At 66.1% G+C, this 48,135-nt stretch carries 35 protein-coding genes (1 of these 35 cut by a window edge); 27 read left to right on the top strand and 8 right to left on the bottom strand.

Annotated features, from left to right (window positions below):
• Window positions 1-659, bottom strand: partial view of an ABC transporter permease gene (locus AB0M74_RS12050; protein WP_364905250.1) — the 5' portion only. Its footprint begins 262 nt before the window's first position; the window shows 659 of its 921 coding nt (coding positions 1-659); its start codon is at window positions 657-659; the stop codon falls past the left edge of the window.
• A 73-nt stretch (window positions 660-732) separates the two neighbouring features.
• Entirely contained in the window at window positions 733-1,710 is a 978-nt protein-coding gene (locus AB0M74_RS12055; protein WP_364905253.1) for an ABC transporter permease, read from the bottom strand.
• 238 nt (window positions 1,711-1,948) lie between these two features.
• On the opposite strand from AB0M74_RS12055, the gene AB0M74_RS12060 reads away from it, so the two are divergent.
• Window positions 1,949-2,770 (top strand): HAD family hydrolase, encoded by an 822-nt coding sequence (locus tag AB0M74_RS12060; protein WP_364905362.1) that lies wholly within the window; start codon window positions 1,949-1,951, stop codon window positions 2,768-2,770.
• Between the two features lie 87 nt (window positions 2,771-2,857).
• Here AB0M74_RS12060 and AB0M74_RS12065 read toward each other — a convergent pair whose 3' ends face one another.
• Window positions 2,858-5,194, bottom strand: coding sequence for an N-acetylmuramoyl-L-alanine amidase (locus AB0M74_RS12065; protein ID WP_364905365.1), 2,337 nt, complete (start codon window positions 5,192-5,194; stop codon window positions 2,858-2,860).
• A gap of 321 nt (window positions 5,195-5,515) precedes the next feature.
• Between AB0M74_RS12065 and AB0M74_RS12070 the strand changes: the two genes are divergently transcribed.
• Window positions 5,516-6,904, top strand: a complete 1,389-nt coding sequence (locus AB0M74_RS12070; RefSeq protein ID WP_364905255.1) for a SpoIID/LytB domain-containing protein — start codon at window positions 5,516-5,518, stop codon at window positions 6,902-6,904.
• A 102-nt stretch (window positions 6,905-7,006) separates the two neighbouring features.
• Here AB0M74_RS12070 and AB0M74_RS12075 read toward each other — a convergent pair whose 3' ends face one another.
• Window positions 7,007-7,507 carry a MarR family transcriptional regulator gene (locus AB0M74_RS12075; RefSeq protein ID WP_364905258.1) on the bottom strand — a complete coding sequence of 167 codons (501 nt, stop codon included), beginning with the start codon at window positions 7,505-7,507 and terminating at the stop codon, window positions 7,007-7,009.
• 107 nt (window positions 7,508-7,614) lie between these two features.
• On the opposite strand from AB0M74_RS12075, the gene AB0M74_RS12080 reads away from it, so the two are divergent.
• The 6 genes from AB0M74_RS12080 to AB0M74_RS12105 all read left to right on the top strand — a co-directional run bounded on the left by AB0M74_RS12080 (window position 7,615) and on the right by AB0M74_RS12105 (window position 12,343).
• Complete coding sequence (locus AB0M74_RS12080) at window positions 7,615-8,553, top strand: EamA family transporter (RefSeq protein ID WP_364905261.1); 939 nt, start codon at window positions 7,615-7,617, stop codon at window positions 8,551-8,553.
• A gap of 83 nt (window positions 8,554-8,636) precedes the next feature.
• Window positions 8,637-9,410, top strand: coding sequence for a MerR family transcriptional regulator (locus tag AB0M74_RS12085; RefSeq protein WP_364905263.1), 774 nt, complete (start codon window positions 8,637-8,639; stop codon window positions 9,408-9,410).
• 233 nt (window positions 9,411-9,643) lie between these two features.
• Window positions 9,644-10,396 carry a hypothetical protein gene (locus AB0M74_RS12090; RefSeq protein ID WP_364905266.1) on the top strand — a complete coding sequence of 251 codons (753 nt, stop codon included), beginning with the start codon at window positions 9,644-9,646 and terminating at the stop codon, window positions 10,394-10,396.
• Between the two features lie 311 nt (window positions 10,397-10,707).
• Complete coding sequence (locus AB0M74_RS12095) at window positions 10,708-11,448, top strand: hypothetical protein (protein WP_364905269.1); 741 nt, start codon at window positions 10,708-10,710, stop codon at window positions 11,446-11,448.
• Between the two features lie 346 nt (window positions 11,449-11,794).
• On the top strand, window positions 11,795-11,992 hold the full coding sequence (locus tag AB0M74_RS12100) for a hypothetical protein (protein WP_364905272.1): 198 nt from the start codon (window positions 11,795-11,797) through the stop codon (window positions 11,990-11,992).
• 18 nt (window positions 11,993-12,010) lie between these two features.
• Window positions 12,011-12,343, top strand: a complete 333-nt coding sequence (locus AB0M74_RS12105; RefSeq protein WP_364905275.1) for a hypothetical protein — start codon at window positions 12,011-12,013, stop codon at window positions 12,341-12,343.
• 249 nt (window positions 12,344-12,592) lie between these two features.
• Here AB0M74_RS12105 and AB0M74_RS12110 read toward each other — a convergent pair whose 3' ends face one another.
• Window positions 12,593-13,219, bottom strand: a complete 627-nt coding sequence (locus AB0M74_RS12110; protein WP_364905278.1) for a helix-turn-helix domain-containing protein — start codon at window positions 13,217-13,219, stop codon at window positions 12,593-12,595.
• Window positions 13,220-13,324: 105 nt separating this feature from the next.
• Here AB0M74_RS12110 and AB0M74_RS12115 point away from each other — a divergent pair, with 105 nt between their 5' ends.
• The 17 genes from AB0M74_RS12115 to AB0M74_RS12195 all read left to right on the top strand — a co-directional run bounded on the left by AB0M74_RS12115 (window position 13,325) and on the right by AB0M74_RS12195 (window position 41,413).
• A complete protein-coding gene (locus AB0M74_RS12115; RefSeq protein ID WP_364905281.1) occupies window positions 13,325-14,047 on the top strand; it encodes an SDR family oxidoreductase in 723 nt (240 codons plus the stop codon).
• Window positions 14,048-14,496: 449 nt separating this feature from the next.
• Window positions 14,497-15,723, top strand: coding sequence for a UDP-galactopyranose mutase (glf, locus tag AB0M74_RS12120; RefSeq protein ID WP_364905284.1), 1,227 nt, complete (start codon window positions 14,497-14,499; stop codon window positions 15,721-15,723).
• Window positions 15,724-15,800: 77 nt separating this feature from the next.
• The gene (locus tag AB0M74_RS12125) at window positions 15,801-17,750 is read left to right on the top strand and encodes a glycosyltransferase (RefSeq protein ID WP_364905287.1); all 1,950 of its coding nucleotides are present in this window, start codon (window positions 15,801-15,803) and stop codon (window positions 17,748-17,750) included.
• A gap of 38 nt (window positions 17,751-17,788) precedes the next feature.
• The gene (locus tag AB0M74_RS12130) at window positions 17,789-18,370 is read left to right on the top strand and encodes a phosphatase PAP2 family protein (protein WP_364905368.1); all 582 of its coding nucleotides are present in this window, start codon (window positions 17,789-17,791) and stop codon (window positions 18,368-18,370) included.
• A 1-nt stretch (window position 18,371) separates the two neighbouring features.
• Window positions 18,372-19,298 carry a decaprenyl-phosphate phosphoribosyltransferase gene (locus AB0M74_RS12135; RefSeq protein WP_364905289.1) on the top strand — a complete coding sequence of 309 codons (927 nt, stop codon included), beginning with the start codon at window positions 18,372-18,374 and terminating at the stop codon, window positions 19,296-19,298.
• Window positions 19,299-19,302: 4 nt separating this feature from the next.
• Complete coding sequence (gene zomB / locus AB0M74_RS12140) at window positions 19,303-21,252, top strand: flagellar motor control protein ZomB (protein ID WP_364905371.1); 1,950 nt, start codon at window positions 19,303-19,305, stop codon at window positions 21,250-21,252.
• A gap of 319 nt (window positions 21,253-21,571) precedes the next feature.
• A complete protein-coding gene (locus AB0M74_RS12145) occupies window positions 21,572-22,579 on the top strand; it encodes an alpha/beta hydrolase family protein (protein ID WP_364905292.1) in 1,008 nt (335 codons plus the stop codon).
• Between the two features lie 328 nt (window positions 22,580-22,907).
• Window positions 22,908-23,969, top strand: a complete 1,062-nt coding sequence (locus tag AB0M74_RS12150; RefSeq protein WP_364905295.1) for an alpha/beta hydrolase family protein — start codon at window positions 22,908-22,910, stop codon at window positions 23,967-23,969.
• Between the two features lie 399 nt (window positions 23,970-24,368).
• Window positions 24,369-25,364 carry an alpha/beta hydrolase family protein gene (locus AB0M74_RS12155; RefSeq protein WP_364905374.1) on the top strand — a complete coding sequence of 332 codons (996 nt, stop codon included), beginning with the start codon at window positions 24,369-24,371 and terminating at the stop codon, window positions 25,362-25,364.
• A 291-nt stretch (window positions 25,365-25,655) separates the two neighbouring features.
• Window positions 25,656-26,690: an alpha/beta hydrolase family protein gene (locus AB0M74_RS12160; RefSeq protein ID WP_364905298.1), complete on the top strand. Its 1,035-nt coding sequence runs from the start codon at window positions 25,656-25,658 to the stop codon at window positions 26,688-26,690.
• 376 nt (window positions 26,691-27,066) lie between these two features.
• Window positions 27,067-28,839, top strand: a complete 1,773-nt coding sequence (locus AB0M74_RS12165; RefSeq protein ID WP_364905377.1) for an alpha/beta hydrolase-fold protein — start codon at window positions 27,067-27,069, stop codon at window positions 28,837-28,839.
• A gap of 662 nt (window positions 28,840-29,501) precedes the next feature.
• Window positions 29,502-30,029: a DUF732 domain-containing protein gene (locus AB0M74_RS12170; RefSeq protein WP_364905301.1), complete on the top strand. Its 528-nt coding sequence runs from the start codon at window positions 29,502-29,504 to the stop codon at window positions 30,027-30,029.
• Window positions 30,026-31,018 carry a cutinase family protein gene (locus AB0M74_RS12175; RefSeq protein WP_364905304.1) on the top strand — a complete coding sequence of 331 codons (993 nt, stop codon included), beginning with the start codon at window positions 30,026-30,028 and terminating at the stop codon, window positions 31,016-31,018. The genes AB0M74_RS12170 and AB0M74_RS12175 overlap by 4 nt, the downstream gene beginning before the upstream one ends.
• A gap of 192 nt (window positions 31,019-31,210) precedes the next feature.
• A complete protein-coding gene (locus AB0M74_RS12180; protein ID WP_364905307.1) occupies window positions 31,211-32,230 on the top strand; it encodes an LLM class F420-dependent oxidoreductase in 1,020 nt (339 codons plus the stop codon).
• A 193-nt stretch (window positions 32,231-32,423) separates the two neighbouring features.
• A complete protein-coding gene (gene fadD32, locus AB0M74_RS12185) occupies window positions 32,424-34,337 on the top strand; it encodes a long-chain-fatty-acid--AMP ligase FadD32 (RefSeq protein WP_364905310.1) in 1,914 nt (637 codons plus the stop codon).
• 117 nt (window positions 34,338-34,454) lie between these two features.
• Window positions 34,455-39,839 carry a polyketide synthase Pks13 gene (gene pks13 / locus AB0M74_RS12190; protein WP_364905313.1) on the top strand — a complete coding sequence of 1,795 codons (5,385 nt, stop codon included), beginning with the start codon at window positions 34,455-34,457 and terminating at the stop codon, window positions 39,837-39,839.
• Window positions 39,840-39,868: 29 nt separating this feature from the next.
• A complete protein-coding gene (locus AB0M74_RS12195; RefSeq protein ID WP_364905317.1) occupies window positions 39,869-41,413 on the top strand; it encodes an acyl-CoA carboxylase subunit beta in 1,545 nt (514 codons plus the stop codon).
• A 66-nt stretch (window positions 41,414-41,479) separates the two neighbouring features.
• On the opposite strand, the gene AB0M74_RS12200 is transcribed toward AB0M74_RS12195, so the two are convergent.
• Window positions 41,480-41,977: a peptidylprolyl isomerase gene (locus AB0M74_RS12200; RefSeq protein ID WP_364905320.1), complete on the bottom strand. Its 498-nt coding sequence runs from the start codon at window positions 41,975-41,977 to the stop codon at window positions 41,480-41,482.
• 289 nt (window positions 41,978-42,266) lie between these two features.
• Between AB0M74_RS12200 and AB0M74_RS12205 the strand changes: the two genes are divergently transcribed.
• On the top strand, window positions 42,267-45,581 hold the full coding sequence (locus tag AB0M74_RS12205; RefSeq protein ID WP_364905380.1) for an arabinosyltransferase domain-containing protein: 3,315 nt from the start codon (window positions 42,267-42,269) through the stop codon (window positions 45,579-45,581).
• A gap of 109 nt (window positions 45,582-45,690) precedes the next feature.
• On the opposite strand, the gene AB0M74_RS12210 is transcribed toward AB0M74_RS12205, so the two are convergent.
• Complete coding sequence (locus AB0M74_RS12210; protein ID WP_364905323.1) at window positions 45,691-45,939, bottom strand: hypothetical protein; 249 nt, start codon at window positions 45,937-45,939, stop codon at window positions 45,691-45,693.
• Window positions 45,936-46,340, bottom strand: a complete 405-nt coding sequence (locus AB0M74_RS12215; RefSeq protein ID WP_364905326.1) for a helix-turn-helix domain-containing protein — start codon at window positions 46,338-46,340, stop codon at window positions 45,936-45,938. Before AB0M74_RS12215 ends, AB0M74_RS12210 begins: the two co-directional genes overlap by 4 nt.
• Before the next feature lie 98 nt (window positions 46,341-46,438).
• Here AB0M74_RS12215 and AB0M74_RS12220 point away from each other — a divergent pair, with 98 nt between their 5' ends.
• On the top strand, window positions 46,439-47,371 hold the full coding sequence (locus AB0M74_RS12220) for an NADP-dependent oxidoreductase (protein WP_364905329.1): 933 nt from the start codon (window positions 46,439-46,441) through the stop codon (window positions 47,369-47,371).
• Window positions 47,372-48,135: the final 764 nt, after the last annotated feature.

Below are 48,135 nucleotides of genomic sequence, written 5' to 3' on the forward strand. Positions count from 1 at the left end.
GTGTCGATGATCAGGATCGACGCGATGTTCGGAATGACGTGGCTGACGATCACCGTCCGGGTCGGCGCACCCATATACCGGGCGGCCTTGACGAATTCGCGATCACGCAGGCTCAGAGTGAGGCCGCGTACGATGCGCGCGCTGATCATCCAGCCGAAGGCGGCGAGCAGCACGATCAGCAAGACGATGGATCCGCTGCCCTTCGTACGCGGTGCGAACAGCGCGATGATGATGAAGCTCGGCACCACCAGCAGCAGGTCGACAACCCACATGATCGCTCGGTCGGTCCAGCCGCCGAGCAAGCCGGCCACGGAGCCCGCCGTCGCGGCGATAGCGGTGGAGAACAGTGCGACACACAGGCCGATGACCAGCGATTTCTGCAGGCCACGCAGCGTCTGCGCCAGCACGTCCTGGCCGATCTGCGTGGTGCCGAAGGGATGCTTGGCACTCGGTGGCTTCAGCAGCGCGGTGTAGTCCAGTTGCTGATAGTCGTAGGCCAGCACCGGCGGCAGCGCGAAGCTGGCGACGAATAGCGCGATCAACACCGCCGCGCCCGCGATCGCGGGCTTATTGCGCAGGAACCGGCGCAAGACGAGCTTGCGCCTGCCGGAGGCGGCTATCTCGGGCGCGCCCTGAACAATGATTTCCGCTTCGGTCACGACTGCGCCTCGCTAGCGCTCGGCTCCGCCGTGCCGAACGGTGCTGTGTCGATGGTTCGGTCGCTGCGCTCACTCACGACACACGCACCCTGGGGTCGAGAATCGCGTACACGATGTCGGAGAGCAGGCCCGACACCAGCACCACCAGCCCCGCGAAGGCCGTCACCGTCACCACCACGTAGAGATCCTGGGCGTTGATCGAGTCGACGAGCCACTCACCGACGCCGTGCCAGCCGAAGATCTTCTCGGTGAACGTCGCGCCCGTGATCAGGCCGCCGAGGCTGTAGGCGAACAGCGTCGCCATCGGAATCAGCGCGGTGCGCAGGCCGTGCTTGTACAGCGCCTTGCTGCGGGTCAGCCCCTTGGCGCGGGCGGTGCGAATGAAGTCACTCTGCAGCACGTCGAGCATGGCGTTGCGCTGATAGCGGCTGTAGCCCGCCATGCCGCCCAGCGCGAGGCCCGCCGTCGGCAGCACCAAGTGCTGGAGGCGGTCGAGCAGCTGCGGCCAGAAGCCGTTGACCGTATTCGCCGAGGTCTCACCGGTATAGAGGAAGATCTGCGAACCGGTCAGCGAGTTGACTTCCAGTGCACCATATTTCAACAAGGTGGCGAGCAGGAACACTGGAGTGCTCAGGATCAGCAGTGAGATGACCGTGGTGAAATAGTCGCTGAATTTGTATTGTCGGATCGCCCCGGCCGCGCCGATCAGCACGCCGAGCACGGTGCCGACCAGCGAACCGATGATCAGCAGTCGCAGACTGACCGCAACCCGGCGCGGCAACTCCGCGCTGACCGGTTGTCCGGCAAGCGTGGTGCCGAAGTCACCGTGCGAGACACCCTTCAGCCAGGTCACGTAGCGCTGTGGAATCGGATCGTTGAGATGCAGCTGCTCGGCCTTGGCGTCGATCACCGCCTGCGGTGGCCGCGGGTTGCGCTGTTCGAGACTGTCCAACGGCCGAAACGTCAGCGAAGCGAGGCTGAACGTCAGGAACGAGGCCAGCAGCAACAGCACGACATAATTGAGCGCGCGTCGTAGCAGGAAGCCGGTCATCAGTCCTCTGGTCTTACGGCTGGGCGGGCCAGCGTGAGTATTAGCCCCTGATCATAAGGACGTGTGTGGCCGCGCGCGTGCCACGCGGTGGTTCGGCATGTTGTTTATTCTGCCGGGTTGACCGCGTCCAGGCTTTTCGGCGCTCCACCGGCGGGCTCGGCGTCATGTCGACCGCCCCCTGACGCGCATCGCGATCGTCCCGAGACTGTTTTCCGGCAGGATGGCGTAGGTGACTCGCCTGGACCTGCCCAAACCGAAGATGGTTGCCACTGATGTCGACGGCACCCTCATTGATCACGACGAGCGGGTCACCGCGCGGACCAAGGCGGCGATCGACGCCCTGGTCGCCGATGGTGTGCCGTTCGTTCTCGCGACCGGTCGGCCGCCACGCTGGATCGATCCGGTGGTCGACGGTCTCGGTTACGCGCCGCTCTGTGTCTGCGGCAACGGGGCGGTGATCTACGACAGTGCCACCGATCGGGTGTTGGCGAGCAAAACATTGGATGTGGAGACCCTGGTGTGGATCGCGGATCTCGCCGAACGCGCGCTGCCCGGCTGCGGACTCGCCGCCGAACGCGTCGGCGCCCGCGCGCACGATGCGGTGACCCCGCAATTCGTGAGCTCACCCGAATACGAGCACGCCTGGCTGAATCCGGACGACACCGCCGTGGCCCGCAGCGAGGTCATCGACGCGCCCGCGATCAAAATGCTGGTCCGACTACGCGGAACCAGCAGCGCCGATATGCGCGCGGTACTCGCGCCACTGATCGGCGACCGCGCCGATATCACCTATTCGACCGACCACGGCCTGATCGAAGTGTCCGCACCGGGCGTCACCAAAGCCTCCGGGCTGGCGTCGGTGGCACAGCGGCTCGGAGTGGAGCACTCGACGATCATCGCGTTCGGCGATATGCCCAACGATGTTCCGATGCTCACCATGGTCGGGCACGGGGTGGCGATGGCCAACGCGCACCCGGAGGCGCTGGCCGCCGCGAACGAGGTCACCGCGGCGAATTCGGAGGATGGGGTTGCGCGGGTACTGGAACGCTGGTGGCTCTGAGTCGTTTCGATTGATCTCGGGTGGGCCGATCGGTAGGGCGCAAGAAGCTGATCCGCAACAACTTTCGAAACATCGCAGCGGTAGGTCCTACTCGGGGGCCGGACCGACTTCCGGTGCGGGCGCGGTCTCCGGTGCGGGCGCGGTCTCCGGTGCCGGAGCAGTTTCGGGAGCCGCAGCAACCTGCGGTGCGGCGCCGGGCGCCGGAGCTTGGCCGGGTGCTGAGGCAGGTGCACCGGTCGCCGGTCCGGGTGCGGCGATCCGGCTGTTCGGTTTGCGCCGCGTTTCCTGCTGGGAGGTGTCGTTGTAGGTCTTCCACACCGTGGTGACGATGCCGGTCAGCTCGTTGAGAATCAGTGCGCCGTACTGGAAGTCCGAACGCAGACCATCGGGCACCGGGTAGGCATTGCTCAGCGGCAGGCCGAGCACCCCCGCGTCGGCGCCGAGCGCCAGGAAACGGTCGAGGATCGCACCTATCACCGCGTACGCCTGGCCGTCGGGTGCGGAATACACATACCCGTTGGTGAACTTGGCGTACTGCTGGCCCGAAGCCGCGGGAAGCAGCTCCGACTGTGCGGCGCCGAGCGGACCGGTCGGGCCGCCTTTGTCGAACCAGTATTTGGCGATTCCGCTCTCGTCCACCATGGCGAGCAGCTTGTTGGTCAGCGCGGCAAGTGCGGCGAGGTCGGACTGCGCATGTGGTGCGGTCTGCTGTTGAGTGCCGTTTTGCGTCTGCCCATTGCCGGTCTGCGGTTGCGTGGTCTGCGCTGAGGCGCTGGACTGTCCGGTGCTGCTCGCGGCGATGTCGCGAATGCGATCCATCAACGCATAGGCGGCGTCACCGGGGCAGCTGGTGTTGCCGACGTCGCGGTGCGCGAACACTATTGGCAGCCGGACGCTCTCACCCTGGGCGTAGGAGGTGAATTCGGTGCCCTCGGAGTACATGGTGGTGTACCCCTTCGGGTCGAGGCCCGCGACCTTGGTCTTCCAGCCGACGAACTTGCCGATGGCATTGATCGCCTCGTCCGACGGCTCCTCGGACTCGTAGTTGCCCATCAGCGACACGCCCGAGGTGTTCTCGTTGAATCCGCCCGCATGCGCGCCCTGCACCGGGCGATCGAGTCCGCCGAAGCGACCTTCGAAGATCTGCCCGTACTTGTCGACGAGAGCGTTGTAGCCGATGTCGCACCAGCCCAACGTTTTTGCGTGATAGGTGTAGATCGCCCGGACGATGCCGGCGGATTCGGCCTTGCTGTAGTCGTTGCGCCCCGCGGTGTGGTGCACCGTCACCCCGCCGACACCGTCCGCGTCGTAGGTCGGCTCATCGCAGCGGATCGATTCGTCGGCGCCCCATTGGGCACGGGTGATCACGTTCGGGCCGCCGCCGGGCAGCGCCGCGGCGACGTCGGACAGTCCGGCGTCGATGGCGCCGCGGCCCGGATCGATGAGGACCGCGGTCATGGCCGCGGCGTTGATCTGGGCCGGGTCGTCGGAGCGCGCGGCGGCCGGTGTCGGCTGGGGGAGCTCCGCTGCGGGCTCCCGCGGTGCCCTCGACGCGGCGGCCTTGCGGGTCACCAGGATCTGCACCGCCTTGGTATTGCCGACGTAGATCGGTTCCGTGCCGGTGGTGCCGCCTGCCGGGGTGCGGTCGGTGCGCCGGGTGTCGACGGCCGCGGTGTCGTACCAGGGCCCCCAGGCGCCGTCGGGTTGGCGGGCTCGGATCGTCGCGGTGGTGTTCACCAGATCGTTCGCGGTGAGTGCGACCACGCTGAACGGTGTTTCGCGGCTGAGTTCCTTGACTTGCGCGCCGACCTGGTCGACCAGGTCGGGCGGGACCGCGCCGGGCGCCAATGCCGGTGTGTCGGGTGTGGTTCCCGGTTCCAGCAGGCTGGGGTCGGCGATGAAGCTCACGGTCGGGGCGCGGCCCGTTGTCGGCGGTGTGGGAGCGGTCCGGCTCGGGGCGGGGTATTGGCCAGGAGTTGTTGAAAACTGCCCGGGAGCGAATTGGCTCTGACCAGGGACTGTTCGGTTCGGACCGGAATTCGGGTTCGGGCCTGGCGCCGTCGGGCTCTGGCCGGAATTGAGCTTGGGTAGTGGAATTTCCCTCGGTAGCTCAATGCCTGGTGGCAGTGGCAGACCATCGGGAATCCGTACCGACGACGGCAATGGCAGCATGCGCAGATCGGACAGATGCAGGTCCGGCAAGTCGAGGCCGGTGAGCTCCTTCAGCGGGAGCGTGATGTCGGGGGCGGAGGCCAGCGCCATTTCGGCGAGTTGTGCGGGTACAGCAGCCAGCTCGCTATCGGTGGTCGGGCGGTAATCGGTCGAATCGCGCGGAATCAATGCTGCGAGCGGGGCCGCTACCGCGAGCGTGGTGACAACCGGGATTACGTAGGAACGTTTCGGTTTGCGGTACGGCACGAGCATCTCCATTCAGGTCGAACCGGCGATCTGTGCGAAGAATTCAGGCTTGCTTCCTGATGCATCAACGATCACACTAGTTTACAACCGTCACACAATCTAAACCTCTTGTTGAGGATTTATATGATTGCTCGAATGTAGCTCTCGGATTGCGACCGGATGGCGCGACATGCCGATAGGCAGGGCATCGATTCGGTCCTGGAAAACCGTGGGAGTGAACAGATGCGACGTAGACAGTACGGAAATGAATGTGCACGGGGGCATCGACAATTGCCGGCGAAATGGGGCGCGCGCATACTTTGCCCGGTCCGCGGATATCGCGGCCCGATGGCACGGTCGGCGATATCGGTGCGTCCGATGCTGGTCGCCGGTGGTGCGCTGCTCGTTATGGGTACGGTTCTCGCATTCTGGGGTCGGCCAGAGCAAACGGGTTATCGATCGCTGGCCGGGCCCGGGCACGGGCGTGGCATGAGCCAGGTCGGCGCATTCGACAGCGCGCTAGAGGGGTGGTCGGGCGAGCGGATTCTCGAGCACTACTACCCGGGCGCAGACCTCGGCCGGATCCCGCAGACCACGGTCGCGGTGCGGCTCGTCGAACAGGACGACTCCACCCTGGATGCCTACGCCGATGCGGGCGGTCGGGTCGCGGGACGGGAGCTCGCCGCAGGCCAAGCCGCTCATCTCACACCGTTGGCCGACGGTGGCGCGAATGTCGTCGTCACCACCGGCTGTGATGGCGAGGTGTTGTGGCAGTCCGCGACCGACGACCCGTGGATCTATCCGCTCGACCGAGCGCCAGGCCGGCCCGCGGCCGAACATCTGACTTTGTGCGGCGGATCGGCGTACCGGGGTCTGCTCGGTGTGGCGATGGAGAACGGCGAGGCGCGCACGGTCAATCGTGTCGACGTGGAGGACTACCTGCTCGGTGTGGTGCCCGCCGAGGTACCGGCCAATTGGGTGGACAAGGGTGCGACGGAAGCCCTTCGCGCTCAAGCGATCGCAGCTCGTTCGTATGCCCTTGCCGAACATCGCTATCCCTACGCGCAGATCTGCGACAACACCGACTGTCAGGCCTATCCCGGTACCGCTGAGGAAGATCCGCGTGCGGCGGCCGCGGTGGTCGCCACCGCGGGCATGGTCCTGCTGCGCGACGGACGGATCCTGCGCGCGGAATACTCCGCGGCGCCCGACGGCGGCGAGCCCGCCGATATCTACACCTTCGCTGTCGGTCCGACGCCGGCCGAATTAGGGCCGGTGCCAGTCGAACCCGGCCCTGCCGACCAGATCGTCGTCGCTCCGTCGGATCCGCGCGCCCGGACCGTGGTCGGTGAGTCGCCGATCGATATCGAGTACCGGCGGATCGGTGGCGCGAACAGCTCGGTCGGGCAGCCGCTCGGGCCCGAGATGGCGCTGCCGCAACACGCGGGCACCTATCGGATGTTCACCAATGGCGTGATCATTTCGACCTCGACGCTCGGTACTCAGGTCGTCGACTTCACGCGGCTGATGGAGTTGGTTCCCGAGGCGCGTGCCCACGGGGCGCCGCCGTCGGGTAACGACGTTCCGTTTGCCGGTGCGAAGCCGCCTGCGAGCGTCGTTGCACCGGGCCACACCGTCGCGCCGAAAACCGCGTCGACCCCCACGCCGCGTCCGACGCCGGGCACTGCCATTCCGTCCGGTGGTCCGCCAGGAGGTGAACTCGGATCGGTTCGATGACCTTGCCGGAGGACTGCTATCGGAACCGTGGTTTTTCGACGTTCCTGGCTTGTCGAGCGGTTCGTCTTTCGTGCGAAAGCTGACCCGAAGCGTCGGTGCGGGTCAATCCAGCGAGGTGTCGCCCAACGACTCGGACAGATTGCGCAGCAGGCCCGCCAGCTGTTCGCGCGCCGCGGGATCCAGCGTCTTCAGCATGCGCTGCTCATTGGCTATGTGGAGGGGGAGTAGGTCATCTATCAGGGTGCGGCCGGTCGGGGTGAGCTGAACCCGGACCGATCGGCGGTCCTCGGGATCGGGCGTGCGTTTCACCAAACCCTTGGCTGCGAGTCGGTCGATGCGATTGGTGATCGCGCCTGAGGTCACCATGGCCGCCCGGTTCAAAGCGCCTGCGGTGAGGCCGTTTTCGCCGCCGGAGCGCCGCAGCGTGGCCAGCACGTCGAACTCCCAGAACTCCATGCCGTGGCCCGCGAAGAACTTCTTCAGGTCCTGTTCCACCACGCGCGACAGGCGGCTGATCCGCCCGATCACCTGCATCGGTGAGACATCCAGATCGGGGCGTTCTCGGCCCCAGTGTTCGGTGATCAGGTCCACGGCATCTCCCATGAAAAGTCCTCTCGCTCCTAAGAATCTTAACATTGATCTACTTGACGATGAGACATCTTGTGCGGTAGATATCTCAACGTTGAGATTATCAATGAGGAGCGACCGACATGACCACAACCACCGCCCCGCGCGCCGCAGGTTCCTACGCGGGCACCCTGGCGCTCACCGCCTTGACCCCGATCGTCTGGGGCTCCACCTATGCCGTCACCACCGAGCTCCTACCCCCGGACCGGCCGCTGTTCACCGCGCTCATGCGTGCGCTGCCCGCAGGGCTCGTACTGCTCGCCCTCACGCGGGTGCTGCCTCGCGGCATCTGGGTCGGACGGGCCGCGGTGCTCGGCATCCTCAATATCGGGGCGTTCTTCCCGCTGCTGTTCTTGGCCGCCTACCGGCTGCCGGGCGGTGTCGCGGGCGTGCTCGGTGCGGTGGCGCCGATGATTGCGCTCGGCTTCGCGGCGATGGTGCTCGCGGAGAAGCCGACCGGGCGCAAAATCCTCGCCGGTCTGGTCGGTGTTTTCGGCGTCGCACTCGTGGTCCTACGGGGCAATGCCCAACTCGACACACTCGGGGTGATCGCCGGACTTGCCGGCGCCGCCTCGATGTCGTTGGGCACGGTGCTCACCAAGCGCTGGGGGCGGCCCGAGGGTGTCGGTCCGCTTGCGCTCACCGGTTGGCAGCTCACCGCGGGTGGGTTGTTCATCGCGCCGCTGGCCTTCCTGATCGAGGGCGCGCCGCCCGCGCTCGACGGTCGCGCTGTCGGTGGTTACCTGTACCTCGGCATCATCGGTACGGCGGTGGCGTACTGGCTGTGGTTCCGTGGCATCTCCCGAGTGCCCGCCACCTCGATCGCTTTCCTCGGTCTGCTCAGCCCGGTGTCGGCCGCCGTGATCGGCTGGGTCGCGCTCGGTCAAGCGCTTACTCCCCTGCAGATCGCCGGCATGGTGATCGCCTTGGTCGGCACCCTGCTCGGTCAGCTGGCAGGCAGGCCCGCGCCGACGGCGCTGCCCGAGGAGTCGGGTGCGCAGGTGTCCGTCCCGGCTTGCTAGGAGCTCGCCGAGAAAGATATTGACCTTGACGTAACGTCAACTTGCAAGCTGGTAACTACCGACGAGAACGAAGGGAAAGGGTCATGACATCGGCCACCCGCACCGGCGAATGGTCCATCCAGGACCTGGCCAAGGCGGCAAGCACCACCAGCCGGACGCTGCGCCACTACGGGCAGCTCGGGCTACTGCCGCCGAGCCGAATCGGCGCCAACGGGTACCGCTACTACGACCAGAACTCCCTGGTGCGGCTGCAACGCATCCTGCTGCTGCGAGAACTGGGCCTCGGCTTGCCTGCCATCGCCGAAGTTCTCACCGGACAACAGGACACCGCCGCCGCACTGCGCGCGCACCTGGAACTGCTCCGGCAGGAACAGGATCGGATCCGGCGTCAGATCGAATCGGTGACCACCACGCTGCACAAGACGGGACGAGGTGAACAACTCATGGCAGCAGAAGTTTTCGACGGCTTCGACCACACTCAGTACAAGGATGAGGTGATCGAACGCTGGGGCAAGGACGCCTACGAGAGCGGTGACCGTTGGTGGCGTTCGCTGAGTGAGGCCGACAAGAAGGCACACCAGCAAACGCATATCGACATCGCGGCCGACTACGGCCGGGCACGCGCTGCGGGGCGCACCCCCGACAGTGACGAGGTCCAGGCCATCGCGCAGCGGCACCGTGACTGGCTCGGCGACGGCTGGCAGGGCCGTCCGCTCACGGCCGAAGCCTTCATCGGCCTCGGCGAAATGTATGTCGCCGACCCACGGTTCCGAAAGAACTATGACGTACACGGCGAGGGCACAGCCGAATTCGTGCGGGACGGGATGAAGGTCTACGCCGAGAATCGGCTGCGGTAGCCGGAACTATTCGGTCGCAACAACGAAGAGCACCCGCATGTCATGTGACATGCGGGCGCTTTCGGCTCGGATGTGTGCGGGCCGGTTGGTCCGCCGGACCAATCTCCGGTGTGGGCGCTCGATAGTCGACTGCCACTCGGCGGTGACCGTGTCGGCGGACGGGCCACCGCCGGAGCGCTCGATTCAAGTGCTCGTGAAAGGTAGAGTTCGCCACCAGCAACGAGGGGGGCTCGATGACTTATCCGTATGGTCACGCGGGGAATCCGCAGCACGTCTATCCACAGGTGCCCGGCTATCCACCGCAGCCCGGCTACCACTGGGTCGCTGCGGGCCGCCTGCCGCGTACCCGTAGCTGTTCCGAGCTACCTGGATGGCGGGTGTGGACACCGATGACCGACTACGGTCGAACTGTGGATGCCACTGTGAATTCGGGCGCGGCCCAGTACTCGGAACCGAGCGGCGCCCTGGCGACGACAGCCGGGGTCCTCGGCGTGGTCCTCGGCGCGTGCAACCTGATCGGCGCGGGCATGCTGCTGATCGCATTCCGCGGCGACCCCGACAAATTCGACAACTCCCTCGCCATCTTCGCGAGTCTCGGCGCGGTGCTGCTGGCCTTCGCGCTGATCTACGGCGCCATCCTGCTGTTCCGCCGTGACGAGACCGGCCGCTACACCCTCGCCGTCGCTGCGGGCCTGATGACGGCCATCGCTGGTGTCGCCCTGGCTTGTTCGCTCCTGGGCTACGAATCCAGCTATGGCATCCACTGGTTCGACGAAGGGGCTCGCGCCGCCGACGCCATCAAGTCGACCTTCGGCCTCGTCGGCACCCTCACGGCCTTCGTCCACCGGGACTGGCTCGCCGGCCTGACCGCAATGGTCGTCCCCCTCGCCACCTTTCTCACTGCGGCATCGAGCTATACCGCCCATTGGGTAGCGGCACCCCCTCGCCGTCGCGCCGTTCCACATCTGGACGAGCCGGCCTACTGACGGGCTCGCGGCCCCCGCTACGCACCGTTGTGCACGATGACTGTAGGCCGTCGCCGCTGCCCGCAAGGGCAGAGCGCGCCTCGGGCGATCGAACCGATCTGCGAAACCACGCTCTATTGCTGACCTACGATGGTTCGCGTCCCTGGCCGCTGTGTTCAGGGCGAGCTTCGATCACCCCATTGGCAGCGGTTGTCGTCGAATCATCGTTGACTGCCGCAGTATTCGACAAACCATCGTGTCGCTCGGTCAGCGGGCAATCTGTCGAAACAGCTGGGACACGGTAACGTTCGCGATCGAGCGAGAGGGGGACTATGGCTTTTCCGTACGGTCAACCGGGATATCCGGATGGTCAACAGCTGCCGCCCGGTTATCCGCCGCAGCCTGCTGCCGGGGGCGGCACCGGTATCACCGCTGGAGTGCTGGCGTTGGTCAGCGGGGGGTTGATTGCGCTCGGGGCCGCTGCGGCGATCGGCGATATCAATTACCGGTATCTCATCGTGGCACTCTACGAGTTCCAATTCAGGGCAATCACTTCCGAATTTCTCGGCTTCCTGCTGATCCTGGGCGGCATCCTGTTGCTGCGTCGAACGGCGGCAGGACGGGTCATAGCGATCATCGGCTGCAGCCTGACCCTGGTCGCCATCGTGATCAGTGCGACACTGTTTCAGGGTTTCTTCGAGCCGCTGCATGCTGTGGGCATGCTCCTGATGCTCACGACGATCGCACTTGCCGCGGCCACTCCCACGGGCCGCTGGATCGCGGCTCGTCCCGGGCCCGGATCTCAGCCCGTGCCTGTCTACGGCCAACCGCCGGTCTATGGACAGTCACCCACTTACAGCCAACCACCCGCTTACGGTCAGCCAACGACCTACCCCCAACCCATTCCCTCGAACGATCAGTCCCCACCGCAGCCGTATGGCCGGCCTCCCGCTTACGGTCAACCTGCACCTGGGTACGGACAACCCGACGCGGGACCGGGTGTCGCATCGCCCTATGGCCAACCGCAGCAGCCATATCCATACGACCAGCCTCCGAGCCGGTCGCAGCTCTAGCCGGTACCGGGCCGCGCCCGTCCTACCGAGATGTGTGCCGCTGCCGTTCGCTGGTTGTTCTCCATCGGTCGCTTGCGGCGCCGCCGGCGCGGTCCGCGATCGGTCGAGCGAATCTGCCTGGGGCGGTGGGGTTCGCGATCGAGCGACAGGTGTTTTCGAGGGAACTATCGACGCGCTGTGGTTGATCGGTGGATTCTCGCTGACGGGTGGCAAATTCGCGGGCCGGATCGTATTGCTGTCTGTCCTGGACGACTCGGTCCGACCGCGGAGCACAACCTCGACTCTCGTTGAGGGAAACGGCTGTAGCGCGGTAGGGTTCGCGGTCGAAGTGGGAGGGAGATTCGGTATGGGGTATCCGTATGGCCAGCCGGGTTATGGCTATCCGCCACCTGTCTATGGCTATCCACAGCAGCCTGGTGGTGGTTCAGCGATCACCGCCGCGGTGATCGCGTTGATCGTCGGACTGATCGGCGCTGTCGGTGTGGTCATCGGGCTGGTCGGTGTGATCAGCGCGAAAAATGAGGTGCACAACCACCATGGCTGAGGGCCGTCGGCTCCGGAGGTGCCCGATTTCCTCTTCGGGTTGGTCGCGCTCGGCGGAATTGCCGCGTTCCTCTGGCTACTCGGCGCGATCCTGCTCTTCCGTCGCAGCCCGGCCGGGCGAGTAATCCTGATCATCATGTCCTCGCTGAGCCTGGCCGGCATCGGCATCAGCGCAGCCACATCGAATCCCGCCGGCTTCGTCCTCGCGATCGTGCCCCTCACCATTCTCATCCTCGCCTCCCTCAGCTCGACCGGCCGCTGGATCGCCGCCGGCCGCGCCCCCCATCTGCCGCAGTACCCATACCCACCTGCCCCGGCTTACGGCCAACCGCCGCAGTATCCCCACTACTGACGGTCGGCATCGAATCGTCAGTGGTTGCGGCGCACAGTATTCCGTGAGCCGTGAGCCGTGAGCCGTGAGCCGTGAGCCGTGAGCCGTGAGCCGTGAGCCGTGAGCTGTCCAGATCGTGTGGCTCGTACTGCCGACCGGGTCGCCCGAACTCAGGCCGGAGAGATTCGATCGAGCCGTCGACGATTTCGATGCACGACTGGTCGGTAGCCCAGCAGCAGCCCGCATATTCCGAGCGCCTTGTCGATTCGCTCAGTCGCGCATGGCCTGCATCAGTTGGTCTTCGGTGATCGGCGGGACCGGGAGTGGGTGGGCGGCCGAGGCTCGCAGGCCGTCGAGGACGAGGGCCAGGTGGCGGCGCCAGAGGTTGGGGGCCACGGTGGCGGTGGCTTCGACTATGCGGGTGTGGGACCAGGTGATGAAGGCGATGTCCTCCAAGACCCAGTCGGGGCGCAGGACGCCGGCTTCCTGGGCGCGGATGATGATTCGGCGCATCAGGCCGTGGCCGTGTTCCTGGGCGTGTGCGATGGCGGCGCTGGGGGCTGCGCGCAGTGACAGGTCGCTGAGGAGGCGGTCACTGGCTTGGAGTTCGCAGACCTTCTCGACGAGGTAGGTGAAGGCGTCCCAGGGGTCGTCGATGGCGATGGCCTCTTCGGCGATGCGTCCGCCCGCCTCGATGCGGTCTTCGACGGCTGCGGCGATGAGGTCGTCGCGGGTCGGGAAGCGGTTGTAGAGGGTGCCGATGGCGACGCCTGCGCGGGCGGCGACCGCCTTCAGAGGTGCGTCGAGACCGCGTTCTTCGAATACTTCCCTGGCAGCGGTCACGAGCGCGTCCCTATTGCGGCGGGCGTCACTGCGCAACGGCTTGTCCTCGGGCATTCGCCGATCCTACAAATCTGTTGCCCGTCCTATATTGAACATAGGTTCAAGTTAGTGCTACGGTCGGGGAAATTGAACCATAGCTCAACTTAGTGAGGTAGTGGCATGACGAAGACGATCGCGATATTCGGATTCGGGCCGGGGCTCGGGATGGGAACCGGGCGGCGGTTCGGGCGCGAAGGCTTCCGGGTCGCGGTGATCGGTCGGAATCCGGACAAGGCCGCGCAGCACGTCGAAGAGCTGGCCGCGGAAGGCATCGAGGCTGCCGCATTTCCCGCGGATCTCACCGACGAAGCGCAGCTGCGCGGTGTGGTCGACAACATCACCGGCACGTTCGGGCGGATCGACGTCGCGCTGCACAGCGCGGCGGCCGACATGGTCGACCGAACCCCGACCACGTTGGACATCGACGCGGCAGCCCTGCGCGTCCCGCTCGAACTGAAGCTCTACTCGCCGATCTGGATGACCCGCGCGCTCGCGCCCGCGATGGTCGAGCGCGGTGCGGGCACCTTGCTCTTCTCCTCCGGATCGTCGGATCGGTTTGTGCTGCCCTATCTGTCCAACTTCGGCGTCATCCTCGGCGCGCAGCGCACCTATGTCCGTCAACTCGGCGTCGAACTCGTGGGCACCGGCGTCTATGTCGGACTGCTCAACATCGGCGTGCTGATCGGCAACAGCAAGGCCGAACGCGTCGTCGACGAGCATCCTGAGCTGGTGCCGCCCGGTGTCGAGATCGCCAGAATGGGCAATGACGAACTGGGTGAACATTATTGGCGCATGTACACCGAGCGCACCGAGGTCGAGGTAGAGGTCGGCTTCCCGGGGTGACGCCGGTTCGTCCTGGCCGTGACTGCACCGCGCACACCGGCGGTGGCCACCGCATCGTTGAAGGCGGGGGCGCCAGTCGTGCACCGCCGGGCACCGTCGGCGATCGGTGTCTGCTGATGAGTCGGCTGCCTGTGTGGCGGGGGACCTATTGCCGAGAGCGGTGTACAGAAGGACCCGATGGGGCGGGGTGCGGACGGGCCGTCGCGGTGTTGGGCCTTCCCCTCGATGCGGTAATGCCGCTCGAACCGGCATCCACCAACGAACTGGACGCCCGCACAGTCCGAGTGCCCATGCAACAGCGTCCTTATTGCGGTCATATGACGGTTCCGGCAAATTTTCGGCGAAATTCGGATGTTCTCGAGACGAAACCACCGGCTGGAGCAGGGCCGCTCAGCCCGCCCGGTGACTCCGCCAGGACAGCGCGGAGACTTCCGATACGCTGGGCTCCCGTGACCGCCGCATCGTCCCCGGGTAACTCCGTCCCCACCGCCTCACAGTTCGATCTGATCGTCGTCGGCTCCGGATTCTTCGGGCTGACCGTCGCCGAACGCACCGCCAACTTGCTCGGCAAGCGAGTGCTGGTGATCGACCGCCGCTACCACCTCGGTGGCAACGCTTATTCGGAGCCGGAGCCGGAAACCGGTATCGAGGTGCACAAGTATGGTGCGCACCTGTTCCACACCTCGAACAAGCGGGTATGGGATTACGTCACCCAGTTCACCGAGTTCACCGGTTACCAGCACCGTGTCTTCGCGATGCACAAGGGGCAGGCCTACCAGTTCCCGATGGGCCTCGGCCTGATCTCGCAGTTCTTCGGTCGCTACTTCACCCCCGACGAGGCGCGCACGCTGATCGCCGAACAGGCCGCCGAGGTCGAGACCAAGGATGCGCAGAACCTGGAGGAGAAGGCGATCTCGCTGATCGGTCGCCCGCTCTACGAGGCGTTCGTCCGTGACTACACCGCCAAGCAGTGGCAGACCGACCCCAAGGAACTGCCCGCGGGCAACATCACCCGCTTGCCGGTGCGCTACACCTTCGACAACCGCTACTTCAACGACACCTACGAGGGTCTGCCCGCACAGGGCTACACGAAGTGGCTCGAGAACATGGCCGCCTCCGACCTGATCGAGGTCAGGCTCGACACCGACTGGTTCGACGTGCGTGAGCAGATCCGCGCCGAGAACCCGGACGCACCAGTGGTCTACACCGGCCCGGTGGATCGCTACTTCGACTACAGCGAGGGCGAACTCGGCTGGCGCACCATCGATTTCGAGACCGAAGTGCTGCCGACCGGCGACTATCAGGGCACCTCGGTGATGAACTACAACGATGCGGACGTGCCCTACACCCGCATCATCGAGCCGCGCCACTTCCACCCCGAGCGCGACAGCTACCCGAACGACAAGACCGTGATCATGCGCGAGTACTCCCGATTCGCGCAGACCGGCGACGAGCCGTACTACCCGATCAACACCCCCGAGGACCGCGCCAAGCTCGCCGCTTACCGCGCCCTCGCCAAGAAGGAAACCGCAACGGAGAAGGTCCTTTTCGGCGGCCGCCTCGGGACCTACCAGTACCTTGACATGCACATGGCCATCGGCAGCGCGCTCAGCATGTTCGACAACGTGCTGCGGCCGCACCTGGAATCGGGCGAGTTGCTCGCGGACGAGGCGTAGATGAGCCACACTCGCGAAACTCGGCTCGTCCAAGCCGACCGGGTGCGGGTGACCCGCACTGACACCGAAAGTAACGGATGACCTCCCAGTCGATCTTGGAAGATATGACCATCGAAACCCGCGCGAAGTCGCTGTTGCAGCGCATCATCCTGCCCAGGCCGGGTGAGCCGCTGGACGTGCGCACTCTCTACGTCGAGGAGTCGGCGACCAACGCACGCCGCGCACACGCCGCCACCCGTACCTCGCTGGCGGTCGGCGCCGAATCCGAGGTGTCGTTCTGCACCTACTTCAACGCATTGCCCGCGAGCTACTGGCGGCGCTGGAGCATCCTGGAATCTGTGGTGCTGCGGCTGGAGCTGGCCGGGCACGGCCGCGTCGACGTCTACCGATCGAAGGCGGACGGCTCGCGAATCCACGTGCAGGGCAAGGAGTTCGCCGTCGCACCTGGCACCGAATCGGTGCACGTCGAGTTCGAGACCGATCTCGGTCCTTTCGAGGACGGCGGCTGGATCTGGTTCGACATCACCACCGACACGGCGGTCACGCTGCTGGCCGGCGGTTGGTACGCCCCGATCGAGGCGCCGGGTGACGGCAGCATCGCGGTCGGTATGCCCACCTTCAACCGGCCGACCGACGCGGTGAAAACCCTCGGCGCCCTCGGGTCCGATCCACTGGTGCTCGAGAAGATCAAGGCCGTCATCATCCCTGATCAGGGCACCCGCAAGGTGGTCGACGAGCCCGGCTTCACCGAGGCCGCCGCGGTGCTCGGCGACCGGCTCGCCATCTACAACCAGCCCAACCTCGGCGGCTCCGGCGGCTACAGCCGGGTGATGTACGAGGCGCTGAAGACCACCGACGCCCAGTACATCGTCTACATGGACGACGACATCGAGATCGAGCCCGACTCGATCCTGCGCGCACTGGCCTTCGCCCGTTTCGCCAAGTCGCCGGTCCTGGTCGGCGGGCAAATGCTCAACCTGCAGGAGCGCTCGCACCTGCATGTCATGGGCGAGGTCGTCGACCGCGGCATCTTCATGTGGACCGCGGCGCCGAATGTCGAATACGACCACGACTTCTCGAAGTACCCGCTCAAGGACCGCGACAACTCCAAGCTGCTGCACCGGCGCATCGACGTCGACTTCAACGGCTGGTGGACCTGTGTCATCCCGCGTCAGGTCGCCGAGGAGCTCGGCCAGCCGCTGCCGCTGTTCCTCAAGTGGGACGACGCCGAATACGGTCTGCGCGCCCGTGCCGCCGGATACCCGACAGTCACGCTGCCCGGCGCCGCCGTGTGGCACATGGCCTGGAGCGACAAAGACGACGCCATCGACTGGCAGGCGTACTTCCACCTGCGCAACCGTCTGGTCGTCGCCTCGTTGCACCTGCCGGGCAATGGCCGCGCCATGGTGGTGAACACGATCAAGGCAACCTTGAAACACCTGCTGTGCCTGGAGTATTCGACGGTCGCCATCCAGAACTTGGCGATTCGCGACTTCCTCGCAGGCCCGGAGCGGCTGTTCCAGTTGCTGCCCAGCGCCCTCGGCGCGGTGCACGAGCTGCGCAAGCAGTACCCCGACGCGGTGATCCTGCCCTCGTCCACCGAACTGCCGCTGGCAAGCCACATCGGCGTCGGCGCGGTCGGCGAACCCGCCAACCCGATTGCCAAGGTGGTCCGGCTGGCCAAGGGCCTCGTGCACAGCGTGCGGCCCGCTCAGCCCGAGCACCACGAGCGTCCGCAGCTGAATGTGCCGACCCTGGACGCGCGGTGGTTCCTGCTCTCACAGGTCGACGGTGTCACCGTCACCACTGCCGACGGCCGCGGCGTTGTCTACCGCAAGCGCGATCCGCGGCAGGCCCTCGGCCTGTTCAAGGACGCTATGCGGCTGCGTAAGGAGCTGGCCGCGCGCTTCCCGGCGATGCAGCAGCGCTACCGCGCCGCCCATCCGCAGCTGACCAGCACCGCCGCGTGGGAGAACGCCTTCGGCATCGGCGATTCGAAAGGCACCACGAAAGGCACACAGCAGTGAGTATCGGAGCAAGTGACAGCGCGGCGCTGAACGAGGCGTTGCGTAGCACGAACGGGCATGCCCCCCACGTCGCGCCCGAAACCGCGCCCGCACCGCCTGAGGTCGCCATCCTCAATGCGGTGCAGTCGGCGATCGGCGGCAACCCCACGGTCGTCAAGGCAGCCCGCGGCATGTCGCATTTCGGCGAGCACGCACTCGGCTGGGTCGGCATCGCCGCCGTCGGCTGGCTCGCGGACAAACCGCGGCGTCGGCAGTGGGCGGGGGTCGCGGTCGGTGCGGTCGGTGCGCACGCCGCTTCCATCGTGATCAAGCGGATCGTCAGGCGGCCCCGCCCGAACGACCCATCGGTGCAGGTCAATGTGTCTACGCCGAGCAAATTGAGCTTCCCGTCCTCGCACGCGACCTCGACCACGGCGGCGGCGGTGTTGCTCGGAAAACTGACCGGGCTACCCTTGCCTGCGGTGCTCGTTCCACCGATGTTGCTCTCCCGGGTCGTGCTCGGGGTGCACTATCCCTCCGACGTGCTCGCCGGATCCGCGCTCGGTGCCGCGTCCGCTGCCGTTGTGCTTGCCGCCGAAAAGAGACTCGATAGTGACCGGACAAGAAAGAGCCTTGGTTGACATGAGTGAAGAGCCGACCAGCGCCGACCTAGCCGAGGCTGTTGTCAAGGGCCCGCCCAAGACGCTGGCCGGCGGGTTGATCAAGGCCGTTCGCCCGCGACAGTGGGTGAAGAACGTTCTCGTGCTCGCCGCGCCGCTGGCCGCGGGCTCGGCCACCGAGGTGGACGTGCTCGCGCCCGTCGGGATCGCCTTCGTGGTGTTCTGCATGGCGGCGTCGGGCATCTACCTCGTCAACGACGCGCTCGATGTGGAAGCCGACCGGGCCCACCCGACCAAGCGGTTGCGACCGATCGCCGCGGGTGTGGTTCCGGTGAACCTGGCCTACATGCTGGCCGCGGTGTTGCTCATCGCGTCGATCGCCGGATCCTTCCTCGCGTCGTGGCATCTCGCCGTCGTGATGGCGGTCTACATCGGCATCCAGCTGGCCTACTGCCTCGGCCTCAAGCATCAGGCCGTGCTGGACATCTGCATCGTGTCCTCAGGCTTCCTGCTGCGCGCCGTCGCCGGTGGCGCGGCCGCCGATATTGAGCTGTCGCAATGGTTCCTGCTGATCATGGCGTTCGGTTCGCTGTTCATGGCGGCGGGCAAGCGCTACGCCGAACTGCAGATCGCCCTGGGTACGGGTGCCAAGATTCGCAAGTCGCTCGAGTACTACACGCCGACCTATCTGCGCTTCATCTGGACCCTCGCCGCGACGGCGGTGGTGGTGTTCTACGGCCTCTGGGCGTTCCAGCAGGACAGCCTCAAGCACACCAATTGGTTTGCGATCTCGATGGTTCCGTTTACCATCGCAATCCTGCGCTATGCGGTCGACGTCGATGGCGGCGAGGCCGGTGAACCCGAAGAGATCGCGCTGGGGGACCGCATCCTCCAGTTCCTCGCAATCGCCTGGATCGGAGCGGTAGGTGTCGCTGTCTATCTCACCTGACGAGATGTTGGTCGAGGGAGCGGAGCGAACGGAATACGCAAGCGAGGAGCCGGCCGAAGGGCCGGCTCGCTCGGCCTTGCGGCACGTGCAGCTATCCCGAGCGATCTTCGTCGGTGGGATGGCGCTCACCGTTGTCCTGTTCGCGACCGGTGCCTGGCAACGACGCTGGATCGCCGACGACGGCCTGATCGTGCTGCGAACGGTGCGAAACCTGTTGGCAGGCAACGGACCGGTCTTCAACGTGGACGAACGCGTCGAAACCAACACCAGCACGGCGTGGACCTATCTGGTCTGGTTCTTCAGCTGGCTCACCCAGGCCAGGCTCGAGTACGTGGTGCTCGGTGTCGCGCTGACGGTGTCGCTGGCCGCGATCGTGTTCGCCATGCTCGGTACGGCGCGGCTGTGGGGTGGCACCGAATCCGCGCTACTGCTGCCCGCGGGCGTGCTCGTCTATATCGCGCTGCCGCCTGCCCGTGACTACGCCTCCTCCGGACTGGAGAGCGGTCTGGTCATCTGCTGGCTCGGCCTGCTGTGGTGGTTGATGATCCGGTGGAGCCAGGCCGAGCGGGTCCGGCTGCCCGGCTTCTTCGGACTGGTGTTCCTCGCGGGTCTCGCACCGCTGATTCGTCCCGAGATGACCCTGGTCGGTGGACTGGCGCTGGCAATGATCTTCTGTGCGCCGGTGCCGCAGACCCGGCTGCGTCCGATTGTGCTGCGGGCGTTGATCGTTGCGGCCGCCGGGATCGTCCCGCTCGGCTACCAGGTCTGGCGAATGGGCTACTACGGCCTGCCCTACCCCAACACCGCGGTCGCCAAGGACGCGGGCGGCGCGAAGTGGGGGCAGGGCTTCAAATACCTGTGGGACCTGGTCGGCCCCTATTACCTGTGGGTTCCGCTGCTGGTGCTGCTCGCCGCGGGCGTCGTCGCGGCGCGCACCGCAACCGCCATCGCACCGGCCGGTTCGTCCACCGCCGCCGACGAGCGGCGCGGCTGGACCCTCGGCACAGTGCGCGCATGGCTGCGCTCGCCGAGCGCGGTGGTCACGCTCATGCTCGGCAGCGGTGTCATCCTGACCGTGTACGCGCTGCGCGTCGGTGGCGACTTCATGCACGGTCGGATGCTGTTGCCGCAGCTGTTCTGTTTGTTGCTGCCGGTCGCGGTGGTGCCGATCCGGTTGCCGCAGGGCGGTCTGCGGTCGATGTCGGCCACCGACTGGTCGTTCGCGGTGATCCTGTTCGCGTTGATCGGCACCGCGGGCTGGGCGCTGTTCGCCGCCAACACCACGGCCATCAAGACCGGGACCAAGATCAGCTCCTCTGGCATCGTCGACGAGCGCGTCTACTACGTGCTCAACACCGGCCACGATCATCCGATCCTGGCCGAGGACTACCTCGACTACCCACGCATCCGGCCGATGGTCAACGACATTGCGGCCAGCCCCAACGGCGGCCTGCTGCTGAACTCGCCGTCGTTCATGTTCTGGTACGTCGCACCACCGCCGCAGCCGATCCCCGACGGCGGCGCCGGGCACACGGTCTACTTCCTGAACTTGGGTATGACCAGCATGAACGTCCCGCTGAACGTGCGCGTGATCGACCAGATGGGCCTCGCCTATCCGCTGGCCGCGCACACCGACCGGTTGACCGACGGTCGCATCGGGCACGACAAGGCGCTGTATCCGGACTGGGTCATCGTGGACACCGGCGTGGTCGACAGGAAGCCGTGGATGCCGTGGTTCCTCGACGAGAAATGGGTCACCCAGGCTCGCACGGCGATGAAGTGCCCGGACACCGAGGCACTGACGATTTCCTACCGCGATCCGCTCACGTGGGACCGTTTCAAGCACAACCTGCTGCATGCGCTCGAGTTCGCGAAGTACCGCATAGATCGGGTGCCGAAGTACGAGATCCAGCGCTGCGATCTGGTCGATCCCTTCCCACAACCGCCGCGATGATCCTATTCTCGTAGTCACACTGAGCCCACGGATCACCGTGGGCTCAGTAGTTTCATTGGACGATGCCGATAGAGTGGCGTACGCCGCTTTATCACTTTTTGATAACGCCCATGCATCGATGACACGTTAGGCTCCGACGGTACGCCCGCCGGTGGCGTTCCCTCGTGATGGGCGAAAACCGGCGGTCACCGTAAAACGATCGGATTCGGTCGGATGAAGGAAGGGTCCAAACAAGATGCGAGGCGTTATCGGGCGTAAGACCGAAAGTGGACGTCTGAGATCCCGGAGAGCCGGTTCGTGGTTCAAGCGGTCGGTGCTGATGTCGCTGGCCGTTTTGCTACCGCTCGGGGTGTCGGTGGCAGGACCCGGTGCCACCGCGTCGGCAGCGTTCAATCCCGACGCGTTCGACTTCTGGGTCGACTCGTCGATGGGTCCGATCAAGTCGCGAATTTTCCGCGCGGCCGACGGCAACACCGGACGTGTGGTGTACGCGCTGGACGGTATGCGGGCCCGCGGCGACATCAACGGCTGGGAGGCCGAGACCGAGATCGCCCGCGAGCTCACCAAGTGGAACATCAACGTCGTCATGCCGGTCGGCGGACCGTCCAGCTTCTACGCTGACTGGAACGCGCCGGGCAACTTCCTCGGCCTCAACACCGGTTCGACGGGATCGGCCAACGGCTCCTCGTCGGGTTCCGCGATGACGGGTTCCTCGGGCTGGAACGAGACCCTGGGCAAGAACAACACCTACAAGTGGGAAACGTTCCTCACCAACAATCTGCGTTGGGCGCTGCGGGACCGGCTCGGCTTCAACTCGAACGGTAACGGCGTGTTCGGCCTGTCCATGGGCGGCAGTGCCGCGCTGACGCTGGCCGCCTACCACCCGGACCAGTTCCGGTACGCGGGCTCGTACTCGGGCTACCTGAACATCTCCGCGCCGGGTATGCGTGAGGCGCTGCGGGTGGCCATGATCAGTGCGGGTGGCTACAACATCGACGCGATGGCGCCGCCGTGGGGCCCGCAGTGGCTGCGGATGGACCCGTTCGTCTTCGCGCCGCGACTGATCGCGAACGGCACCAGGGTGTGGGTCGCCGCCGGTAGCGCGCTGCCCGGTCCCGCCGACGCGACTGCGCCGCTGGACATCCTGCAGGGCACGCCACTCGAGGCGCTCGCGCTGGTCAACACCAGGGCTTTCCAGGTCCGCATGATGACCCTCGGTGCGCAGAACGTCACCTACAGCTTCCCGTCCGTCGGTATCCACAACTGGCGCAACTGGGAGGCCGAGGTCTACCGGATGATTCCGGACCTCTCGGCCAACATCGGGTGAGAGTTCATGAGCCCGGCTCCCTAGAGCCGCGGACGCGGTGAAACCGGCCGCCTGATGCGTATGCATCAGGCGGCCTTTTCGTTATGCGAAGCAGGGCGTCCCCAGCCGCCTCGGCAACGAATGCGCTCCGACGCACGCTGCGTTTCTTGTGGCTTGAATCACTTTCCAGCAACATAGAAGCATTCTCTTGCGATTGATACACGGAGAACATGCATGCAGGTGGAAATATCCGTTTTAGGCAGATTTCCCGTCTGAGTGCCCGATGAGGAGGCTGGTTAAGATAGCTAACGATTTGCTGATCGGCCATCCGGATGGAAGGTCGAGAGGAATGCGAAGTCCGCGCTGGAAAGGTAGGACCGGTGGCTCGGCGGCCCCGAATTCTCGGTGGCGCAAGTGGGCCGTCGGGGTAACGGTCGCCCTGCTCATGCCGCTGGGGATCACCATCGCAGGTAGTGGTGCGACAGCATCGGCGGCCTTCGATCCCGCCGCGTTCGATTTCTGGGTCGACTCCGGCATGGGTCCGATCAAGACCCGGGTCCTGCGCGCCGCGGACGGCAACACCAACCGCGTCGTCTACGCGCTCGACGGCATGCGGGCCCGCGAGGATCTGAACGGTTGGGAGATCGAAACCAACATCGCCGAGATGCTGGCGAGCCAGAACATCAACGTGGTCATGCCGGTCGGTGGCCAGTCGAGCTGGTATGCCGACTGGAACGCGCCGAGCGAATTCTTCGGCGTTCCCGCTGGTTCCGGTTCGTCCTCTGGTTCGGGTGCCATGAATGTGCTCTCCGGCGGTCCCGGCAAAAGCTACCGGTACCAGTGGGAGACCTTCCTGACCGACAACCTGCGCTGGGCGCTGCGGGACCGGCTCGGCTTCAACCCGAACCGCAACGGCGTCTTCGGCCTGTCGACCGGTGGCAGCGCGGCGCTGACGCTGGCGGCCTATCACCCGGATCAGTTCAGCTTCGCGGGCTCGTTCTCGGGCTACCTGAACAACTCCGCACCCGGGATGCGGGAAGCCATCCGAACCGGCATGATCGACGCGGGCGGCTACAACGTGGACTCGATGGCGCCGCCATGGGGCCCGCAGTGGCTGCGGATGGACCCGTTCGTCTTCGCGCCGCGACTGATCGGCAACGGCACCCGCCTGTGGATCGCCGCGGGCAGCGGCAGGCCGGGCGTCACCGATGCGCCGAGCTTCAACACCCTCACCGGTATGGGGCTGGAAAGCTTGGCGTTGGTCAACACTCGCGCGTTCCAAGTGCGGATGGCCTCACTCGGGGCATCCAACGTCGTCTATTCCTTCCCGGCCTTCGGCATCCATGCCTGGAACAACTGGCAGGACGAGGTCTATCGGATGACTTCCGACCTGTCGGCGAACATCGGCTGACGTTTCATCATGACGAACCGCCCGGCACCCCCTTCGGTGCCGGGCGGTCTGTTGGTATTCGCCTGAAATATTGCCCATGCACGCTGATTAGCTAAACAGTTGCTGTCATGGGAATTTCGATCTGGCATAGGTCTCGCGACGCTGGTCGCGCGGTGGTCGGCAAAACTCCGGTTTTTCATCACGATCCGGTCTCGCAGTGCGTTTCCATCGGGATCAGCTTCGAACAACTGCCTATAGAAGAGCGGTAACGCCGCGACATGCCCGGTGTGGGGAGTCGTCGGTGCCGAGCGTCGATCCTCATGCACGACAGTTGCGATCAACAGTGATCGCACGGGCGAAAGGTCGAATGGAATGCGATCAGGCGTAGTGCGCGGAAGTGTTGCCGATGTGCTGGGACGCATGCTCGAGGCCGAGGGGCGCGGTGGGCGCCGTCGTTGGCTGCGCCGGTCCGTCGCCGGCGTGGCCTTCGTGCTCGCCCTCCCGTTCGGAATCGCGGTCACCGATCTCGCCACGCCGGCCGCGGCGAGCTTCGACCCGGCCGGCCACGATTTCTGGGTCGACTCCAGCATGGGCCCGATCAAGACCAGGATCTTCCGCGCTATCGACGGCAACACCAACCGCGTCGTCTACGCCCTCGACGGCCTGCGGGCTCGCAACGACCTCAGCGGCTGGGAAATCGACACCGACATCTCCCGGGTGCTTCCGCAGTGGAATATCAACGTGGTGATGCCGATCGGCGGGATGTCCAGCTTCTATTCGGACTGGATCGCGCCGAGCAACACCAATGGCCAGCAGCGCGCCTACGCGTGGGAAACGTTCCTGACCGAGAATCTGCGCTGGGCGATGCGCGATCGGCTCGGCTTCAATCCGAACGGCAACGGTGTATTCGGTTTGTCCATGGGCGGCAGCGCCGCGCTCGCGCTCGCCGCCTATCACCCGGATCAATTCCGGTACGCGGGCTCGTATTCGGGCTACCTGAATATCTCCGCACCCGGGATGAAGGAGGGCTTGCGGCTGGCTCTGCTCGACGCGGGCGGATACAACATCGACTCCATGTGGGGCCCACCGTGGGATCCGCGCTGGCTGCGCAACGACCCGTTCATGTTCGCGCCGTTGTTGCGCGCGAACGGAACTCGGCTCTGGATTTCCTCCGGCAACGGCCAGAGCGGTCCCCGTGACGTAGTCAACAACGCGCTCGACGCCTACAACCTCAGTAATGCAATGGCGCTCGAGACGATCGCGCTCGCCAATACCCGGGCCTTCCAGCTGCGTCTGGACTCACTCGGCCCGACGAATGTGCACTTCGACTACACGCCGATCGGTGTGCACAACTGGCCGTACTGGGCCGACCAGGTGTACAACATGCTGCCCGATCTCAGTGCCAATCTGGGGTGAATTCCGGATCGGGCACGACATCTCCGAGCGAACGCGATAGGGTCTCCGCACGATCACAGGTTGTGTACGGGCGGATTTCGGCCACTCGGTTGCCTCGGCCTTGCTTAGGCTTCCGGCGTCGAATATCGTCCAGCAAGCGCAAGTGTGACCAGATCGTTGTAGCGCCGTCTTTTTGTGTCGGAATGTCGGGGTCCGACACACATGTGACGCGCGTCTCGTTCGAAGCACGGGTGCTGCCCGGCCCTCATGGGTGACGGGCGGTACCACAACAGCAGAAAGAGAGCAGGATTCATGCGTTTCGGCAGGGCAGCCGGCCCGAACAGAAGCACGGGACGGCGAGTCACCCCTCGCGGTTGGCGCCATCGAATTCTGGCTGTCGGTGCCGCAGCACTAGCGCTACCGATCGCCGCCGGAGTGGCGGCCCCGACCGTTGCCATGGCCGCCCCGGCGCACAGCCCTGTGCTGCGCGCCCCCGCGGGTGGCTTCGAGGACCTGATGGTCCCCTCGGTCATGGGCCCGATCAAGGTTCAGGTGCAGTGGGCGGCGCGCGGCGGCAACGCGGCGCTGTATCTGCTCGACGGCCTGCGTGCTCGCGACGACCGCAACGCGTGGTCGTTCGAGACGAACGCGCTGCAGCAGTTCGGCAACGACAACATCTCCCTGATCATGCCGGTCGGCGGCCAGTCGAGCTTCTACACCGACTGGTACGCGCCGAGTAACACCAACGGTCAGAAGACCACTTACAAGTGGGAGACGTTCCTGACCAAGGAGCTCCCGGCCTTCCTCGAGGGCTACGGCGTTTCCCGCACCAACAACGCGATCGCGGGCCTTTCGATGGGTGGCAGTGCCGCGCTGGCCCTCGCCGCCTACCATCGCGATCAGTTCAAGCAGGCCTCGTCCTTCTCCGGCTACCTGAACATCTCCGCGCCCGGTATGCGTGAGGCGATCCGTATCGCGATGCTGGACGCGGGCCGCTTCAACGTCGACTCGATGGCGGCGCCGTGGAGCCCGGCATGGCTGCGGATGGATCCGTTCGTGTTCGCGCCGCAGCTCAAGGGCCTGCCGATGTACATCTCGGCGGCCAGCGGCCTCCCGGGTCAGTTCGACCGGCCGAACTCGGCGGTCGGCGCGTTCAACACCAGTAACGCCATGGCGCTCGAGGCGCTCTCGCTGGTGAACACCCGTGCCTTCCAGGCTCGCCTCGCGACCCTGAAGATTCCGGCTCAGTTCGACTTCCCGGCCCAGGGCACCCACTCCTGGAAGTACTGGGAGGGTGAGCTTTTCAAGGCCCGCAACGGCATCCTGGATGCCACTGGCGGCTGGTGATCTAGCCGCATAAGCGTCGAACGGCGCCGTCTGCTCCCGAACAGGGAGCGGCGGCGCCGTTTGCGTTTTGTTAGCAGCGGGCAGTATGCCGCCGGGATTTCGTCAGGGCACGGGTCGCTCGTCGGGCATGTCCAGGCCATGTCTCGCACTCGACGCAGGACCAGTACGGGCACGTAGTGGCACCCTGCTCGGCCTGTCTGCGCCAGGAGGTGGATTGGCTTGCTTCCCGCGCGTCCTACCAGGTTGATCGCCCTTCCAGGGGTAGAAAACACTTGTGGCAGGGATCAGGGGCGGCAGATGGGGTGGACGCGGACGCGGCGACGCCCGCCGGGCTTGTGGGCGGCTCGCGCTGCTGGCCACCGTGGTGGCGCTGCCGATGGTCGCTGGGCTTTCGCCGCTGACCGCACCCGCCGCCGCGCAGCCGGAGCCCGCCGCCATCGCGCCGGCGGCCGCGTCGGTGCAGAAAATGGTGTGGCTCACCGACCGCCGGGTCGCCCTGTGGGTCGATTCGCCGTCGATGGGCGCGCCGGTCCAGGTGCAGCTGCTGCTGGCCAGGGACTGGAACACCCACCCGGCCGCCAGGTTTCCACTGCTGTTCATGCTCGATGGTCTGCGCGCCACCGAGGACGAGAACGGCTGGACCAAGGACGCGGGTGCCGCCGACTTCTACGCCGACAAGAACGTCACTGTTGTGCTGCCGGTCGGCGGTCAGTCGAGCTTCTACTCCGACTGGCTGCAGCCGAACAACGGCCACAACTACAAGTGGGAAACCTTCCTGACCAAGGAACTTCCGCCGCTGCTCGAGAGCCAGTGGCGGGCAACGGATGTGCGGGGCATGGAGGGCCTCTCGATGGGCGGCACGGCCGCGATGTTCCTGGCCGCGCGCAATCCGAGCTTCGTCAAGTACGCCGCGTCGTATTCCGGCTTCCTCACCACGACCACCCTCGGTATGCCGCAGGCGATCCAGTTCGCCATGCGTGACGCGGGCGGGTTCGACTCTGCGGCGATGTGGGGTCCGCCGACCAGCCCGGAGTGGGAGGGTCACGACCCGTACGCGCTGGCGGACAAGCTGAAGGGGATCAGCCTGTACATATCCAGCGGTAGCGGTGCGATCGGGCCATTCGACCAGGCCACCGCCATTCCCGGGGTGAGCGCCAACTTCACGGGTATGGGTCTGGAGATTCTGTCGCGGCTCACCTCGCAGAACTTCGTGACCAAGCTCGCCAAGCTGACCGTCCCGGCCCAGGTGAATTACCGCCCCTCCGGCACCCACTCATGGCCGTATTGGGATTTCGAGATGCGGCAGTCCTGGCCGCAGGCCGCCGCCGCACTCGGCATCGACGCGGGTAAGGCGTCCTGCCAGGCAGCAGGCGCGATTGCCGCCGTGGCCACCGCCAATAACTGGCTCGGCGACTGCCTCACCGCCGAATACCAGGTGAACGAGGGTGTGGCCCAGGACTTCCAGTCCGGCCGGGTGTTCTACTCGCCCGCGACCGGCGCGCATCCGGTCGGCGGCATGATCGGTGGCGGCTACCAGGCCGCGCTCGGTGTGGTTGGATTGCCGACCGACGACGAGCGCCCGCTGCCCGACGGCCGCGGCCGGTTCCAGGCATTCCAGCACGGTTCGCTCTACTGGACCCCGGAGACCGGCGCCCAGGTGGTGCGTGGCGCGATCCTCGACGAGTGGGGCAAGCAAGGCTTCGAGCGCGGACCCGCCGGTTATCCGATTGCGCCGGAGGTCAGGACACCGAGCCGGGACGGCTCGGTGCAGGCCTTCGAGAACGGGCCTTTCTACTACAGCCAGAAGACCGGCGTGCACCGGCTGCACGGGCTGATCATGGGCAAATACGCCCAGCTGGGATACGAGAACAGCTGGCTGGGCTTCCCGGCCGCCGAAGAGCTGCCGCTGAAGGACTTGGGCCGCTTCAGCAGGTTCGAGGGCGGCTGCATCTATTGGAGCCCGCTGTCAGGAACGTGGGCGGTCCGTTCGGGTCCGATCATGGACACCTGGAGGGATGCCGGCTACGAGAACGGCAAGCTCGGATACCCGATCAGCGACGAGTTCACGGTCCCCGGCGGTGTCCAGCAGAATTTCCAGGCCGGATTCATTGTCGTACGCGACGGCAAATCCGAGGTCCACGGGCTGTAGTTTTTGGCAGCGCCTTCGACGCTGCGTGTTCGCGGCCCCCTTGGTCTCGCTTCCGAGCCGTCGAGACTCGCGCCTTCGGCGCGGGGGCGTAGGGGGGGCGGGAGCGAGACGGGGCGCGTGCGCTTCGACGGCTCGGAAGCGAGACGGGCCGCGAACTCTAGTGCTCGGTCTCGCTGCGCTCGGAAGACATCATCGTGCCGAGTGGGTGGGTTGGTAGTTGAGGTTGCGACTTCGGGGATGTGTTTCGGTTGTGGTGGGGTGGGCCGTGACGTTGATTGCTGAGCTCGGAAGGTGTCGTCGTGTTCAGAGGGCTATCGGTAGCTGAGCTTGCGACTTCGGCGGTTGCGGTTGGGCTGGTGTGGAGGTGGGCTGCGAGGGGTGGGGTTTGGGCTCGCTTCGCTCGGAGGGTGACATCGTGCCGAGTGGGTGTGTTGGTGGCGGAGGCTCGCGACCCTGGTTGATGCGGCTGGGCTGCGCGAGAGGTGCCGAAGACCAGGGCTCGATCTGGCTTCGTTCGAGAGACGTCATCGTGCCGAGTGGCGCATTGATGATGGTCACTGAATCAACCGTTCAACGCGCGGTGCCGCAAGCGCCGCACTGTGGACCCAGCTAGCCTGGTGGCGATCGGCCCCTATTCGCCAACAGATCGAGGACACGAATTCATGCATCGGACCCGTGGAAAGGTACTCGGCGTCGCTGTGGCGCTCGCCGCCACCGGATTGCTCGCCGCATGCGGTGACAATGATTCGACGGCATCGAGCACTCCGAAGCTGACCCCCACCACGACGGCCTCGCAGCCGCCCGCCACGTCGAGCAGCGCAGGTGGCGACACGGGGGCGCAGACACCCGCGCCCGAGTCGACGCCCGCAGAGACGGTCGCCCCCGAGCGTCCGCAGCCGGTGCCGACCGATGTCGTGCCACCGGGGGAGACAACCAAGCTCACCGACAAGGACAAGAAGTTTCTCGACGCGCTGAAGGCGCAAGGTGTCGCCGCTTCCAGCCCGGACATCGCGTTGAGCATCGGCACCTATGTCTGCCAGGGCGTCGCGGCAGGTGCCTCCGAGCAGGACCTGACGACCTTCGTGAACGCGATGGCCGGATCCGACCCGTCCTTCGATCCGGCGAAGATGCCGGTCGAGAAGGTCGGCAAGATCTACATCGACACCGCTAAGCAGACGTACTGCCAGTGAGTGTCCGTCGAGGTAGGGCTTCCCGCCGGTTCTGGCCGGTGGGATGTCTGGTGCTCCTCGCGATCGTCGCGTTGGTCATCGTTGTCGTGCTGCTGCTGTGGTACCTGCTCGCGGGCAGACTGCGCCCGCCGGGACCGGGACCGGGACCGAAGCCGCCGGAGCGACCGACCTCGCAGCCTGCGAGCTGCCCGGATGTCCAGATGATCTCGGTGCCGGGCACCTGGGAGTCCAACAGCAACGACGACCCGCACAATCCGACGGCCAATCCGATCTCGTTGATGCTCAACATCTCCGGGCCGGTGCAGGGTCAGTTCCCGCCGGGCAGGCTGGATGTGTACACCGTCCCCTATGTCGCGCAGTTCTCGAATCCGATCGCGATTCCGCCGGATGGCCAGCAGTCCTACAACAACAGCCGTTCCGAGGGCGCGCAGCGGATGGTCGACGCGATGGCGAAGCGGCATCGGGAATGTCCGTTGACCACCTACGTGATCGCGGGCTTCTCGCAGGGCGCGGTCATCGGCGGCGACGTCGCCTCCCAGATCGCCGCAGGCAAGGGTCCCGTCCCCGCCGATCAGGTGTTGGGTGTGACGCTGATTGCGGATGGACGGCGGACCAATGGCAACGGACCAGGGCAGCCCATCCAGATCGGGAACCCGCCAGCCGGTGTCGGCGCGGAGGTCGCGTTGAGCGGTCTGAACGTGCCGGGGATCACCATGACCGGTCCGCGGCCGGGCGGCTTCGGCTCGCTGGCCGACCGCACCTTCACGATCTGCGCGCCGGGCGATCTGATCTGTGACTCGCCGCGACAGGCGCTGAACCCGCTGAACATCATCGGCAGCACCCTGACATTGATCCGCGCGGCCGGCAACCCTGTGCACAGCCTCTACAACGGCTTCGTGGTCGACAGCGACGGAACAACCGCGACCCAATGGACGGTGAACTGGGCGAACGGTCTGATCGAAGGGGCGCCGCACCCGCCGCACTCCTGAGAAGTCCACCTGTGAACAACCACAGCGTCGCGGCCCGACATCAGGGTCATGCATGCCTGCATACCGAAGCCTCGTCAGTCGGACCGGAGCAGGCTGTAAAGTGCGCTGATGATCGCGACGCCGGCTGCTGCCCCCAGGACCGGGGGCAGGCCGGCGCGCAGGCAATTTCCTTACAGCCAGGAGCATGAGTTCATGACAGAAGCCGCCGCACCGGCTGGTGAGTTGACCGCGTTGGGGACGCCGCTGCGTAGCTTCCGCTTCGCGGCCGCGGGCGAAGGAAACAAGCAAGAGGGCGGTGCCCGCAAGTTCATTCAGACGGCACAGCAGGCCGAGGAGTACGGCTTCGACACTTTCGTCGTGCCCGATCACCTCGGTGACCAGATCGGTCCGATCGCCGCGCTCGGTGCCCTGACACAGGCCACCGAGAAGATCCGGCTCGGAACGTCGGTGCTGGCCAATGGCTTTCGGCATCCTGTGGTGCTCGCCAAGGATCTCGCCACCATCGATGTGCTGTCGAAGGGCCGCCTCGAGGTCGGCGTCGGTGCGGGCTGGAAGCAGGACGAGTTCGCCGCCGCGGGGCTGCCCTACGAGACGCCCGGCATTCGGCTGGAGAAGCTCGACGAGACGCTGACCATCCTCGATGTGCTGCTGCGTGGCCAGGAGTGCACCTTCGAGGGCAAGCACTACCAGGTCAACGGCATCAAGGGCACGCCGCGACCGCGTCAGGGTCCGCGCCCGCCGATCTGCACCGGCGGTGGTGGCCCGAAGATGCTCCGGTTGGCCGCCAAGCACGCCGACATCATCTCGATCGTTCCTGTCACCACCAAGAACGGCAAAGGTCTGCTCTCGGGCATCACCATGTCCAAGACCATCGAGAAGGTGAATCTGATCCGCGAAGCCGCGGGCGATCGGTTCACCGACATCGAGCTGAACTGGGCCATCACCGCGATCGTCATCACCGACGACCGTGAGAAGACCGCGGAAATGGCCCTTTCCGCGATCGATCGAGGCCTGCACCCCGACCTCGAGGTCGACGTGAAGCTCTCGGTCGAGGAGATCCTCGAATCGCCGTATGTTGCCATCGGCACCTTCGAGGAGATCGCCGAGCAGATCCGTAAGGTGCGGGAGCTCACATCGATGTCCTATGTCGGTGTGTTCCCCACCCAGATGGACGCTTTCGCGCCGGTTATTCCACTGCTGCGGGATGAGTGAGCCACGCTCCTCTGTAACATGACTCTGGTTTGAGAACATCTAGCCGATAGCGGTCACCGCGCAGACCGCAACAAAATCTGCAGGCTGGCTCTTCGTACGTAGAGCACCCGCGGGCGATAGCGAGTCGGGGCCTCACAGGTAACAGCGGCGATGTCGCCGTCTTGCTGCGATGTGCCTCGGAGGAGAAGAAGGAATGGAAGAGACTTTCGACGACTACCTGGACGAAACCGGGAACATCCGTATTCCCGAGGATCACACCCTGGTCGATCACGTCGAGAAGCACACTCGGAACGACGCGAACACCCTGGCCTACCGCTACATCGATTACTCGCGTGAACGTGATGGCGAAGCCCAGGAGCTGACGTGGCGTGAATTCGGCATCCGGCTGCGCGCGGTGGCCGCTCGACTGCAGCAGGTGACCAACCCGGGTGACCGGGTCGCGATCCTGGCGCCGCAGGGCCTCGATTACGTGATCTCCTTCTTCGCCGCGATCTACGCGGGCACCATCTCGGTGCCGCTGTTCGACCCCGATGAGCCGGGTCACACCGACCGGCTGCACGCGGTGCTCGGCGACTGTGAGCCTGCTGCCATCCTCACCGCGAGCTCCTCCGCGGCCGGCGTGCGCCAGTTCTTCCGCTCGTTGCCTGCCGCCCAGCGCCCGCGCATCATCGCCGTCGACGCGATCCCCGACAGCGTCGGCGAAACCTGGGTGCGTCCCGACATCGCGATCGATGACATCGCCTACCTGCAGTACACCTCGGGCTCCACACGGACCCCCGCCGGTGTCGAGATCACCCACCGGGCGGTCGGGACCAACCTGCTGCAGATGGTCGATGCCATCAACCTCGACTGGAACTCCCGCGGCGTTACCTGGCTGCCGCTGTTCCACGACATGGGTCTGCTGACGGTGATCCTGCCTGCGGTCGGCGGCAAGTACATCACCATCATGTCGCCCAGCGCGTTCGTGCGCCGCCCGTACCGCTGGATCAAGGAACTGGCCGCCGCCTCCGATGGCGCCGGAACCTTTGCCGCCGCACCGAACTTCGCGTTCGAGCACGCGGCCGCGCGTGGGCTGCCGAAGAACGGCGAGTCGCTGGATCTGTCGAACGTGATCGGCCTGATCAACGGTAGCGAGCCGGTGACGACCTCGTCGATGAAGAAGTTCAACGACGCGTTCGCGCCGTTCGGCCTGCCCAAGACCGCGATCAAGCCGTGCTACGGCATGGCGGAGGCGACGCTGTTCGTCTCGGCGACCAAGGCCGAGGACGAGGCCAAGGTGGTCTACGTCGACCGTGACGAGCTCAATGCAGGTCGCATGGTGAAGGTCGAGCAGGGCACCGAGAACGCTATCGCCCAGGTGAGCTGTGGCTATGTGGCGCTGTCGCAGTGGGCCGTGATCGTCGACCCGGACGCCATCGACGACGACGCGGGCCGCGAGCTGCCCGACGGCCGGGTCGGTGAGATCTGGCTGCACGGCAACAATATGGGCATCGGCTACTGGGGTCGCCCGGACGAGACTGCCGCGACCTTCAAGAACAAGGTCACCCATCGCCTGCCCGAGGGCAGCCACGCCGACGGCGCCGAGGACGACGCCAACTGGATGCGCACCGGCGACTACGGCGTGTATCTCGACGGCGAGCTGTACATCACCGGTCGCGTGAAGGACCTGGTGATCGTCGACGGCCGCAATCACTACCCGCAGGATCTCGAGTTCTCCGCACAGGAGGCGAGCAAGGCGCTGCGACCGGGCTTCGTCGCCGCGTTCTCGGTGCCCGCCAACCAGCTGCCTGCCGAAGTTTTCGAGCAGGGCAGCCATTCGGGCCTGCAGTTCGACGCCGACGATGCTTCCGAGCAACTCGTCATCGTGGGTGAGCGTGGTCCGGGCGCAGGCAAGGCCGACCCGCTGCCCATCGCCGACGCGGTCCGCGCGGCGGTGTCGCAGCGCCACGGTGTCACCGTGCGTGACGTGCTGCTTGTGCCCGCGGGTTCGATCCCGCGCACCTCCAGCGGCAAGATCGCTCGGCGCGCCTGCAAGACTGCTTATCTGGAGGGAACGCTGCGTGGGGGTTACACCCAGCAGGCCTTCCCCGATGCTCCGGAAGAGTAATTGCCCGCAGGGGTGCTTCGGCGAGCCGACCAGCGGTGCTCGGCGCGCCGAACCACCCCCATGCCGAGCGTCAATTCCAGGCGCGCCCGGTACGCAGACAGGTAGCTTGAGGAATTGATGGCTGACAACGAGGGCACGCCCACCCAGACGACCGATGTTGCGCACGCCGAGGCGGACGCAATCGATACCGCTGACGCAGAAAAGGCTACGCAGTCCGCTGCGGAGTCCACTGCCACGACGGAGTTGTCCGTCGCGGAATTGCGGGAGTGGCTGCGGCGCTGGGTCTCCGACGCGACCGGTCAACCCGTGGAGAACATCACGGTGGACCGGCCGATGGAGGAGTTCGGGCTGGCCTCGCGTGATGCCATCGCGCTCGGTGGTGACATCGAAGAGCTCACCGGTGTTGTGCTGACGGCGACGGTGGTCTATCAGCATCCGACCATCGCGTCGCTGGCGGAGGTCGTCATCAACGGTGATCCGGAGTTGCCGCGGGAATCCGACGACGACTCGTTCTACACGGCCGGGTACCAGCCGGGTGCGGCGCACGACATCGCGATCGTCGGCCTGTCGACCCGGCTGCCCGGTGCGGGCGACACCCCTGAGTCGACCTGGGAATTCCTGATCAACCGTGGCGATGCGATTCGGGACCTGCCGGAGGGCCGGTGGGAGGAGTTCACCAGCGAGCCCGAGGTCGCCGCGGCGGTTGCCGAGGGCAACACCCTGGGCGGCTACCTCGACCAGGAGGTCGTCAAGGGCTTCGACGCGGAGTTCTTCGCGATGTCGCCGATCGAGGTCGAGCGGGTCGATCCACAGCAGCGCCTGATGATGGAGCTGACCTGGGAAGCGTTGGAGCATGCCAGGATTCCGGCGAGTGAGCTCAAGGGTGAGCCGGTCGGCGTCTTCATCGGCTCCTCCAGCAACGAATTCCAGTTGATCGCCGCGCTCGGGCTGGGTAATCCCGATCCGAATGTGCCCGCCTCGGCGGAGGCGTACGCCATCATGGGCAGCGTTTCCAGCATCATCCCCAACCGGGTGTCCTATTTCTTCGACTTCCGCGGCCCGTCGGTCGCCATCGACACCGCCTGCTCGTCGACCATGGTCGCCGTGCACCAGGCGGTGCGCGCGCTGCGTGACGGCGACGCGAATCTGGCGCTGGCCGGCGGCGTGAACATGCTGCTCTCGCCGATGGCGACCCTCGGCTTCGACCGCAATGGCGGTGTCGCCAAGAACGGCCACATCAAGGCCTTCTCCGCGGATGCCGACGGCATGGTCCGCTCCGAGGGCGGCGGTCTGGTCGTACTGAAGCGGCTTGCCGACGCCGAGCGTGACGGCGATCAAATCTACGCGGTGATCAAGGGTTCCGCGGTCAACAATGACGGCAGGTCCAACGGCCTGCTCGCGCCGAACCCGGACGCGCAGGCCGACGTACTGCGCCGTGCCTACCGCGATGCGGGTATCGCGCCATCGACTGTCGACTACATCGAGGCGCACGGCACCGGCACGCTGCTCGGTGACCCGATCGAGGCCGACGCGCTCGGTCGGGTGGTCGGCCGCGGTCGCGAGGACGACAAGCCCGCGCTGCTCGGTTCGGCCAAGTCCAACTTCGGACACCTCGAGTCCGGCGCCGGCGCGGCCAGCCTGGCCAAGGTGATCATGGCGTTCCAGCACAATGTGCTGCCGCCGAGCATCAACTTCGTCGGCCCCAACCCCTACATTCCGTTCGACCAGGCGCACCTGAAGGTCGTCGCGGAGCCGACGGAATTCCCGCGCTACAGCGGTACCGCGACCGTCGGCGTCTCCGGATTCGGCTTCGGCGGTACCAACGCGCACATCGTGCTGCAGGAATACGTGCCCGCGCAGGCCGCTGCCGCGGCCTCCGAGGATGTCCTCGTCGACGACGAGACCACCGATGTCGTTGCCGACGGTACCGAGATCGCGGCCGCCGAGCCCGTCGCGGATGCCGCCCCGACCGCAGCGCCCGAGGCGGAATGGTCGGCCGAGCGCGAAGAGCCGCTGCCGGTGATTCTGGCCGTGTCGGCGTACTTGCCCTCGCGTCGTCGTCGCGCCGCCGCGGACCTGGCCGACTGGCTGGAATCCGACGCAGGCCGCGACGTCTCGCTCGCGGATGTGGCGCGGTCGCTGGCCAAGCGCAGCCACCACCGTTCGCGCGGTGTGGTTCTCGCCAAGACACACGAGGAGGCGGTCGCGGGCCTGCGCGCTATCGCGGCGGGTAAGCCCGGCGCGGGCGTTTTCACCGCCGACGCCCCCGCGGCCAACGGCCCGATCTGGGTGCTCGCCGGTTTCGGCGCGCAGCACCGCAAGATGGGCAAGCAGCTCTACCTGGAGAACTCGATCTTCCGCAAGGCCGTCGACGAGGTCGACGAGCTGGTGATGGACGAGGCCGGGTACTCGATACGCGAGATGATCCTGGACGACAGCCAGGACTACAACGTCGGCACCTCGCAGGTCGGCATCTTCACCATCCAGATCGGCCTGGCCGCGCTGCTGCGCGCGCACGGCGCCGAACCCGATGCGGTGGTCGGTCATTCGATGGGCGAGGTCGCAGGGGCCTACATCGCCGGTGGTCTCCCGCTCGAGGACGCGGTGCGCGTGATCTGCGCCCGCTCGCGCCTGATGGGTGAGGGCGAGGCCATGATCACCGATGCCGACGTGCGCAATATGGCGCTGGTCGAGCTCAGCGCCGACGATGTCGAAAAGCTGCTCGTCGACTACCCGGACGTGGAATGCGCGGTGTACGCCGCACCGACGAACACGGTGATCGGCGGCCCACAGGACCAGGTCGCGGCCATCGTGGCGCAGGTCGAGGCGGCAGGAAAATTCTCTCGGGTGCTGCAGACCCGCGGCGCCGGGCACACTTCGCAGATGGACCCGCTGCTCGGTGAGCTCGCGGCCGAGCTGGCGGGCATCGAGCCGACCACGTTGAAGGCGGGCCTCTACTCGACCGTCAACAAGGAGCAGTTCTACCGCGCGGGCAGCGATCCGGTGCACGACGAGGACTACTGGGTCAAGAACATGCGCCACGCGGTGTACTTCACCAATGCGGTGAAGCTCGCGGTGGACACCGGGCATACCACGTTCCTGGAGCTGGCTCCGAATTCCGTTGCGCTGATGCAGGTTCTCGGTACGACCTTCGCGGCGGGCCTGCACGACGCACAGCTCATCCCGACACTCAAACGCAAAGAAGACGAGTCGGCGGGCGTCATCGCCGCTCTCGCCCAGTTGTACGTGCACGGACACCGCGTCGAGCTGTCCTCGCTGCTGCCGGTGGGCGACTACGCCGATATCCCGCGGACCACTTTCCTGCGCAAGCAGTACTGGCCGAAGGCGCGGATGTCTTCCGGTGCGGGTAACGACCGGGTGCCGGGCGCCCACGTCGCGCTGCCCGATGGCAGGCACGTGTGGGAGGTGCAGGCATCGGCTGTCACCGATCTCGCCGCGCTGGTGAATGCCGCTGCGGCACAGGTGCTCAGCGACGTATCGATGGGTGCATCGATCCCGCACGCGGCGCTGCCGAGCACGGGAACACTCACCACCACGTTGATGCCGCATCTCGGTGGCGCGTCCGTACAGGTGCATGCCCGTGTGGGCGCGACTTTCCAGCTGCTGTTCGAGGCGGTCGTCGCCTCCGGCGCGCCGCTGCCCGAAATCGTTGTGGCCGCATCTGTTCCGGGTGCCGCGCCCGCGACGACCGGTGACGCGGACATCGAGATCGTCGAAACCTTCGGTGACCGTTGGGATCCGGAAGGCACGCAGCCGCTGGAGGAGCGGCTGGCGCTGATCGTCGCCGAGTCGATGGGCTATGCGGTCGAGGATCTGCCGATGGAGATCCCGCTGATGGAGCTCGGCCTCGACTCGCTGATGGCGATGCGCATCAAGAACCGGGTCGAGTACGAATTCGACATTCCGCAGCTGCAGATCCAGGCCGTGCGCGATGCGAACCTGAACGAGGTCGGCAAGGTGCTGCGCTATGCCATCGACCACCGCGAAGAGATGCAGGCGATGGCCGACAAGCAGGCCGCGGGCGAGGAAATCGTGGTCGACGGCGGTTTCATGGCCGCGGCCCGCGCGGCACTGGAGGCCGGCGAGGATCCTGCGGCCGCGGTAGCGAATATGGCTCCCGCCGAAGGGGTTTCGCTGAACATCGAGAGCACGTCGGTGGAGTCGGAAGCCCAAGCGATCGTCGCGGAGGCGGAGACCGCCGCAGGCGTTACCGGAGCCGCCGCGGGCACGGCGACGCCGGCCGCGATCTCGGCAGAGCAAAGTGCTGCGGCCGAGGCGAAGAACGCCGCCATCGAACAGTCGCTCGACACCGTGGACACCACGGTGCAAGCCGCTGCCGCGGCGGTTGTCGCGCAGGATCCCGCGGCGGTCGAGTCCGTCTTCGGCGCACCGCAGCAGGCCGACGAGGACGATGTGCCACCGCGTGACGCCGCCGAGCGGTTGACCTTCGCCACCTGGGCCATCGTCACCGGAAAGTCCGCGGGCGGCATCTTCAACACGCTGCCGATCCTGGAGGAGGAACTCGCCGAGAAGCTGGCGGCCCGACTCACGGAGCGGGTCAAGGCCGAGGTCACCGTAGACGACGTGCTCGACTGCGAGACCATCGAACAGCTGGCCGATATCGTGCGCGAGCTGCAGGACAGCGGCGCCGATGTGGACGGCTTCGTCCGGCCGCTGCGCCCACGCGCCGCGGATTCGAATGCCGTGCCGGTCTTCGTGTTCCATCCGTCGGGTGGCAATACGCTGGTCTACGAGCCGCTGCTCAAGCGGCTGCCGTCCGACACTCCGATGTACGGCTTCGAACGCGTCGAGGGCGACATCGTGGAGCGCGCGCGCCAGTATCTGCCCGAACTGCGCAAGATCCAGGGCAACGGTCCGTACGTGCTGTACGGCTGGTCGCTCGGCGCGGTGTTCGCGCTGCAGGTCGCGCAGCTGCTGCGGGCCGAGGGCGCCGACGTGCGCATCGTGGGCCTGATCGACCTGGCCATCCCGACCGAGGGCGAGGACAACAGCCCCGAGGAGCGGGTGCGCCGCGTCGAGCGCTACCAGGCCTTCGCGAAGAAGACCTATGGCGTCGAGGGCGAGCTCGATCGCGAGCAGTTGGAGACGTTGGCCGCGGCTTCCGATGAAGAACAGTTCAAGATGATCAGCGATCTCATCAAGATCAGCGGGACCAAGATCCCCGGCGGTGTGCTGGAACATCAGCGCACCTCGTGGATCGAGGGCCGCCACTTGTCCAAGACCACGCCGACGCACTATGACGGCGATGTGGTGCTGTACCTGGCGGATCGCTATCACGACGGCATGATCGAGCTGGAGCCGCGCTACGCCGATCGGCGGCCCAACGGTGGCTGGGACGAGTACATTCCCAACCTCGAGGTCATCCACATCGCGGGCGATCACTTGCAGATCGTCGACGAACCACGGATCGGAAAGATCGGAGCAGACCTCACCGCGAAGCTTGCGGTGATTACCCCTTAGGGGGTGCACGACCTGATGAGAGGGGCCAAGTGAGCACTACTGCCGAGAAACTCGCCGAACTGCGCAAAAGACTCGAGTTGGCGCAGGAACCGGCGGGTGAAGCGGGGGTGGCGAAGCGGGCGAAGAAGGGAATACCGAGCGCCCGGGACCGGATCTACATGCTGCTCGATCCGGGCACCTTCGTGGAAATCGGTGCGCTGGTGCGCAAGCCCGGCGACCCGTCGGCATTGTACGGCGACGGTGTGGTCACCGGGCACGGCCTGGTGGACGGTCGGCCGGTCGCGGTGTTCTCGCACGATCAGACCGTGTACGGCGGATCGGTCGGCGAGATGTTCGGCCGCAAGGTCGCCTACATCATGGAATACGCGGCGCGGGTCGGCTGCCCGGTGGTCGGTATCAACGATTCCGGTGGCGCGCGTGTCCAGGAGGCGGTGACGTCGCTGGCCTGGTACGCCGAGCTGGGCCGCCGCCAAGAACCGTTGTCCGGCATGGTGCCGCAGGTGTCGATGATCCTCGGCAAGTGCGCGGGTGGCGCGGTGTATGCCCCGATCAACACCGACGTGGTGGTGGCGACCGAAGAGGCGTACATGTTCGTCACCGGCCCCGGCGTGATCCGGGAGGTGACCGGTGAGGACGTCAGCCTCGAGGAACTCGGCGGCGCCAACAGTCAAGCGCAGTACGGCAATATCCATCACGTCGCCAAGGAGGAGCGCGACGCTTTCGAATGGGTGCGTGCCTACCTGAGCTTCCTGCCGACGAGCTGCCAGGAGCTGCCGCCGGTGGTGAATCCGGGTCTGGAGCCTGAGACCACCGACAGCGATCTGGAACTGAATTCGCTTGTCCCCGACTCGGACAACGCGGGCTACGACATGCACGAAATCTTGTTGCGTATTTTCGACGACGGCGATTTCCATGAGATCGGCGCGGCGTCCGGGCGCAATATCATCACCGGATTCGCTCGGGTGGACGGACGCAGCGTCGGCGTGGTGGCCAACCAGCCGATGGTGTCCGCCGGTGCGCTGGACGCACGGGCCTCCGACAAGGCGGCGCACTTCGTGCGGATGTGCGACGCGTACGAGATTCCGCTGGTGTTCGTGGTGGACACCCCCGGCTTCCTGCCCGGCGTCGAGCAGGAGAAGATCGGCGTCATCAAGCGCGGTGGCCGGTTCCTGTTCTCCTACGTGGAGGCTACCGTCCCGAAGGTCACTGTGGTGATCCGCAAGTCCTACGGCGGCGGATACGCGGTGATGGGCTCCAAACAGCTTGGCGCAGACGTGAATCTGGCGTGGCCGACCGCGCGCATCGCGGTGATGGGCGCGGAGAGTGCGGTCAGCCTGATCGGGCGCAAGCAGATCGAGGCGGCTCCGGAGCAGCAGCGTCCGGCCGTGCGTCAGCAGATGATCGACTTCTACAACGCGACCATCGCGACACCGTGGGTGGCCGCCGAGCGCGGTTACATCGACGCGGTCATCGAGCCGTCGGCGACCCGGCTGGAGCTACGTCGCGCGCTACATCTGTTGCGCGACAAGAAGCTTGCCCGCAATCCGCGTAAACATCACCTGCTGCCGCTCTGATCCGCCCTACGCGATCGGGCCGCACCCCGGTGGAGTGCGGCCCGATTCGCGTTGTGTGACAACAGGTCAGGCGACGGACGCCGTTGCGATGACGACCTCGTCGCGCGGCACGTCTTGGTGTCCGCCCTTCGAACCGGTGCTGACCGCGGCGATCTTGTCGACCACCTCGGTGCCCTCGACAACCTTGCCGAAAACCGTGTAGCCCCAGCCCTGCGGGCTCGGCGCGGTGTGATTGAGGAAGCCGTTGTCCGACACGTTCACGAAGAACTGCGCGGTGGCCGAGTGCGGGTCGTTGGTGCGCGCCATCGCGACGGTGTACTTGTCGTTCTTCAGGCCGTTGTTGGCTTCGTTCTGGATCGGGGCCTTGGTGGGCTTCTGCTTCATGTCGGGCGTGAAGCCGCCGCCCTGGATCATGAAGCCGGGGATAACGCGGTGGAAGATGGTGCCGCTGTAATGGCCGGCGTTCACGTACTCCACGAAGTTCGCTACGGTGCCCGGCGCCTTCGCATCGTCCAGCTCCAGCACGATCTGTCCGTAAGTAGTCTCGAGATTCACCTTGGTCATGACCCCCAGCTTTCCACTGACCCCACATCCGGTCAGCCATTCGGGGTCTACTTTCTGTTCGCTCGACTGCTGCCAAGCCCCCTTTCCTCTCGATTCGGGCCTGTTCCCGGTGCCACAGTGAGCGGGGACTGCCGGTGGAGGACCCTGGCTTTTCCCAGGATGACCGGGCGATAACCGGTGGTCGGCCCGAACGCCGACGCCACGCGAGGCCCAACTGCGTCTGGCCTGAAGACGCGGAGAGGCAGGGCAGCTAGCATTGCCAATCGTGCCCGACGCCGCTACTGCTGTCTTGACGAAACCGCCTGCCGCGCCCGCGGCCGCGCCGAACGATTTCCGCACCGCGCGAATAATCGCGCTCGTGGCGGGTGTGCTGGGGGCACTGTTCGCGCTGGCGAGTCCATTCCTGCCGGTCGCGCAGACGACCGCCGTGCTGAACTGGCCGCAAGACGGCAAGCTCGGCAACGTGCAGGCGCCGCTGATGTCGCAGGTGCCGACCGACCTGAAAGCCACCATTCCGTGTGCCGCGGTCGCGGAATTGCCCGAGCAGGGCGGCATGCTGCTTGCCACCGCACCGCCGCAGGGGGATCGGGCCGCGCTCGAGGCCATGTTCGTGCGGGTGTCGGACACCGCGGTGGACGTGATCGACCGCAACGCAGTGGTGGCCTCGGCGCAGCGGTCGCAGATGGGTGAGTGCTCGTCGATCACCATCAGCTCCGACAGCAACAGCACCAAGGCGACGTTCGACGGCCTGACCGCGATGGTGGAGAAGCCGGTCGAGGGCGGCGCGCCCGGTGCCAAGCAGATGGTCGCAGTGCCGGTCGCGGGGCAGCTCGCCGGTGATCTGCGGCCGCAGGTAGTCGGCGTCTTCTCCGACCTGCAGGGCGCGGTGCCCGCCGGGTTGTCGATGCAGATGACTGTCGACACCCGCTTCACCACGACCCCGACAGTGATCAAGCTCATCGCGATGATCGCGGCGGTGGTGTGCACCCTGATCGCCCTCGGTGCGCTGGCCCGGCTGGACGGCAGCGACGGGCGCGGCCACCGCCGATTCCTGCCTGCGAACTGGCTGAAGCCGACCTGGACCGACGGCGGTGTCATCGGGGCCCTGCTGGTGTGGCATTTCGTCGGCGCCAACACCTCCGACGACGGCTACATCCTGAGCATGGTGCGGGTCGCGCCGCACGCGGGTTACATGGCCAACTATTTCCGCTGGTACGGCGTGCCGGAGGCGCCGTTCGGCTGGTATTACTACGTGATCCAGATCTTCTCGGAGATCTCGACCGCGAGCGCGTGGGTGCGGTTGCCCGCGCTGGCCTGCGCCATCCTCTGCTGGATGGTGATCAGCCGCGAGGTCGTGCCTCGCCTCGGTCGCGGTGTACGCACCAGCAAGGTTGCGCTGTGGACCGGTGGGCTGGTCTTCCTGACCTTCTGGATGCCGTTCGACAACGGCCTGCGCTCGGAGCCGATCGTCGCGCTCGGCGCCCTGCTGACCTGGGTGTCGATCGAGCGCGCCATCGCCACTGGTCGCCTGCTTCCGGCCGCGGTCGCGATTCTGGTTGCCGCCTTCACTCTGGCAGCCGCACCGACCGGGTTGATGTGTGTGGCGGCCCTGCTCGCCGGTATCCGCCCGCTGGTGCGGATCGTGGTGCGACGGCATCGGCAGTTCGGCACGCTGCCCTTGCTCGCGCCGATAGCGGCCGCCGGTCTGCTGGTGTTGATCGTGGTCTACAGCGACCAGACCTTCGCGGGCATCCAGGAAGCCAACCGGGTGCGTCAGGCCACCGGCCCGAACCTCGCCTGGTACGAGGACTACCTGCGCTACTACTACCTGTTCGTCGAGACTGTCGACGGTTCGCTGCCGCGCCGGTTCGCCTTCCTCGCGATGCTGCTGTGCTTGTTCACCACCATGCTGGTGCTGTTGCGGCGCAGGCAGGTTCCCGGCATCGCGAGCGGTCCGACCTGGCGGCTGATGGGCGTTGTCCTCGGCACCATCTTCTTCATGATGTTCAACCCGACGAAGTGGACCCACCACTTCGGCGCCTATGCGGGCATCGCGGGATCACTCGCCGCGGTCACCGCGGTGGCGGTGTCGGCGAGTGCATTGCGGGCGCGGAAGAATCGAGCGATATTCCTCGCCGGGTTGCTGTTCCTGTTGGCGATCTCGTTCTCCGGCATCAACGGCTACTGGTATGTGTCGAGCTTCGGTGTGCCATGGTTCGACAAGCGGATCTCGCTGCACGGCTACCAGTCGAACACCCTGATGCTCGTGCTCTTCGGCGCGGCGCTCGCGCTGGTCGCCTGGTACGCGCTGCGCGAGGACTACACCAAGCCACAACCTTCGGCGAAGTCGGCGCGCGGCAAGCGAATTCGCAAGTTCGCCGCCATCCCGCTGACCGTTGTCGCCGCGCTGATGGTCGCCCTAGAGGTGCTCTCGTTGGTGAAGGGTGCGTACTCGCAGTACCCGGCCTACTCGTTGGCCCGCTCGAACTTCGACGCACTGGGCGGCAACACCTGCGGTCTCGCCAATGACATTCTGGTGGAACCGGATCCCAACGGCGGCAGGTTGTCGCCGATCGTCGACCCGGCCACCTCGCTGAAGGATCCCAACGATCCGCTTGCCGGGGCCGACCCGGTCGGCTTCGATCCCAACGGCGTTCCGAAGGATCTGTCCGCCGATAGCGTCGAGGTGAAGCCGGGTACCGGCAATACCTCCACCCAGTCCGTCGGCGCCGCGTTCGAGAAGGGCCAGAGCGCAGGTACCGGCGGCGGCGTCGGCGCGCGTGGTGTCAACGGCAGCACCGTGGCGCTGCCGTTCGGGCTCGACCCGGCGACCACCCCGATCCTGGGTAGTTACCAGGAGGGGGTGCAGCAGCCCGCCCACGTGGTGTCCAGCTGGTACGAGCTGCCCGCCCGCTCGCCGGAGAAGCCGCTCGTGGTGATCTCGGCGGCAGGCCGCATCCTGTCGATCGACGACACCGGCGACGTCAAATACGGTCAGTCGCTGACCGTCGACTACGGCAAGCGGCTGCCCGATGGCAGCGTCGAATCGCTCGGCACCTACCTGCCGCGCGATATCGGTCCGTTCCCGTCGTGGCGCAACCTGCGGGTTCCGCTCGACCAGATCGCGCCGGAGGCCGATGCGGTGCGGATCGTCGCCAACGACCCCATCCTGATCGGTGACCAGTGGCTGGCCTTCACCCCGCCGCGGATGCCGAAGTTGCAGTCGCTCAACAGCTTTATCGGCCCCGAGCAGCCGGTCCTGTTGGACTGGGCGGTCGGTCTGCAGTTCCCGTGCCAGCGTCCGTTCGACCACAAGAACGGTGTCGCGGAGGTGCCCGGTTACCGCATCCTGCCGGATCGCCCGTTGGCCGTCAGCTCTACCAACACCTGGCAGGCCGAAGAGTTCGGCGGTCCGCTCGGGTTTGCCCAGATGCTGGCGAAGTCGACAACGGTCCCGACCTACATGAAGGACGACTGGGCCCGTGACTGGGGCTCCCTGGAGCGCTACGACCAGTACGACCGCAATGCCACCCCTGCGAAGCTGCAGACCGGAACGGCCACCCGTGGCGGTTTGTGGTCGCCGGGACAGCTCCGGGTGTTCTGACCCGTCGGGGCGCCCCCGCCCGGGGCGCCCCGGACATGACGAAAGGCCGTCGCGCCGGTGATGTCCACCGGCGCGACGGCCTTCGTGCTCTCAGTGCTCGGACGGGTGGTCAGACCTTCGTCATGCGAAGGCCGAGTTCACGGCGAAGCAGTTCGGGCGAGGGGTGGCGGGCCAGTACACGCAGCACCGCCGGTCGTAGTTCCCGTTGCTCGTCGGCGGTGAGCATTCCGACGAGGTCGCGTAGATCCATGTCATCGAAGGCCGCGGTCATGGTGCTCAGATTACGGTCCCGCCGCAGGTTCGGCAGGTTTTCGGATTGCCAATAATGGGGGTAGTTCTGGCTGTACCGGCGCGTCATATTTTCGACTCGCCGTCGTAACGCGCTCGCGCGGCGAGCACGTCGTCCATCCGTTCCTCGGCCCATGATTTGATCACCGACATCACCGGTTGCAGGCTGCGGCCCAGCGCGGTGAGTTCGTAGTCGACGCGGACCGGCACCTCGGCGGTGATTCGGCGTTCCACCAGACCGTCGCGTTCGAGAGTGCGCAGGGTTTGGGTGAGCATCTTCGGGCTTACTCCGGCGATGGACCTGTTGATCTCTGCGTAGCGCAGCGGGCCATCGGACAGCGCGACGAGCACCAGGCTCACCCATTTGTCGCTGATCCGGTCCAGCAGTTGGCGAGTGGGGCATTCCGCGACGAAGGCGTCGTACCGCTGTTTCGCCAGCTCACGGTGCTGCGCCGCTGTTGTGGTCGCCATGGACTTCCCTTACTGCTCGTTACGCACTCTGAGGTAACTACTACCGATCAGATAGTAACGGTCTTAGGTTGGTCGATGTCCACCAGGAAAGGAACATCATGCGTGCAGCAGTCGTCCGTGAGCCGGGTCTCGAAGCCGTTGTCGAGCTCGTCGAGGTACCGACACCACAACCCGGGCGTGGCGCGGTGCGGATCAAAGTCGCTGCGGCGTCGGTCAATCCGGTCGATCTGATGGTGCGCGGGGGTGTCGGCGGCACGCCGTTCGCCGCACCGCGCGCGCAATGGGGCATCGGCTGGGATGTCGCGGGCACCATCGACGCGGTGGGCGCCGGCGTCACCGAATTCGAGCCAGGCCAGCGGGTGATCGGCATCAGTGACCGACTCGACGTCTCGCTTGCCGCGCAAGCCGATTACGTGGTCCTCGAGGCGGGCAATGTCGCCCCCGCCCCGACAACCGTGAATTCGGTTGCCGCCGCGACGATTCCGCTCAACGGCTTGACCGCACTCCAGGCCCTGGCCGCCATCGACGCACAGCCGACGGAATCCCTGCTGATCACCGGTGCTGCCGGTGCGGTCGGTGGTTTCGCCGTCGAACTCGCTGCCGCAGCGGGGATCCGGGTGATCGCCTCGGCCGCCGCCGCCGACGAGCAGGCGGTGCGCGCGCTTGGCGCCACCGACTTCATCCCCCGTGAATCGTCACTGCCCGACGCGGTACGCGAAATGATCCCCGGTGGCGTCGACGCCGCCCTGGATGCCGCCGCCCTCGGCCCCAGAACCCTCGCCGCCGTCCGTGCGGGCGGTCGCTTCGTCTCGGTCAGCGTCCCCGCCACCCCGATCCCGCTGCGCGGCACCCAGGTGACGACTGTCCTCGTGCGCGCCGACCGCGCGCAACTCGACGAGCTCGTCACGGCCGTCGACACCGGCAAGCTGACCCTCCGGGTCGCCGACACCTACCCACTGGACGCCGTCGCCGCGGCCCAACAGCGCCTCGCGGCAGGCGGACTTCGCGGCCGCCTGGTTCTGGTCCCATAGCGCCGAGCACTCCACGGATCCGCACGGTCAGCAGCGCGCTTTCGAAATTCATCAACACGCCACCACCGCCAGTCTGCCCGCCTACCCGGGGGCGGAAGAGAATGCTAAGGACGGCACATGACGTGCCCAGCGCTGTCTGGAAGCAACCCCAAACGCAACCTCGCGCCCTGAACCGGGCTTGGGCGGGGGGTGCCGGGCTGGGCAGGGTGTATCGGACTCGAGCGCGTTCCGGGCCTGAGCGGGGTGTGTATCGGGCTTAGGTGGGGCTTGAGCGGGGCGTGTACCGGGCCTGTGCGGCGTGTGTATCGGGCCTAGGCGGGGCCTGAGCGGGGGGCGTGCACCGGACCCGAGCGGAGCGCGTTCCGAACCCCTAGCGGAGCTCGTACCGGACCCCTAGCGGAGCTCGTACCGGACCCGAGCGGGGAGCGTTCCGGGACTCACCCACCACGATCCCGCCCACAACAGTTGGCCCACCAGCGAACTTCCGGGGCAGTGCTGGGCACTCCGCGTGCCGTACCCGACTTACCTCCCGCAGCCAGGTGCGAGGTATCGAGTTCCGGCGTGGTCATCTGGCTGTGGTTATGTCTCGAGCAGTTCCCCGAGGCACTGACCCTGTGTCAGCACTCTGTGAGGGTGGGCGAGGGTAGTGAAATGGTGGTTGAGGGTGGAGGCGGATTCACGTGGTCGATGCAACAGGGGCAGTGTTGGACAGTACCTGGTCGAGGATGTAGGTCGGTGTTCGGAAGCCGTGGCGTTTGCGGGGT

The sequence above is a fragment of the Nocardia sp. NPDC051463 genome, assembly GCF_040681975.1.
Lineage (GTDB): Bacteria > Actinomycetota > Actinomycetes > Mycobacteriales > Mycobacteriaceae > Nocardia.

Excerpts from the sequence above, each read along its gene's own strand:
- AB0M74_RS12080 (WP_364905261.1), top strand. The coding sequence starts at position 7,615 with ATGACCACAACCACCGCCCCGCGCGCCGCAGGTTCCTACGCGGGCACC.
- AB0M74_RS12160 (WP_364905298.1), top strand. The coding sequence starts at position 25,656 with ATGCGTTTCGGCAGGGCAGCCGGCCCGAACAGAAGCACGGGACGGCGA.
- fadD32 (WP_364905310.1), top strand. The coding sequence starts at position 32,424 with ATGGAAGAGACTTTCGACGACTACCTGGACGAAACCGGGAACATCCGT.
- AB0M74_RS12075 (WP_364905258.1), bottom strand. The coding sequence starts at position 7,507 with ATGGGAGATGCCGTGGACCTGATCACCGAACACTGGGGCCGAGAACGC.
- pks13 (WP_364905313.1), top strand. The coding sequence starts at position 34,455 with ATGGCTGACAACGAGGGCACGCCCACCCAGACGACCGATGTTGCGCAC.
- AB0M74_RS12090 (WP_364905266.1), top strand. The coding sequence starts at position 9,644 with ATGACTTATCCGTATGGTCACGCGGGGAATCCGCAGCACGTCTATCCA.
- AB0M74_RS12065 (WP_364905365.1), bottom strand. The coding sequence starts at position 5,194 with ATGCTCGTGCCGTACCGCAAACCGAAACGTTCCTACGTAATCCCGGTT.
- AB0M74_RS12145 (WP_364905292.1), top strand. The coding sequence starts at position 21,572 with ATGTCGCTGGCCGTTTTGCTACCGCTCGGGGTGTCGGTGGCAGGACCC.
- AB0M74_RS12220 (WP_364905329.1), top strand. The coding sequence starts at position 46,439 with ATGCGTGCAGCAGTCGTCCGTGAGCCGGGTCTCGAAGCCGTTGTCGAG.
- zomB (WP_364905371.1), top strand. The coding sequence starts at position 19,303 with ATGTTGGTCGAGGGAGCGGAGCGAACGGAATACGCAAGCGAGGAGCCG.
- AB0M74_RS12210 (WP_364905323.1), bottom strand. The coding sequence starts at position 45,939 with ATGACGCGCCGGTACAGCCAGAACTACCCCCATTATTGGCAATCCGAA.
- AB0M74_RS12215 (WP_364905326.1), bottom strand. The coding sequence starts at position 46,340 with ATGGCGACCACAACAGCGGCGCAGCACCGTGAGCTGGCGAAACAGCGG.
- AB0M74_RS12125 (WP_364905287.1), top strand. The coding sequence starts at position 15,801 with ATGACCTCCCAGTCGATCTTGGAAGATATGACCATCGAAACCCGCGCG.
- AB0M74_RS12100 (WP_364905272.1), top strand. The coding sequence starts at position 11,795 with ATGGGGTATCCGTATGGCCAGCCGGGTTATGGCTATCCGCCACCTGTC.
- AB0M74_RS12200 (WP_364905320.1), bottom strand. The coding sequence starts at position 41,977 with ATGACCAAGGTGAATCTCGAGACTACTTACGGACAGATCGTGCTGGAG.
- AB0M74_RS12115 (WP_364905281.1), top strand. The coding sequence starts at position 13,325 with ATGACGAAGACGATCGCGATATTCGGATTCGGGCCGGGGCTCGGGATG.
- AB0M74_RS12165 (WP_364905377.1), top strand. The coding sequence starts at position 27,067 with ATGGTCGCTGGGCTTTCGCCGCTGACCGCACCCGCCGCCGCGCAGCCG.
- AB0M74_RS12055 (WP_364905253.1), bottom strand. The coding sequence starts at position 1,710 with ATGACCGGCTTCCTGCTACGACGCGCGCTCAATTATGTCGTGCTGTTG.
- AB0M74_RS12110 (WP_364905278.1), bottom strand. The coding sequence starts at position 13,219 with ATGCCCGAGGACAAGCCGTTGCGCAGTGACGCCCGCCGCAATAGGGAC.
- AB0M74_RS12070 (WP_364905255.1), top strand. The coding sequence starts at position 5,516 with ATGGCACGGTCGGCGATATCGGTGCGTCCGATGCTGGTCGCCGGTGGT.
- AB0M74_RS12150 (WP_364905295.1), top strand. The coding sequence starts at position 22,908 with ATGCGAAGTCCGCGCTGGAAAGGTAGGACCGGTGGCTCGGCGGCCCCG.
- AB0M74_RS12085 (WP_364905263.1), top strand. The coding sequence starts at position 8,637 with ATGACATCGGCCACCCGCACCGGCGAATGGTCCATCCAGGACCTGGCC.
- AB0M74_RS12170 (WP_364905301.1), top strand. The coding sequence starts at position 29,502 with ATGCATCGGACCCGTGGAAAGGTACTCGGCGTCGCTGTGGCGCTCGCC.
- AB0M74_RS12155 (WP_364905374.1), top strand. The coding sequence starts at position 24,369 with ATGCTCGAGGCCGAGGGGCGCGGTGGGCGCCGTCGTTGGCTGCGCCGG.
- AB0M74_RS12135 (WP_364905289.1), top strand. The coding sequence starts at position 18,372 with ATGAGTGAAGAGCCGACCAGCGCCGACCTAGCCGAGGCTGTTGTCAAG.
- AB0M74_RS12095 (WP_364905269.1), top strand. The coding sequence starts at position 10,708 with ATGGCTTTTCCGTACGGTCAACCGGGATATCCGGATGGTCAACAGCTG.
- AB0M74_RS12180 (WP_364905307.1), top strand. The coding sequence starts at position 31,211 with ATGACAGAAGCCGCCGCACCGGCTGGTGAGTTGACCGCGTTGGGGACG.